54 protein-coding genes are annotated in these 57671 nt (G+C 32.3%); 32 read left to right on the top strand and 22 right to left on the bottom strand.

Features of this window, described 5'->3' with window-relative positions:
* Window positions 1–819 precede the first annotated feature (819 nt).
* Complete coding sequence (locus tag K8N75_RS05515; RefSeq protein ID WP_223791124.1) at window positions 820–1257, bottom strand: alcohol dehydrogenase catalytic domain-containing protein; 438 nt, start codon at window positions 1255–1257, stop codon at window positions 820–822.
* A gap of 241 nt (window positions 1258–1498) precedes the next feature.
* On the opposite strand from K8N75_RS05515, the gene K8N75_RS05510 reads away from it, so the two are divergent.
* Window positions 1499–1807, top strand: coding sequence for a zinc ribbon domain-containing protein (locus tag K8N75_RS05510; RefSeq protein WP_223791113.1), 309 nt, complete (start codon window positions 1499–1501; stop codon window positions 1805–1807).
* Between the two features lie 111 nt (window positions 1808–1918).
* Here K8N75_RS05510 and K8N75_RS05505 read toward each other — a convergent pair whose 3' ends face one another.
* Window positions 1919–2125, bottom strand: a complete 207-nt coding sequence (locus K8N75_RS05505) for a tautomerase family protein (protein ID WP_223791112.1) — start codon at window positions 2123–2125, stop codon at window positions 1919–1921.
* A gap of 210 nt (window positions 2126–2335) precedes the next feature.
* Between K8N75_RS05505 and K8N75_RS05500 the strand changes: the two genes are divergently transcribed.
* The 3 genes from K8N75_RS05500 to mtaA all read left to right on the top strand — a co-directional run bounded on the left by K8N75_RS05500 (window position 2336) and on the right by mtaA (window position 5730).
* Window positions 2336–2734: a DUF3795 domain-containing protein gene (locus K8N75_RS05500; RefSeq protein ID WP_223791123.1), complete on the top strand. Its 399-nt coding sequence runs from the start codon at window positions 2336–2338 to the stop codon at window positions 2732–2734.
* Between the two features lie 377 nt (window positions 2735–3111).
* On the top strand, window positions 3112–4443 hold the full coding sequence (locus K8N75_RS05495) for a transglutaminase domain-containing protein (RefSeq protein ID WP_223791111.1): 1332 nt from the start codon (window positions 3112–3114) through the stop codon (window positions 4441–4443).
* A 225-nt stretch (window positions 4444–4668) separates the two neighbouring features.
* Window positions 4669–5730, top strand: a complete 1062-nt coding sequence (gene mtaA, locus K8N75_RS05490; protein ID WP_255590819.1) for a methylcobamide:CoM methyltransferase MtaA — start codon at window positions 4669–4671, stop codon at window positions 5728–5730.
* Window positions 5731–5797: 67 nt separating this feature from the next.
* Here the strand turns inward: mtaA and K8N75_RS05485 are convergent, their stop codons facing one another.
* On the bottom strand, window positions 5798–6361 hold the full coding sequence (locus tag K8N75_RS05485; RefSeq protein ID WP_223791109.1) for a hypothetical protein: 564 nt from the start codon (window positions 6359–6361) through the stop codon (window positions 5798–5800).
* Window positions 6362–6630: 269 nt separating this feature from the next.
* Between K8N75_RS05485 and mtaB the strand changes: the two genes are divergently transcribed.
* The 3 genes from mtaB (at window position 6631) to K8N75_RS05470 (ending at window position 10685) form a co-directional block, all read left to right on the top strand.
* Entirely contained in the window at window positions 6631–8016 is a 1386-nt protein-coding gene (gene mtaB, locus K8N75_RS05480; RefSeq protein WP_223791108.1) for a methanol--corrinoid protein co-methyltransferase MtaB, read from the top strand.
* A 15-nt stretch (window positions 8017–8031) separates the two neighbouring features.
* Window positions 8032–8856 carry a methanol--corrinoid protein MtaC gene (gene mtaC, locus K8N75_RS05475; RefSeq protein WP_223791107.1) on the top strand — a complete coding sequence of 275 codons (825 nt, stop codon included), beginning with the start codon at window positions 8032–8034 and terminating at the stop codon, window positions 8854–8856.
* A 209-nt stretch (window positions 8857–9065) separates the two neighbouring features.
* Window positions 9066–10685, top strand: coding sequence for a methylamine methyltransferase corrinoid protein reductive activase (locus K8N75_RS05470; protein ID WP_223791106.1), 1620 nt, complete (start codon window positions 9066–9068; stop codon window positions 10683–10685).
* Between the two features lie 136 nt (window positions 10686–10821).
* Here the strand turns inward: K8N75_RS05470 and K8N75_RS05465 are convergent, their stop codons facing one another.
* Window positions 10822–11370, bottom strand: coding sequence for a flavodoxin family protein (locus K8N75_RS05465; protein WP_223791105.1), 549 nt, complete (start codon window positions 11368–11370; stop codon window positions 10822–10824).
* Between the two features lie 227 nt (window positions 11371–11597).
* Between K8N75_RS05465 and K8N75_RS05460 the strand changes: the two genes are divergently transcribed.
* Together K8N75_RS05460 and K8N75_RS05455 are read left to right on the top strand one after the other, a co-directional pair.
* Window positions 11598–12026, top strand: a complete 429-nt coding sequence (locus tag K8N75_RS05460) for a MarR family winged helix-turn-helix transcriptional regulator (protein WP_223791104.1) — start codon at window positions 11598–11600, stop codon at window positions 12024–12026.
* 23 nt (window positions 12027–12049) lie between these two features.
* Window positions 12050–13675 carry a helicase C-terminal domain-containing protein gene (locus K8N75_RS05455; protein ID WP_223791103.1) on the top strand — a complete coding sequence of 542 codons (1626 nt, stop codon included), beginning with the start codon at window positions 12050–12052 and terminating at the stop codon, window positions 13673–13675.
* Window positions 13676–13768: 93 nt separating this feature from the next.
* Here K8N75_RS05455 and K8N75_RS05450 read toward each other — a convergent pair whose 3' ends face one another.
* Window positions 13769–15157 carry an MFS transporter gene (locus K8N75_RS05450; protein ID WP_223791102.1) on the bottom strand — a complete coding sequence of 463 codons (1389 nt, stop codon included), beginning with the start codon at window positions 15155–15157 and terminating at the stop codon, window positions 13769–13771.
* A 59-nt stretch (window positions 15158–15216) separates the two neighbouring features.
* Window positions 15217–15681 carry a MarR family winged helix-turn-helix transcriptional regulator gene (locus K8N75_RS05445; protein ID WP_223791101.1) on the bottom strand — a complete coding sequence of 155 codons (465 nt, stop codon included), beginning with the start codon at window positions 15679–15681 and terminating at the stop codon, window positions 15217–15219.
* 347 nt (window positions 15682–16028) lie between these two features.
* On the opposite strand from K8N75_RS05445, the gene K8N75_RS05440 reads away from it, so the two are divergent.
* The 6 genes from K8N75_RS05440 (at window position 16029) to K8N75_RS14285 (ending at window position 19749) form a co-directional block, all read left to right on the top strand.
* On the top strand, window positions 16029–16178 hold the full coding sequence (locus K8N75_RS05440) for a hypothetical protein (protein WP_156095970.1): 150 nt from the start codon (window positions 16029–16031) through the stop codon (window positions 16176–16178).
* Between the two features lie 227 nt (window positions 16179–16405).
* Window positions 16406–17170 carry a DUF998 domain-containing protein gene (locus K8N75_RS05435; protein WP_223791100.1) on the top strand — a complete coding sequence of 255 codons (765 nt, stop codon included), beginning with the start codon at window positions 16406–16408 and terminating at the stop codon, window positions 17168–17170.
* A gap of 221 nt (window positions 17171–17391) precedes the next feature.
* A complete protein-coding gene (locus K8N75_RS05430; RefSeq protein ID WP_223791099.1) occupies window positions 17392–17772 on the top strand; it encodes a hypothetical protein in 381 nt (126 codons plus the stop codon).
* A 683-nt stretch (window positions 17773–18455) separates the two neighbouring features.
* On the top strand, window positions 18456–18728 hold the full coding sequence (locus K8N75_RS05425; protein WP_223791098.1) for a hypothetical protein: 273 nt from the start codon (window positions 18456–18458) through the stop codon (window positions 18726–18728).
* 78 nt (window positions 18729–18806) lie between these two features.
* A complete protein-coding gene (locus tag K8N75_RS05420; RefSeq protein ID WP_223791097.1) occupies window positions 18807–19340 on the top strand; it encodes a PepSY domain-containing protein in 534 nt (177 codons plus the stop codon).
* A 259-nt stretch (window positions 19341–19599) separates the two neighbouring features.
* Window positions 19600–19749, top strand: a complete 150-nt coding sequence (locus K8N75_RS14285; protein ID WP_420830711.1) for a hypothetical protein — start codon at window positions 19600–19602, stop codon at window positions 19747–19749.
* A gap of 127 nt (window positions 19750–19876) precedes the next feature.
* Here K8N75_RS14285 and K8N75_RS05410 read toward each other — a convergent pair whose 3' ends face one another.
* The 3 genes from K8N75_RS05410 to K8N75_RS05400 form a co-directional block, all read right to left on the bottom strand.
* Window positions 19877–21271 (bottom strand): histidine kinase dimerization/phosphoacceptor domain -containing protein, encoded by a 1395-nt coding sequence (locus K8N75_RS05410; protein WP_223791096.1) that lies wholly within the window; start codon window positions 21269–21271, stop codon window positions 19877–19879.
* Between the two features lie 157 nt (window positions 21272–21428).
* Window positions 21429–23996: a beta strand repeat-containing protein gene (locus K8N75_RS05405; protein WP_223791095.1), complete on the bottom strand. Its 2568-nt coding sequence runs from the start codon at window positions 23994–23996 to the stop codon at window positions 21429–21431.
* Between the two features lie 202 nt (window positions 23997–24198).
* A complete protein-coding gene (locus K8N75_RS05400) occupies window positions 24199–24882 on the bottom strand; it encodes a hypothetical protein (protein ID WP_223791094.1) in 684 nt (227 codons plus the stop codon).
* A 1163-nt stretch (window positions 24883–26045) separates the two neighbouring features.
* Here K8N75_RS05400 and K8N75_RS05395 point away from each other — a divergent pair.
* The 5 genes from K8N75_RS05395 (at window position 26046) to K8N75_RS05375 (ending at window position 32333) form a co-directional block, all read left to right on the top strand.
* Complete coding sequence (locus K8N75_RS05395; protein WP_223791093.1) at window positions 26046–26840, top strand: acetoacetate decarboxylase family protein; 795 nt, start codon at window positions 26046–26048, stop codon at window positions 26838–26840.
* A gap of 23 nt (window positions 26841–26863) precedes the next feature.
* Window positions 26864–27700, top strand: a complete 837-nt coding sequence (locus tag K8N75_RS05390) for an SDR family oxidoreductase (protein ID WP_223791092.1) — start codon at window positions 26864–26866, stop codon at window positions 27698–27700.
* 17 nt (window positions 27701–27717) lie between these two features.
* Complete coding sequence (locus K8N75_RS05385; protein WP_223791091.1) at window positions 27718–30117, top strand: DUF362 domain-containing protein; 2400 nt, start codon at window positions 27718–27720, stop codon at window positions 30115–30117.
* Window positions 30118–30192: 75 nt separating this feature from the next.
* Window positions 30193–31488, top strand: a complete 1296-nt coding sequence (locus K8N75_RS05380; protein WP_223791090.1) for a hypothetical protein — start codon at window positions 30193–30195, stop codon at window positions 31486–31488.
* A 311-nt stretch (window positions 31489–31799) separates the two neighbouring features.
* Window positions 31800–32333 (top strand): hypothetical protein, encoded by a 534-nt coding sequence (locus tag K8N75_RS05375; RefSeq protein WP_223791089.1) that lies wholly within the window; start codon window positions 31800–31802, stop codon window positions 32331–32333.
* A 56-nt stretch (window positions 32334–32389) separates the two neighbouring features.
* Here K8N75_RS05375 and K8N75_RS05370 read toward each other — a convergent pair whose 3' ends face one another.
* Window positions 32390–33025: a DUF4013 domain-containing protein gene (locus K8N75_RS05370; protein WP_223791088.1), complete on the bottom strand. Its 636-nt coding sequence runs from the start codon at window positions 33023–33025 to the stop codon at window positions 32390–32392.
* Window positions 33026–33368: 343 nt separating this feature from the next.
* Window positions 33369–33611 carry a hypothetical protein gene (locus K8N75_RS05365; RefSeq protein ID WP_223791087.1) on the bottom strand — a complete coding sequence of 81 codons (243 nt, stop codon included), beginning with the start codon at window positions 33609–33611 and terminating at the stop codon, window positions 33369–33371.
* A gap of 482 nt (window positions 33612–34093) precedes the next feature.
* Here K8N75_RS05365 and K8N75_RS05360 point away from each other — a divergent pair, with 482 nt between their 5' ends.
* On the top strand, window positions 34094–34354 hold the full coding sequence (locus tag K8N75_RS05360) for a hypothetical protein (protein WP_223791086.1): 261 nt from the start codon (window positions 34094–34096) through the stop codon (window positions 34352–34354).
* A gap of 134 nt (window positions 34355–34488) precedes the next feature.
* On the opposite strand, the gene K8N75_RS05355 is transcribed toward K8N75_RS05360, so the two are convergent.
* Window positions 34489–35964 carry a pyridoxal-dependent decarboxylase gene (locus tag K8N75_RS05355; RefSeq protein WP_223791085.1) on the bottom strand — a complete coding sequence of 492 codons (1476 nt, stop codon included), beginning with the start codon at window positions 35962–35964 and terminating at the stop codon, window positions 34489–34491.
* A gap of 933 nt (window positions 35965–36897) precedes the next feature.
* Between K8N75_RS05355 and K8N75_RS05350 the strand changes: the two genes are divergently transcribed.
* The 3 genes from K8N75_RS05350 (at window position 36898) to K8N75_RS05340 (ending at window position 37894) form a co-directional block, all read left to right on the top strand.
* Window positions 36898–37074: a hypothetical protein gene (locus K8N75_RS05350; RefSeq protein ID WP_223791084.1), complete on the top strand. Its 177-nt coding sequence runs from the start codon at window positions 36898–36900 to the stop codon at window positions 37072–37074.
* On the top strand, window positions 37071–37241 hold the full coding sequence (locus K8N75_RS05345; protein WP_223791083.1) for a hypothetical protein: 171 nt from the start codon (window positions 37071–37073) through the stop codon (window positions 37239–37241). Before K8N75_RS05350 ends, K8N75_RS05345 begins: the two co-directional genes overlap by 4 nt.
* A 425-nt stretch (window positions 37242–37666) precedes the next feature.
* Entirely contained in the window at window positions 37667–37894 is a 228-nt protein-coding gene (locus K8N75_RS05340; RefSeq protein ID WP_223791082.1) for a hypothetical protein, read from the top strand.
* 36 nt (window positions 37895–37930) lie between these two features.
* On the opposite strand, the gene gshAB is transcribed toward K8N75_RS05340, so the two are convergent.
* The 4 genes from gshAB to K8N75_RS05320 all read right to left on the bottom strand — a co-directional run bounded on the left by gshAB (window position 37931) and on the right by K8N75_RS05320 (window position 42388).
* Window positions 37931–38920, bottom strand: coding sequence for a bifunctional glutamate--cysteine ligase GshA/glutathione synthetase GshB (gene gshAB / locus K8N75_RS05335; protein WP_223791121.1), 990 nt, complete (start codon window positions 38918–38920; stop codon window positions 37931–37933).
* Between the two features lie 18 nt (window positions 38921–38938).
* Window positions 38939–40396, bottom strand: coding sequence for a glutamate--cysteine ligase (locus tag K8N75_RS05330; protein ID WP_223791081.1), 1458 nt, complete (start codon window positions 40394–40396; stop codon window positions 38939–38941).
* Between the two features lie 180 nt (window positions 40397–40576).
* Complete coding sequence (locus K8N75_RS05325) at window positions 40577–41236, bottom strand: hypothetical protein (RefSeq protein WP_223791080.1); 660 nt, start codon at window positions 41234–41236, stop codon at window positions 40577–40579.
* A gap of 357 nt (window positions 41237–41593) precedes the next feature.
* Complete coding sequence (locus K8N75_RS05320; RefSeq protein WP_223791079.1) at window positions 41594–42388, bottom strand: slipin family protein; 795 nt, start codon at window positions 42386–42388, stop codon at window positions 41594–41596.
* Between the two features lie 380 nt (window positions 42389–42768).
* Between K8N75_RS05320 and K8N75_RS05315 the strand changes: the two genes are divergently transcribed.
* On the top strand, window positions 42769–43191 hold the full coding sequence (locus tag K8N75_RS05315; RefSeq protein ID WP_223791078.1) for a hypothetical protein: 423 nt from the start codon (window positions 42769–42771) through the stop codon (window positions 43189–43191).
* Window positions 43192–43488: 297 nt separating this feature from the next.
* On the opposite strand, the gene K8N75_RS05310 is transcribed toward K8N75_RS05315, so the two are convergent.
* Window positions 43489–45216, bottom strand: coding sequence for a PAS domain-containing sensor histidine kinase (locus tag K8N75_RS05310; RefSeq protein ID WP_223791077.1), 1728 nt, complete (start codon window positions 45214–45216; stop codon window positions 43489–43491).
* 516 nt (window positions 45217–45732) lie between these two features.
* Here K8N75_RS05310 and K8N75_RS05305 point away from each other — a divergent pair.
* From K8N75_RS05305 to K8N75_RS05280, 6 genes are all read left to right on the top strand, one after another.
* Window positions 45733–46305 carry a response regulator gene (locus K8N75_RS05305; protein ID WP_223791076.1) on the top strand — a complete coding sequence of 191 codons (573 nt, stop codon included), beginning with the start codon at window positions 45733–45735 and terminating at the stop codon, window positions 46303–46305.
* Between the two features lie 630 nt (window positions 46306–46935).
* Window positions 46936–50070, top strand: coding sequence for a DUF11 domain-containing protein (locus K8N75_RS05300; protein ID WP_223791075.1), 3135 nt, complete (start codon window positions 46936–46938; stop codon window positions 50068–50070).
* 368 nt (window positions 50071–50438) lie between these two features.
* Window positions 50439–50744, top strand: coding sequence for a hypothetical protein (locus K8N75_RS05295; RefSeq protein ID WP_223791074.1), 306 nt, complete (start codon window positions 50439–50441; stop codon window positions 50742–50744).
* 51 nt (window positions 50745–50795) lie between these two features.
* Complete coding sequence (locus tag K8N75_RS05290) at window positions 50796–51029, top strand: hypothetical protein (protein WP_223791073.1); 234 nt, start codon at window positions 50796–50798, stop codon at window positions 51027–51029.
* A 304-nt stretch (window positions 51030–51333) separates the two neighbouring features.
* Complete coding sequence (locus K8N75_RS05285) at window positions 51334–53148, top strand: PAS domain-containing sensor histidine kinase (RefSeq protein WP_223791072.1); 1815 nt, start codon at window positions 51334–51336, stop codon at window positions 53146–53148.
* Window positions 53149–53170: 22 nt separating this feature from the next.
* On the top strand, window positions 53171–53431 hold the full coding sequence (locus K8N75_RS05280) for a hypothetical protein (protein ID WP_048190413.1): 261 nt from the start codon (window positions 53171–53173) through the stop codon (window positions 53429–53431).
* Between the two features lie 193 nt (window positions 53432–53624).
* Here the strand turns inward: K8N75_RS05280 and K8N75_RS05275 are convergent, their stop codons facing one another.
* The 3 genes from K8N75_RS05275 to K8N75_RS05265 all read right to left on the bottom strand — a co-directional run bounded on the left by K8N75_RS05275 (window position 53625) and on the right by K8N75_RS05265 (window position 54650).
* Window positions 53625–54008 carry a hypothetical protein gene (locus tag K8N75_RS05275; protein WP_223791071.1) on the bottom strand — a complete coding sequence of 128 codons (384 nt, stop codon included), beginning with the start codon at window positions 54006–54008 and terminating at the stop codon, window positions 53625–53627.
* A 93-nt stretch (window positions 54009–54101) separates the two neighbouring features.
* Window positions 54102–54287: a hypothetical protein gene (locus K8N75_RS05270; protein ID WP_223791070.1), complete on the bottom strand. Its 186-nt coding sequence runs from the start codon at window positions 54285–54287 to the stop codon at window positions 54102–54104.
* 69 nt (window positions 54288–54356) lie between these two features.
* A complete protein-coding gene (locus K8N75_RS05265) occupies window positions 54357–54650 on the bottom strand; it encodes a zinc-ribbon domain-containing protein (RefSeq protein WP_223791069.1) in 294 nt (97 codons plus the stop codon).
* 744 nt (window positions 54651–55394) lie between these two features.
* Here K8N75_RS05265 and K8N75_RS05260 point away from each other — a divergent pair.
* On the top strand, window positions 55395–55571 hold the full coding sequence (locus K8N75_RS05260; RefSeq protein ID WP_223791068.1) for a hypothetical protein: 177 nt from the start codon (window positions 55395–55397) through the stop codon (window positions 55569–55571).
* A 478-nt stretch (window positions 55572–56049) separates the two neighbouring features.
* On the opposite strand, the gene K8N75_RS05255 is transcribed toward K8N75_RS05260, so the two are convergent.
* Entirely contained in the window at window positions 56050–56172 is a 123-nt protein-coding gene (locus K8N75_RS05255) for an ATP-binding protein (RefSeq protein WP_275952389.1), read from the bottom strand.
* 353 nt (window positions 56173–56525) lie between these two features.
* The gene (locus K8N75_RS05250) at window positions 56526–57053 is read right to left on the bottom strand and encodes a PAS domain-containing protein (protein ID WP_223791067.1); all 528 of its coding nucleotides are present in this window, start codon (window positions 57051–57053) and stop codon (window positions 56526–56528) included.
* Window positions 57054–57671 lie beyond the last annotated feature (618 nt).

Below are 57671 nucleotides of genomic sequence, written 5' to 3'. Positions count from 1 at the left end.
AAAAAAAGCATCTTCAACTATATAAAACATTTATAAAACAATATTATTAGTTTATTATTCATTTCATAAACAGTAAATAGAATAATTGGAATAATTATGAATTATTAGTTTGTTTTCAATTATCCTTAAAAATAGGTTTATTTTACCAATTACTCCTGTTGACTCTATTATTCTCATTTAAAATTTGATCACTGGTTTAACTACCTTGTCCCTTTTATCAAATTCTCTGTAAATATTGGGTGCATCATCAATGTTGATTCTGTCTGAAACAATGAAACTGGGTTTGGCCCTTCCAGAAATTATTAGATTCCTTAAGAATGGTTGATATTTCTTGGCTGGAACAACACCTGTGCCTATTTGAACACTTTTGCCCCATAATTTACCTCATGGAAGTATTAAATTTCCATGTTTTTCATTTTCATCCTCTGAAGCAGGATTATTTGGTATATAAACACCTATAATTCCAATATTACCTGCAGGATTAAAAAGGTTTCCCATGTCCATTAATACCTGGTTTCGCTTATTCGTTTAAGTTTTCTCTGTTTAATGCTTGGAATCCAACAGCACCTATCACACAGTCAATTCCAAGTGTTTTCTCTTCACCGGGTCTTAATGAATCAACCATTGGTCCATTATTTTTTCGGAGTTTCTTTATCTGTTCGACTGGATCTCCGTCCTTGAAATTAATTGGAATGGCTCCAATAGATTTGGCACGTTCTAATCTTTCTTCGGATTTATCTATGGAATATACTTCATGTGAACCTTTTATGAATGATGAATAAGCAGTGAGTAAACCAACAGGTCCTGCACCAAAAACAGCTACAGATCTTCCGGGTTTAACCTTAGCAAGTTCTGTTGCAGGTAAGCAGTTGGTAATATGTCTGCAAGTAATACAAAGTCATCCTCTAGTTCATCTCTTGGTTTTCCAGGAAGTTTTAAACAGGCCATATCTCCATATGGGACTTTTAAAAATTCTGCTTGTGCACCTCCATAACCTGCACTTCCATAGGTTGCACCGGATCCATGGGGATTTACTGTTAAACATTTATTAGTATCACCTTGAATACAATTTAAACATACTCCACAAGCTATATTTGGAGTTACAACCACCCTATCTCCGGGTTTTATTAATTTCACAGCATATCCCACTACATCCACAATACCCATTGGTTCATGTCCCAGTATAGACCCTGCACTTTGAGGTGTTTCACCATCGTACCGGTTTAAATCTGTACCTCTAATTGTACTGCTGGTAATTTTAACGCTTTATCGAGAAGTCCCCTTCCGAAAGGGAGGGGAATGAATCGATATTATAGAAATCATTTTAGTAATAATAACAATTATATAGTTATGTAATAATATATATAACTATGAAATGTGGGTTATGGAAACAAACATTTTAGTCACCATCATATTTTTTAACTACTACCGGATTAACCACTCTTGATATGTTTATTCAAATATGTATTGGAAGTCAAAGGAGAAAAATAAAGAACAAATGTTAACTCAAAAGATACATATATTCCCGGATAAGGAACAGGAAGAGGTGTTATGGTTTCTTAGTGAATATTGTAGATTATTATATAATTTCGCATTATCTGATCGTAAAACAGCATGGAAAAACAATAAAGAAACCAAAGAAGTAGGGGTTGACTATAGAGGTTTTGCAAGTAAAATATGCAGCAATTGCGGATACCATAACAGTAATTTAAAATTACCTCATTGTATGTGGATTTGCCCTAATTGTGAGAGTATCCACGACCGAAATGTTAATGCAGCAGTTAATATACGTGATTTTGCACTGTAAACAAAATCTCATAAGTACCGTAGGAACTACGGAAATTAAAGCTTCTCTAAGAGAAAACCACAAAAGTGGATTCAATGATATAAGAAGCCCCTTCCAAAAGGAAGGGGTAGTTCACTCCTTTGGACCTATATCCTTAAATTTTATTGAACATGATTCTCCACCAACACCCCAGTGAGATTTTGGTACCTCATATATTAGGATTTCAACAGCTTCTGCAGGAACATCAACCTCAGTAAACACTTTAGTTATATTTTTAATTAGGTAATCTACCTTTTCTTGTTCAAAACCTTTCCATACATTTATTTGTACCATAGGCATTTTATCACATCCTAATTTTTATTAAATAAACAATATTACTATGTTTAAATGGAAATAAATAATTTCTTCATAAATTAAATAATAATTAACACTATAATTTCTGAAGTAATATACTGGATAAAGTTAATTTTTATTGTTTTATAAACAAAAAATTAAGTAAAAAGTAGGTACATCTATAATTAAAGGTTTGGGGAACGTGAAAATTTGGATATGGAATTTCAAAATAAATCTCTTATAGCTCCATGTGGAATAAATTGTGGTGTTTGCATGCGTTATTTAAGAGAAAAGAATAAATGTCCAGGTTGCAGGGCTGATGATACAAATAAATTAATTACTTGTATAAGATGTAAAATTAAAAATTGTGAATTCTTTAAAGATGAAAATGCAGATTTCTGTTTTGAATGTACAGATTTTCCATGCGATAAAATGGAACATATTGACAAGAGATACAGAAACAGGTACAACACGAGCCTGATAGAAAATCTTGAAGATATAGAGAATTTAGGAATAAAAAAATTTTTGAAAAATGAAGATGCAAAGTGGACTTGTTCAAAGTGTGGTGGCAAAATTTCTATTCATAAAGGATATTGCAGTAATTGTGGGCATTGATCAGATAATTAAGTAGAATAAAATCGATCATATAGAATAAACAAATACATAAATAGGAGTTACGAGTTTAATTTAAGGCAAAATGGTTTCTAGGATAAAATAGTCCCTATAAAAGAAATATAATGTTAGAATTCAACCCAAATTTTGAATTTAATGGGCATAATTAACTCAAATTTTTCCAGGTGCTTTATTACACTTAATTTAAAAAAATATATAAATAAATTATAATGGCTTTTTACATTAAAAAACGGACAATTTAACCTTCTTTTATCAGACTTTTATCAATAAATTTATATGTTCTAAACAACAATTTAATAAATTGTCAGAACCTAACGGTGTTCAATCTGACATTGCTGAAAACATAGGGAGGCAGTATAGTGAAGCGACATTTGTTGCTTGCAATGTTACTGTTATTTAGCATAACATTGCTGAGTACGGATTATATATATGCCACCACACCAAACCAGCAAAACTCAGATATAATCGCGAATACCAATATTGTCGGTGAAATTACAGTGGACGTCCAGCAAGACGTCAAAAGTACAGCGAATATTCAACAAACAACTGTTGGAACTCTTAATGATGTTCAAGCAGTTAGTAATACGGTAACAAGCCAAAAAGCGACCAAAAATGCAGTAAAAACAGTCAGTAGTAGTGTAACTTCTAAAGACAGCAGTAAAAATTCAGTTAAAATTCAGAGCGCATCAGAGGCAGCAGGAGATGTAAATAATAATAAAGCTGCGGGGACTCAAACTACTGTCAAAAGTACGACAGTAAAGTATACTTTGAGTGATATTAAAGATGCAGCTTCAAGGGTAAAAATCTTTATTGAATCTAAAAAGAAACTACCAAAATATGTGCAGATGGGTACAAGACAGATAACAATGCCACAGTTCTTGCAGTTGTTAACAGCAGGATTGACCCAGGTAAATAAAGGATCAACAGGATCAATAGCGCTGAAAAGTGTAGAAACCTCGTTGAAACCAACACAAAACCTGAAAAGTGGAACCATTAAAAAATCAGAGTATCTTGTAATGGCAGGGAGGATAACTTCATTCATTAATTCGAATGGAAAGACTCCGAACTTTGCATCAAGTTCTCTAGGGAAAATTCAGTACGAATCGCTTGTGTACATGTATTCAAGAATAATGAAATACCAAAGCGTTAATAAAGACCTGCCAAATTATGCAACCATGCAACCATGGCAGAAATCTGCAGATACACCAGTCACACCGGTAACACCAATACCAGCAGAACTACAAAAATATCTGCTACCAACTAACCATTGCCAGTCAACAGATTCAAGAATAATAGCACTTGCATCGTCAATTACACAGGGATCAAGTTCGGCAAAGGATCGAGCAACCAAACTGTTCAATTGGGTAAGGGATAATATTGGTTATTCCTTTTACTACGACACCAACTATGGTGCAGTAGGAACCCTAAATTCAAGAACAGCTAACTGTGTAGACACATCACACCTACTTGTGGCACTTTCAAGGGCCTCAGGAATACCAGCAAGATATGTGCATGGTGTGTGCAAGTTCAGTAGTGGAACATGGTACGGACATGTATGGGCTCAGCTCTACGTGGATGGAACATGGTACAATGCAGATGCAATAAGCTACAGAAACTCTCTTGGAGTTATAAATAATTGGAATACAGCCTCGTATACTTTAAAGGGCATCTATGCAGCATTGCCTTTTTAAATTATATTTTTTTTCTTTTTTTTTGATAAGCTATTATCTATAGTATTTTTTCAATTAATTTTGGATAATGTGTTTACCGATGCTCGAAAAGATTATTATCGCATTTCAAAGTTAATTCAAATAAATACATTTTTTATAGTAAATCTGTTTCAGAGTTTTATTAGAAAAATTTAAACAATCCGGGGGTTATATTATTACATATAAATGTCAAACTTTAGTGAAACTATGAATCTTAAAAACAATGTTATAAAAGTCCTTTCAGGAGAAGAAACTGAGATAACACCAGTAATTAGTGTTACCCAAGTAGCTATAGTTGAAGCCATGGAGAAAACCGGTGCATTTTGGCCAGAAGCACACAAAGATCCAGAGAAGATGGCAACACTTGGCAGTTCACTTTATGAATTAGCAGGGCTTGAATGTGCAAGGATACCCTTCTGTCTCACGGTTGAAGCAGAAGCATTGGGATGTAAAGTTGATCTTGGAGGATTGGATAAAACTCCACAGATCAAAGAGTCACAGTTTAAAAGTGGTGATGAAATAGATGTACCCTCAGACTTTTTAGATAAAGGACGAATACATGTTGTTCTTGATGCTATCCAAATATTGAAGGAAAAATATGGCGATAACCTTCCAATTGTAGTTGGAATTACAGGTCCATTTACACTTACAGGACATTTACTTGGTGTTGAGAATCTTGTTAGGTACATGAAAACCAGGCCAGAAGAGGTTGAAATAGCATTGGACAATACTCTTGATGCGTGTATGGACTATGCAGAAGCAATTTCCAATGTTGGTCCCGATATCATATGTGTTGCTGAACCCACAGCTGCTCCAGAACTCATAGACCCGCTTCAGTTCAAATCTATTGTTAAACCAGTACTCGAAGACCTTGCAAATGTAATAAAAACCAAAAAAGTTCTACATATCTGCGGATCTACCCAGCCCATAATAAGGGATATGGCAAGCATAGGTTACAATGGAATCAGCATTGAAGAGAAGGTAGATATCAAAAAGGCAAAGGAAGAGCTTGGAAAAGCTGGAAAGGTCATGAGGGTTGGTGGAAAAACAATGAGTATGGGTGGGGAAACAACTTCCAAAATTATTGGAAACATCTCAACAACACAGACACTGTTTAGAGGTTCACAAGAAGAGGTAAAAAACGAAGTAAAAAACATATTAGAAGCAGGAATAGATATAATTGCTCCTAGTTGTGGTTTAGCTCCACAATCTCCAATTGCAAATATTAAGGCAATGGTCGAGGCAAGAAACGAATATTACGGTATATAAATCAAAGTAATATTCAAATCCTCCTAAAACAGTATAAATCTTTTTTTTCTATTTTATTATTTGCTATCTAATGTTCTTCCTTCTTTGAGAAGGCAACAAGTATGGTTGCAAGGTGTGGATCATCAGGATAACCATATTTATCTTTAATATATACATCGCCCATTGTTGAAGGTGTACCAGATACAATGTCTGTGATGTCTTCCATCTCATTTAATTCAGGAAATGGTATGGGTGGTAAAATAAACAATTCTTTTTCAGTGTGCCCTCTTATAAATTTTTTATCCGGTCTAAACACAATGAAGTTGGTGCTTAAAAAATAGACATCGTTGCGACTGGAATATTTTTCCCTATCTTCGGCTGAAATCAGCTCCTGTCCTAGTATCCTTCCTTTGTTGGTTGTAAGGATCACAGTTGGTTTGGGAGGACTTCGAAATTCAACTGTTTTGAGCATAACAAGACAAAATTCCCTTTCTATACATTCGTTCAATCCCTGGTTAATAACTGGTATTATATCATCCTTTCTATTCGATTCAATTTTAAGCAGGGATTGCTGGTCTTCCTTTGAAAGTTGCTGAACATCAACAACACCTTGCAAATTTTTTATAATATTTATTGCACTTTCAACCACCATTTACATATATCTCCGGTTACAGTAGTTTCTAAAAAACTCCAGATAACTGTGAATATCAATCACTCACCAATTATCTTCGTGTCATTCCATACTGGTAAACATATAATTCATGAACTAATTACCAAAGGGTTATATATTACTTTTTTAGCCATTAATAAATATAAATTTATTGCATTTAACATTTAAACCATTGTAAACCTATAAAAACTGAATAAAAAATTCCAAAAGATTTATAGAAATTCAGGACAATATAATATAACATGACCCATATGAAAAGATTTACAAAAATGATATATAAAGACCCTGATGAAATGGTGTTCGGCCGTGCTAAATTTCCAGTAAGCCAACGTTGGAATACACAGATTGGTGCGGGTTATGTTGTGCCTGAAATAAAGGTAGCTCCTGTAGAAGGTTCTGAAGAATCAAAAGAACAGATGGTTTCAGAATGCAGAAACATAACTCAAAGTGCCTGTGAAAGGGCAGTTGCCATAGGTTTACCTGCTTTTATGTTAGAACAGGAACATATATTTCAGCAAACATATAATCCTGATTGGACAGCAGAATGCACAAAGATTCAAGCCGAAACCCTTGAAAAATACTATGATGAATACGATATAAGAGTATCCCTACTGGCAACACCCGCTGACATAAGGATTGAGGAAAGAGCTCCAGGACTCAGAGGATCGGACTATGATAACAAAATAATGGAGTCTGTAGAGGCCAGTGCAGCCAATGGTGCATCATGTGTTTCAATTGAAACCATTGGTGGAAAATCTGTGTCTGACTATGGTATAGCAAGGGGAGACCCTAAAGCCATATTATTTGGTATAGGAGTTCTTGGAAGCATAGATATGGAGTATATGTGGAAAAGAATAGTGGCCATATGTAGAAAATACGACTGCAGACCTGCAGGTGACACTGACTGTGCCCAAGCCAATACAGCAATGTTCCTTGCAGGAGGATTGCTTGATAAGGATTGTTCCCATACATTAGCAGCGCTTGCAAGGGCTATGGCGGCAGCAAGAAGTCTTGTAGCCGTAGAATGTGGTGCTATAGGTCCACTTAAAGATTGTGGATATGAAAATCCAATCATCAAAGCAATAAGTGGAGTTCCAATTGCAACCGAAGGTAAAAATGCAGTTTGCGCACATTCTGATCTCATGGGTAACCTTACAGCCGCTGTTACAGATGTATGGAGTAACGAATCAGTTTACCATAGGCAGGAAATGGGAGGCACCACACCAGAGGTATGGTTACAGGCAACAGGGTACGAAGCCGCACTCATGAACACTGCCCTTCAAACAGGACAGGAAAAAGTATTAAGAGATCTTTATACACTAACCGATAAATACAGGGATCCACAGGCGTTGGTACTTGCTTATGATAATGCCCACAGAATAGGCGAAGCAATAGTAAGATATGGTAACGATCCATATCTTAGAGCTAGAGCTGCTGCTCTTGAAGCAGGAGCCATAATAAATGAAGCAGTTGACGCTAAAAAAATGTACCTAACAAGATTTGAAAGAGATTCGCTAGACAGTGCACTTAAAATCTTTGAAGCACTGCCAACTGAATCTGATCAGTTTATTGAGGACTGTTTAAGGAAGTACTCAAGGAAAATATCTGAATTTGACCCGAAAAATTATGAATTATAAAGGGAGGTTAGAAACATGAGTTACGAAGATTTAGAAAACAAAATGGACCAAGAATTTGTTGCAGTTAGATACAACGTTGAAATTGAAGGCGCTGCAATCAAACCAGAATGGGATCTAGATGTGGTAAACATCCTCCCAACAGAAGAACCCTTCAGAGCCATAGCACTTGCAGTTTTATACGAGGATAGAGATGCATCACTTGCCAACGTTCAAAAAGCTTTAAATGACGGTATATCTCCAATTGATATAATCAACAACGGTTTAATGAAGGGAATGGATGCTGTAAGCATACTCTACACCAAGGGTTTTTACTTCCTTCCAGATTTAATGCTTGCTGGTGATGGAATGATGGAAGGAGTCAAAGAGTGTGAAAAAGTGTTGGGCCATAAAAGTGAAACCAAAGGAACAACTGTATCATTTGTAGCCGAAGGAGATCCACACGACATAGGAAAAAACCTTGTAGTTATGTTCCTGAGAGCTGGTGGATATGAAGCAATAGATATGGGAAGAGATGTACCAACCGATGATGTTGTGAAAGCTGTAAAAGAGTACAGCCCCATATTCATGACTGGAACAGCACTCATGACAACAACAATGACTGCATTCCCTAAAATTGTAGAAGCACTCAAAAAGGAAGGGCTTGAAGTTCCAGCCATAGGATGTGGTGGTGGTGCAGTTCGAAAGGATTATGTTGAATCTTTCCCAATGAGTGTCTACGGTGTAGAGGCATACCATGCACCAAAACTTGCCGATGCCATATTAAAAGACAAAAAAACATGGAAAGAACTTAGAAAAGAATACGCAGAAATAGTTGGAGAATTTGTTTCAGAGTATTCATAAAAAAATTTATCCAAGCAATAAGAAAATCTTTAATCCTTTTTTTATATTTTTTTTAACAACACTAGAATTAATTGGCATTAGAATTTCATTATGAACCATCCATTAATATATTCAAAGTTTTAGAACATATTTAATTTAATAAAACTCGAATTTTAAATCATATTTAAACATCTAGCAGTGTAAAATTTGAAAATAAAAAGGTGCTGAACATGAAAGAGAAATACCTAATAGCATGTGATATAGGAACCAGTGGTATAAGGGCACAGGCCATAAATCAGGAAACATCCAAGGTAATATCTACTGCTATCACTCTTAGACATCCACTGCCAGGTGCTAACGTGGTAGATCACCTACACTTTGCTATTGAAGTTGGTAGGGAGACAGCTCATAAACTTTTAGTTGAAACAATCAACGATGTGATAAATAATTTGGGAATAGACCTTGAAAATGTTGAAAGAGTAGCAGTTTGCGGTAATCCCATACAACTTTCCCTATTTCATAATATAGAGATAAGAGATTTAGCTTACTGGGGTGAGAATGCTCTTAAACGGTTAAATGTAACACCACCATCCCGAGATGCAACCACAGTATCCCCCAAAGAAATAGGACTCGAAGTCAATCAAAAAGCTAAAATATACATTCCACCAGCAATAAAACATGAAATTGGGGCAGATGCTCTTGCAATGCTTTTTAAATCGGGTATATTAGAGAAAAAGGGTATATATCTTGTGATTGATTTTGGAACCAATGCTGAAATGGCATTGGTTATTAATGGGGAAATATACACTTGTTCAGCCGCTGCAGGGCCAGCAATAGAAGGTCAGATGATAGATAAAGGTAGGCTGGCTTCTCCGGGTACAATATGCGATCTTGATCTTGTTGATTCTGGATGGAGAAGCTATGTGCTTGATAATGAACTTATGATTAAACAGGGAAATGTAGTTGATCCAGTAACTGGAAAAACTTTTTTAAAAGGAGAGATGGATGGTAAATCAAAGGGTATAACTGGTACAGGAGTTATTGCAGCTTTCAGTTTAGGTTTAGATTCGGGTTTAATATCTCTTCCCAAAATAAAGAGTCCTGATCATATGATCAATCTGCAGGATGGAATTTATCTCTCCCAAAAGGATATAATTATGATAGGTAAAGCTCTGGGAGCTTTTAGAGCAGCTTATTTAACGCTTGCAGAGGAAGCTGAGATTCTTTTAACTGATATTGATTCAATTTATATGGCCGGTGCATCGGGGTTTTATGTGGATCCACATAAATCTCTGGGTGTTGGACAGATACCACCATCCTCTCAGGATATCTATCAATTGGGAAACACATCTCTTGCAATGGCCAGGGATATAGTTTTGAATCCTGATCTCCTTGGCAAATTACAGGAAATAGCTAGGGGTATGCGTAGTAATCATATTATGCTGGCCACTTCATCGATTTTTGAGAAAATATATTCCCTGGAACTATCAATGTATGAGCAGGGTATGCCTTTGTGGATGTACAATGACTGGTTGGATAAATATGGTTTCCAGAAGATCCCTTCAAGGGTTAAAGATCCCAGTATACACAGAATTTTCGAAAGGGATATATCAGAACTGGGTAAGGATGGTTTGAAAATAGTTAAAATCTGTTCAATATTAAAGTCAAATTTTGATGGATGTACCAATTGTATGACATGTATGAAAAATTGCCCTGAAGCTGCTCTTAAAATGGAGAATGGAACAGCAACTGTTAGAACAGATCTATGCAATGGAATGGCATGCCTGAAATGTGAATTATCATGTCCAGAAAAGGTGTTTAAATTCAGTAACTTCTTGGATAAACAATAGAATTTTAAAATGATTACAAGTATTCTATTCTTTTCATAAAAGTTTACAGTTGCACTGTATATCCAATAAATTGTACAGCCATTCATTTGAAAACTGAGAAAAAAAGATGAATAAAGGATAAAAAAATTTTAGTGTTTTAGTTTGCGAGATCTTTACCTATTTCTCTGGCTTTTTTGAGAACATCATCCTTATTTTTAACATCTCCAGGGCTTTGATCTCCTGCTGAGATAAGTACACCCTTAACAGTGTAACCTAAAAGGTTGAATACTTCTTTTGTGGAGTTTATATATTCCTCAAAACTATCTATATCCGGGTTACCCTGTGAAAAAACCAGTGCAGATGATGTTTTACCGAATTTTTCCTCAAAACCCATTGGTGCATATAATCTGTCTGTGAATAGTTTTGCTTGAGCTGACATCTGCCACATATAAATTGGGGAACCAAGTATAAATGCATCGCTTTCCATTATTTCTTTATAAATTTTCTGCATATCATCATCGGTTGCACATTCACCTTCGTTACTTTTACAGTGCATACATGCCTGACATGGTTTGATATTGAGTTTATTCAGATTGAAAATTTCTGTTTCAGCTCCACTCATCGAAGCTCCTTTTAATATTTCTTCAACCATAATTTCGGTGTTTCCACCCTCTCTTGGACTACCTACAAATCCTACTACTTTCATGTTATACCTCCAAATTATATAATCCACAACATAGTTGTATGTACAAACATATATAATATTTTTTTCATAATAGTACTAGGAATACAATATGTTGTAATATTCTCCAATAGATGTTACAACTGTTCAATAAAATTTTAAAAATTTTAATATCAATAACAAACATAAACACTCTAAACTTAAAAGATTATTTTTAAGATATTACAACCATCAAAATTAGGAAGGAAAACATGACCAAAGGATCTTTATGTGATTGTCTATATTTAACAAGCAACAGATTATCGAGAATACTAACCAAAATGGCCGAAGAGGAGTTCAAATCAACAGGACTTTTCCCATCACAAGCCCTGGCATTAATGATTATCAATAAAAAACCAGGAATATCCCAAAATGATCTAAGTAAGGAACTAGATATAAAACCATCAACAACATCACGTTTTATAGACAAATTAGAACATAAAAACCTTGTTAAAAGGAAAATCGTGGGAAAATCATCCTTTCTTTATCCAACTGACAATGGAATGGCACTAATGGAAAAAATAGATGCATCATGGCAAAATCTTTTTAAACGGTATTCAGAAGTTTTAGGATTAGAAGAAGCAATAAAATTAACTAATTCTGTTCACGATGCAGTAAACAAACTTGAAAAAGAGTTATAAAATATAAATGGGGCAATTAAGGGATGCGGAATATAGCAAAAGAAGTACATAGAAGTGATTTTCGTGAGAACCAGATACATTTCTTTGACTATTTCATTGAACATAAAAATCAAAATATTATTGCAGATGCACCCACAGGTATTGGTAAAAGTTTAATTGCAATGCAAATTGCCATCAATCTAGAATTACCTGGAACAGTATTCATTGTTACACCTACAAAAGATCTGATGAAACAATATGAGAGAGATTTTGGAAAGCTAGAAGATGTAATGTTACTTGCAGGTAAAAGTGAGTATAAATGTCTGGCCAATACAGATCATACAGCAGAATTATGTACTCACAGTCTAAAATCACCATGTAAACATCATTACAGTTTAACCAACGATTCTTGCGAATACAGTAAAAAAATCAGCACATTTATGGATTATAAAGTAGTTGTAACCAACTACCATATGATGCTTGCATTAATTAACATACGTCCGGCATTACCATGGGGTTGTCCACTAATAATCTGGGATGAATCACATAAATTCCAGGATATAATCCGAGAAATGACCGGTATTGAATATAATCATACACGTGCATGTAGAATAATCGATGAAAAGTTGTCAAAAACAATATTCAATTATTTTAAGGATGTTCAAACACCTATAGAAGAAATAAAAACAGAATTAGAATCATATAAAGAAAAATACAACACTAAAGACGATATAAATAAAAGAAGATGGATCGAACGACTTGAAACACAGATTCATTACCGTATCCAGTATGAATATCTGCCTGCTGAAGAATATGATAAATTTATTTCTAAAGATGAATTAGAAAGATGTGTAAGGGTAATTCCAGTTGACTACACCAGTCTTAGCAGATCAACATTCATGGAAGCAGCACCACAACATCTGATGATGAGTGGAACAATTCATTACCCTCACCACAATGAAAGCAGGAGATTAGAATTAATTGGAAAAATTACTGGAATGAAAATGGATTATATATATGAAACACCCAAAAAATATCGTTTTGATGACAGTAAAATAGTTAAAAAAGCCCCAATCAACCTTAACAGAATTAATTATACTAACAGTCGTGATTACAATGATTTTAAACGTATTTATAAGCCGTTATTAAATTTTTTAATCAAAGAAGATCGTAACATTATGATACATTTTAATGCAAAATGGCAGTGCGATAATATGGTACGTGCATTAAAAGATTCGGGTTATGAGAATCATATATATAATTTTCATGAGGGTAAAAATAATACAGAAACAAAACAGCACATTAAAAAGAGATTTGTATCAACCGGGGGATGTATTATTGGAAGCAGTTTACACGAAGGAATAGATTTCCCTGGAAAGGAATTGGAAGTTGTTGTTATTGGAAGATCTCCATATGTACCAAAAAGTGAAGAGGATAAATATTATCCTGGTACCAAGAGTAGAATCCCAAATAAAATACGTAAAACATGGAATGGTCTAGAACAACGTGGTGTGCATGGTATTGAACAAGAAGAATATCGACTTAAAACATTACAACAAATAGGAAGACTGCAAAGAACATCTCATGATACTGGTACAGTTATATTATGCAATCAATGGACAATACACAAGGATATTTTAAATGGCTTTGAAGTGTGTCCTAATATATAATTCTAAAATATTTTCTTAAAAATAAATAAAAAAATAGAAAAATAATAAAAAAAAATGGAAATTATTCCATCAGATTTTCTTTTAATATCTGTTTTATCTTCTGGCAAACGATGCAAATATACCTATAAAGCATAGAATTGTGCAGATTAAAAACACAGTATTTATGCTGGTTAAAAGTGCAGGATAGTTACTTGGTTCAATCAGAACATTACCTATAAACACTGAAAATACCAGTAATGCTATTCCCATGCTCAGCATTTGCCCTATCAAACGCATTGTACCAACTGTGGCCGACGCAATACCATAAAACTTTTTCTCAACAGATCCCATGATCGCATTTGTATTTGGAGATGAAAACATACCCAGTCCAAATCCAAGAACCAATAAAACTGTTATAATATACTCAAAACTGGTGTTTGCTGTAAGGAATGTTAAACACAAGAGACTGATGGCTGTAACTGTCATTCCAATTGTTGCAATTAAACCTGGTGAAAATTTATCGGATAATCTACCTGCTACAGGTGATGTAATTGCCATGACAATTGGCTGTGCAACAAGGATAATTCCTGCCATCTGAGGATCCAGACCCTTAATATACTGCAGGTAAAGACTTAAAAGGAAAACCACAGCAAAGGTTGCACTGTAATTTATTAGCGCCGCCAAACTTGAAAATCCGAAGGTTATATTTTTAAAGAGTCTTACCTCAAATACAGGATTTTTAACCCTTAATTCAAAGAGTGCAAATGCAAGGATACCAATAACACCTAAAATTACCAGTATTATTCCAAGTTCGCCTGGAAGTATTGAAAATCCATAAATCAGAATTACAAGGGCTATACTGTAGATAATTGACCCTTTTATATCGAATTTCTCGCCTATGCATTCTGCCCATTCACCTTTCAACTTGAAAACAGTGAGTGCAAGTACCAGTAATCCCAGCGGTATTACAGCAATGAAAATACTTCTCCATCCAAAATACTGTGTTAATATTCCACCCAGTACAGGGCCTAATGAAAGGCCAATATAAACACTTGCAATATTTATTCCTATGGCCTTTCCCCTTTCTCTTGGCGGATAGACAGAGGTTATAATTGCAAGACCTGTCACAAATATCATGGCAGACCCTATTCCCTGTAAAACACGGAACATAATGAGTGTAAGTATGGATGGTGAAATGGCACATAATAATGAAGATATAGTGAAAATGATTACACCATAGGTGAAGATTTTTTTCATTCCATAGATATCTGCAATTCTACCAAAGGGAACTGCAAAAACGGCTGCGGCTAACAGATAAACTGTTGGTATCCAGCTTAATAAAATAACATCTGCAGCAAACTGTGAACCAATTGCTGGGATGGCTATGTTTATGGCGGAAGCCATGAAAGGTGTGAAAAATGAGGCTAACGTAGCTACAATCAACGCTACTGTTCTGTTACTAATACTATTTTCTGGTTTACAAGATTTTTCTGTACTCAACATGTATTCCCCATAAAATTTATCAAAATATAATTCTCAGTAAAAAATATAATTTTAATTTCCTAGATTAATTCTTTATTTAATTGTTTTAATCCATTTAACAGGTTTTCTAATGATTTTTCATCCATTTTTTCAAGTGCATTGTATATAAAAATGTTTCCTGCTTCATTTTTTATCTTGTTGATAATATTTTGACCTTTATCTGTGAGCATAACTCGAACAACTCTTAGATCGTTATCATCTCTTCTCTTTTCAACAAGACCTTTTTTTTCAAGTCTTTTAATCCTATCAGACAGTGTATGTGGAGCATTACCCATATCAAAGGCTACTTCTCCTATTGTGGGAGGTAAAACATCTGCAGAAATATTTAATTCAGAATGATGGTCCAGTTCAATTAAGAGATGAAACTGTTCAAATGTAAAACCATACTTCTGTGCTGTTTCACGATGTTTCAACCTTATTTGTTTATTAATAGCTTCCCAGTATTTCCAAATTTCATTTATGTTTTGCAGTTTAATCAAATCCATTAATAATATATATCGTAATACGATATGTTGTTGATTGTTGATATAATTTTATGTGATTCAAAAGAAGTTATTAAGAGCTTATTTTCAAGGATTTACGGTTTATTATTTGAATATAAAAAAATTTAACCAATTTAATTCAATACAAAAAAAAATAAATGATTAAAATAAATTAAATAGAAATTTAAAAGATTTAAAACTGGGATATAAAGTTAAACTTTTTTTTGACTTCTGTTTTGACTATATTGTTTATTGAATGGGTTTTTTTAGGACGTAATACGTTGAATAAAAATAGAAAAGATAATGTGATATCCCGATAATATTTTGAAATAATAAACAGGTGAATAGTCATGGTAAAGGAAATAGTAGCTAAATTAAATGATGAAAAAAATATTATAAAAATAGAAAATACCTGTACTGGTACATTTTTACTATTAAACAAAGAAGAAGCACTTAAATTAAAAACTGATCTAAATAATATTCTAGAATTAATGGAATAAATGGAAATTATTTTAATAGATTGGGTTAACTTTATATTTTTTTAATACTATGGTGGTTAAATGTCTAATAACAATGATATTATTGAGCAACACCCAAAAAAACTAGAATTTTATGCTTTGTGCGGTATAATTGCACCAATACTGTTCTCATAATACTCACATCATATATTTATGAATAATTTTATTACTTTTTCAATTCTCAGATGACAAAAATTATATGTATTTTCATGCACGGGACAAACAATAAGTTGTTACACAAATCAAACATCGAATTTACTGAGGCCACAGTTTGGTTTGAAGTGGATTTATGTTTGATAAATGTAAAACAAAATGGTGATTTAATGAATAAAAATGATATGATTACTAAAAGACAAGACAGACTAAAATTTTATGCATTTTGTGGTATTATTGCTCCTATATTCTTTTGGTTTATGGTAATAGTGGAGAGTCTTTTACGGCCGGGTTATAGCCAGTATTATAATTATGTTAGTGATCTCGGTGTCGGCCACTTAGCAATACTTCAAAATATCAATTTCTTTGTATTTGGTATTTTAACAATTGGTTTGGCTATTGGTCTTCGAAAGGGTTTACCAAGCCCACAAGGGAGAGCATTGAAATGGACGATATGGTTTGTAATAATATTCGCTCTGGGTGTATTTTTTGCAGGAGTATTTCCTGAAAGTTTTCTATCAGCAAACCCGCATAATATAGTCAGTTCAACTGCTTTCGTTGCTGTTATCGCAGCACAGTTACTAATTTGGCAAGGGTTAAAAAATAAAGATAGCACGATTTGGGGGAGATATAGAACTTATTCATTAATAAGTGGTTTACTGTCACTAATTTTGGTAATTTTGCTCAAAGTCGCTATTCTTTATGGTATATACCCTGGGCTTTCACAGAGAGCATTTCTTTTAGTATCTTGGATCTGGATTGGGGTAACAGGACTAAAACTCTATATAATATCACAAAACCAAAGACCAATAATGAACTGATGGATTTAAATATTTAATTCCATTTCTTCTTTTTATTCTACCAAAAAAATTATTGTGGAACATTACTGCCCAAAATGTAAATTCATGATGCAGAATTAATATTACTTTTTAAATACTATTTTTTTAAATTTTTTATTGATTACTTTTCAAGGGGTCTCTATCTCAATAGGGATATGTTCAGTTATCCATACAATTATTTCTACATATATGGAGTGATGAGTATGAGAGTAAGTGAAGGAATACCTAATGGACAAATTGCTGAACTATCCCATCCGGAAATGTTTCAAGAACATGAAGAAGTCATTTTATTTACAAGAAACGAATTTAATAGATTTTACACTTCTATGATGGAACAAATAAAATATATTAATAAAATAGATCTGTATCTGGACAGAAGTGAAGACTGGAAATTAATTGGATATTGGCCCAAAATCCTACAAAGAGTACACCTATTAGATAGAAATATAGATTCAATATTAACAAAAGAAGAATCATTACAATGCTATCTCGATGCAAGTTTACATAATGCTGTTAGAAGTATACAAAAGAACGTGGAAGTAACTAAAAGGAAAGTCGAAATACAACAAACTCTTCAAATTTGAATAGGAAAATCAAAAAGAAAAAAAATATATAATTAAATCAATTAAATGAAATTACGAATTCGAATCATTATACTCTTTTACGAGTTCTAATATTTCATTTTCCATATCTAAAATGCTTAGATTCTTACTTATATAATATATCCGTCATGAAACTCATATTAACCCCCACAAATTACAATACATAGTTAAAATTAGTTTTGGTTATATTTAAATCATGTTTGTAGGTGTCATCTATTTTTGAATAATATTTTTCATGTTTTATATTTGAGACAATAGTTTTTGAAAACATTTAATTAAAATTAAATTGTAATATATGATTTTGTCCGTATCTACTCAATATCCTCCCTGTAACAACTCCGAATAACATTTGATAAGTTCCATGATTTATTTTTTTAGAATTTAATTATAATATTAAATCAAAACATTTAAGGTAATACAAACTATTATTAAAATTACACGGGGGTGTTATTTTTGGGGAAAAAATTATTTGTTTCTATTTTTTTGGTAATTTTTTTTGTAGTTTCAATTTCTGGTTGTACTTCGAGTGATAATTCAATAATAACTCTGCAAACGTAACCACTACGAATGCACATGGTGTTTTTGAAAATAAATATGTAAAATTTATTTATCCCGAAAATATTGTTGTTGTAGACAATTCGACAAACACTGAATGTTTAATATATATGTTTAGTGGAACTCCAACAACCGGGGGAAATTTAGATGATAAATATATAGGGGATATAAGTTCTTTTCCCACTAATGACCAAACTACTGTTAATGTAGCTAAATCGCATGGAGCAAAGGATGTAAGTATAAATGGAACTCCTGCACTTGAATATCAGGATAGTATCCCTTCAGATAATTTGGTTATTCCTTCAAAGGGATTATTTTTTGAGATGTATGCTAACCAAACTAAAGCATATAATACAATTAGAAATTCGCTCACAATAAAATAGGGAATGATGAGTGGGAGGGGGAGAGCGAGGATATTTTGATTTAAAGTCATTAAAATAAAACAAATGGGGATGTGTAAAATGGATAAGTTGAATGTAGTCTTAATAATCGCCGTAATAATCTTAGTTGGCATGTTAGGTGCTGCATTTGGATATATGTTCTTAACAAATATGAATAAAACTGGTAATAATTCCACATTAAATCAAACAAATGGAACTAATGTTACAAATAGTACAATCCCATACACTTCGGAATATATAAGTTTCAGTAAAGCAAAATCGATAGCAAAAAGTGACGCAGGTAAAGGAGTAGTAACAAGTGATCCGATATTAGTAAAAGCCAAGAATGGAGACGCGGTTTATTATAGTACCTATACTTATAATGGAGCCAATATTGGTGGAATAATAATAAATGCTAAAACCGGAGCTGTTCTCAGTAATCAACAAAATATACCAACCGACACACAAAATAACAATTACAACAACAACAAAAACTATGATACAGGAAGTAGTGATTCTGGAAGTAGTGATTCTGGAAGTAGTGATTCTGGAAGTAGTGGACACTGGGAACCCGACCCCAATAACCCGGATAATGAAATTTGGGTAACAAATTAAAATTTTTTTATATCCTCAGAGAATAATAAAAAATAATCCTAAGTAAACATTTTGGAATATATTAACATTAAGAAATAGAAATAATTACCATTATAGTAAACGTCTCAAATTATCAGCAGCTCTGTGTAAATGACATAGTACGTAAATAACTATATGAATAAATCTATATATCTATGAGTAAACACATTCATTTAACAATACTAAAAATAAATATATAAGTGCAAGTGAAGCGATAAGGATAGCAAAGGCAGCATGGCCTGTGTCCAAAGCCAAATATGTCATAAGTTCTTATCCCACATCCAAATCACCTTACTACTGGGTTGACGTTCTGAATACCGATAACTACATCGGTCCCGGCGGGATGGTTAAGATTAACGCAATCACTGGTGAGGTACTAAAAGGTACATAATATTTCGCTTTATATCATTGACTTCATTAATCCATACATGTGCGTACATACATATGTAGCCGGGTGATGGGATAGCAACAGATCTTTATATACACATCACCCCATTATCTTAGGCTTATTGCTTTTTTTATAATTCTAACTGTTTAAAAGTTATCTTAAATTCTGTTTCATTATTTTTATTAAGCTCAATTTTACCATCAATTTGGTTTGTTAAACTTGTTATTATTTGTAAACCGAGTGAGTCTGTGTTTTGGTAATCTATATCTTCGGGAAATCCTATTCCGTTATCTTTAACGATGAATTCGTAGTGATTGTCTCGGGGATGGAAGTCAATATTGATTTTTCCCCTTTTGCCTTCTGGAAATGCATGTGTTATACTGTTGGTGATGAGTTCGTTTACTATTAATCCTAATGGTATTGCTGTGTTTATGTCGAGGAAAATATCTTCAGCATTAATTTTTAGTTTTATAAGGCCCAAATCCGCTTCATATGTATGGAAAAGTTCATTGGCCAGTGATGTGATGTATTCACCGAAATTTATTCTTTTAAGATCGGTTGATTGGTATAATCGTTCATGTATAAGTGCCATGGATCGTGCACGGTTTTGACTTTCTTTGAAAATATCTTGAGATGCTTTATCTGTTATGTATTGTGACTGAAGGTTCAAGAGGCTGGATATAATCATCAAATTATTTTTCACCCTGTGATGGATCTCCTTCAAGAGCATTTCTTTTTCTTCAAGTGATTCTTTAATCATTTTTTCAGCTTTTACACGATCTGTTCTATCTCTGAGTGTTCCAACTATCCGTGTTGGGTTTCCTGTTGAATCTTTTTCAATTTCTTTGCCCTGGGTAGATACATTTAACCATTTTCCTGATTTAGTTTTCATCCGAAGATCTATTTCAAATCCTCTGCCGGATTCCACGCTTTCTTGTACCTTTTTTTCAACAGAATCTATATCATCCGGGTGAACAAGCAATCTCCAAGATTCATGGTTGGCAGGGAATTCTCCAGGATCGTATCCCAATATTTTGCAATAATTATTGCTGAAGAATACATTTCCCGATGATGTATCCCAGTCCCAGAGTCCATCATTCACTGCGTCAAGGGTTTTGGAATAACGTTCTTCACTTTCCCTGAGAGCTTTTTCCATTTTATTCTTGTAAATTGAGAACTCTATAGAATATTTAATTTCATTAATATTATAGGGTTTAATTATATATCCATAGGGTTCTGTTACTTTGGCTCTTTCAACTGTAGATTCTTCAGAATGAGCAGTTAAATAAATAATAGGTATATTAAGCTCTTTAATCTTAGAAGCAGCTTCAATACCATCACAATCTCCTTTAAGAAATATATCCATCAAGATAAGATCTGGCATTATTTCTAAAGCTTTTGCTACAGCTTCTTCTGCACTGGACGCGACACATGGGACTTCATAACCTAAAAATTCTAATGTACGCTTAAGATCCATGGCTTCTAAACTATCATCCTCTACCAATAAAATTTTTTCGTATACCATTTTAAAATAACCATAATATCTTTATTATTATTATTATTCTATTACTTCTTATATACATATTTGAAATTTTAAAAAAAAACTTTAGAAGAATTAATGAAAAAAAATAGGAAATGTGAGGAGTTTTTTTTAATCCTCTATAATATTCGCTTATTTTATTTTATGTTGTGGTTGTTGTGAATTTTGTTGTGTATGGTGTTGTTAGTCCTGCTCCGCCTGTGCTTGTAACGCTGTTTGAATGTAGTATGACTGTGTAGGTTGTTCCTCTTGCAAATGCTGCGTTGGCTGTTATATTCAGTGTGTTACCGTTTATACTGGTTGTGTATGGTTTTATTTGTCCGTATTGATTTTTGAGTTCTATCCATGAGTTAGTTCCGAGTTGGATGGCTTTGCTGAAGTTGATTTGTATCACCTTATTTACAGCCACATTAACTTCGTTGTTCATTGGACTTGTGCTTGTTACGACTGGTGGTAAGGTTGTTGTGAATATGGTTGTGTACGGTGTGTTTAAACCATTTCCTTGCATGTCTGTTATGCTGTTGGAGTGTAGGATGACTGTGTATTTAGTTCCTGCATTTAAGAGTGAGTTAGGTGTTATTGATAGTACATTTCCTATTATGTTTGTTGTGTATGGTACTATTGTTCCACTGTTGCTTGTTTTGAGTTCGATCCATGGATTGGTTCCGAGTTGTATGGCTTTATCAAAGGTTATCTGTATCACCTTATTTAATGCGACGTTAAATGCATTGTAAAGTGGACTTGTACTGGTAACAACTGGTGCAGCTTCTGTTGTGAATCGTGTTGTATAAGGGGCTGTTAATCCAATTCCTGCCATATCTGTGATGCTGTTGGAGTGTAGGATAACAGAGTACGATGTTCCTAGTGCTAGTAGTGAGGTTGGTGTTATGGATAATATATTGTCTACTATGTTTGTTGTGAATGTTTTGGTGTTTCCTGTTACTGTTTCATAGAGTTCTATCCAAGGGTTCATTCCGAGTTGTATGTTTTTGTCGAAGGTTATCTGTATTACCTTATTCAATGCGACATTAACTGCATTGTTAACCGGATTTGTGCTGGTAACAATTGGAGGTGCAGCTGAGTTAATTGTAACATCTGTATTTACGGTTTCTGCATCAACAGTTGATGTTATTGTAGATATTCCTGGATTTAAACCTGCTGTAAAGAGTGTTGATGTTTCACCATTAATCATAGTACTTGTTAATGGGTTGACTGTGCCTAATGCATCGCTTGCGAAGTTAACAACAATTCCATCAGGAACATGACCACCGGTAGGGTTTTGGTAAACTCCATCTTGATCATGTAACAGATCAGCTGTGATATTTGAGGTTTCACCAGTATTAATGGTGTTCGGATCAGATGTAGTAGTTAAAACTAACCACTTAGAAACAGTGGCCCCTACTACTCTTCCTGCTGTAACTGGATCTGATCCCACAAAGTTAGACCCCCACCAATTATAATCAACATCACAGGAATCTCCATCAGAATATATATCATATGGCGTGTTTCCTACAATCCGACAGAAACTCACATTCAAAGTACTATCATAAGCATTGTAGATAGCACCACCATAAGCTTGTGCGGTGTTACTGGTGAACGTACTGTTATTTACTGTCAAAATACCCTCATTGTAGATAGCACCATAATAAGTTGCAAAGTTACTGGTGAAAGTACTGTCTGTTACATTCACAGTACCACCATAATTGAAGATAGCACCACCAACATCTGCGGTGTTACTGGTGAAATTACTATCTGTTGCAGTCAAAGTACCATAATAATTGTAGATAGCACCACCAGAATTTGCAGAGTTGTTACTGGTGAAAGTACTATTATTTATCACAGTACCCTCATAATTGGCGATAGCACCACCATGATATTGTGCGGTGTTACTGGTGAAATTACTGTTGTTTACAGTCAAAGTACCACCATTGTAGATGGCACCACCATCAGAATTTGCGGTGTTACCTGTGAAAGTACTGCATGTTACGGTTAAAGTATCCTTATTGTTGTAGATAGCACCACCACTACCTGCATTGTTACCTGTGAAAGTACTGCCTGTTACAGTCAAAGTACCATCATTTTTGAAGATAGCACCACCAACAACTGCATTGTTGTTTATGAATGTACTGCCTGTTACAGTCAAAGTACCATCATGGTTGTAGATAGCACCACCATAATTAGTTGCTTTGTTACCTGTGAATGTACTGCCTGTTACAGTCAAAGTACCATCATTCATGATAGCACCACCATTAGTTGTGGTTGCGTTGGTTAGTGTTAGGTTGTTGATTGAAAAATATATTCCATTTTGGATATTGAATATCCAGTTGGCGCCGGTTCCGTTTATTATTGTATCCGTTTGACTTTCTCCATTAATAGTCATGTTTTTATCAATGGTGATTCCTGTGTTGTTTATTCCTTGGTATTGTTCATTGGCTATGTATATTTGTCCGTTGGTGTTTACTGTTCCTGTTGCGTTTTTTATTGAATATTTAGGGCCGATTATGCCTGATTGATATGTTGCAGATTCACCATTCCAATCATCATTTCCCAAAGTACTATTACCATTAACATAAATAGTATCTCCCGGTGCAGCTGAAACATTACCCATACCCAAAGCAAAAATAACAGCTAATAGGGTTATTAAAACTACTAAAACCATTAAATTATGATCATTTATTGAAAATTTACATTGTCCTATAAATCTTTCCACCCCCATCCCAAAAAAAATTATTGACCTTCCTTTGATATTTTTACGATAGGGACTATTAATATATATTGTTTAATTACAACCAAATAGAAAGATTTTTAAATAAAAAAACAAGGATTATGTGACCTTTTTCACGTATTTTGAATATCTTTTTTGAAAAAAAATAAGATAAATGAATAATGTAAGAATAGCTTCAAAGCTTATTCTACCGATTCCTGTACAGCCCTGAAATTATATCGTCCATGTACTCATCATTTTCTTCTATTTGAGCTTCCATATCTCTATAGTTTATGTCATTATATGATTCTGTTTCAAGATTAGTTCTGTTATCATCACTCCAAGCATTTTTTATCATAGAATTAAATGATGCTTCAAAGTTAGAATGTTTGAGTAAACTTTTTACAGCATCTCTGACACTCTTATCAGGGTCTTCTTGAAATATTTTATGTAAGACATCATCAAATAGTCTATCTTCACGTCTTCCTATATTTTTAATACCTCTGATTCTTTCATGGGTATCTGGGGATGATATTTGAATCCCTATATCAAGGATGAACTTTGAAAACTCAGGTACTGCTTCAATTAATTCAGATACATGATTTAATTGGACAACTTCAGCGTTTTTAGAATATGGTTGTAAACAGAGACTAATTAATGCATATTTAGCAGACCATTGAATCAGCAGGTCATCATCAGTGTTTATTTCCCATATATAATCTTCGTGAGATGAAACATATGCTAAAAGAGCATTTAATATTAACTTACTATGTTTTTTAGACATTTTAAGTGCTTTAAGGAGTGGATTGACTGCACGAGGATCTGGAACTCTTATAATCTTCTCTATTGCTGGTTGCATTTTATTCCGAGGATTATAATTGTATAAATCCATTATAATATTTCGTACACTCCAACTTTTAACATCAATTTTATCTAATATGTCTCTAGCCTCTGTGAAATTATATTCACACTATCCTGCCGATTATATTATCTCTCTCTCTTCTACTAAATATGCTGTTAATTCCTTCCCTTTTAACTCTTTAGGTATATCCAACAATCATATCCTCTCCTTTTTTTTTATTAATTCAAAAAAGAAGCGATACATGTACATACAGAGTTAGAAACACAGCAATCTATTGACGAGCGTAGCGAGTCAAGCAGAGGGGAGGATGTCGGGGAGTATGGTGGTAGATTAATAGTAGAATAAAAGAAGAAAACAAGTAATCATCGGGAGGATCCAAGCGAAGCTTGGTGGGACCCAAATTCATGAAAAGAAGCAAGCAACTAAGCGAAGAACATACATTGGGGGTTAGGTGCTCAATCGTATATATAAAAATAAAAGTTTACATAAAGTAGGAGTCCCAAAAAATGCGGGGAAAATTTCATATAAGGCCGAATTCCAAATTAATCTTAAAAAAATAGATGAAGTAGTATTCTTATCCATTGAAAATGGCATGTTATGTTTTCTTTTTAAATGAAGCAATATTCTTTAATTTGTTCACATTAAATTCAATTATATCAGAATCCTTCGATTCTACTAAATCAATAAATGCCTTTCTTAGGTCCATCCATTAATGTGGGTTGTATCTTTAATATTCGTTGTATACTTTATATTTATCTCAAATATGCTTTAAATGATAAAACATGGAGATAATCCTTTAAATTTGGGTAAAGATAGACAAAACATATTTCAATTAAAAATTTTTATTTTTTTGCAAATTCTGCTATGTATCACCTCTTAAAACAAATTTTTGAGCTTTATATTATCCCGATGTTACAATAACATGGATATTGGATATTTTTCTAACTATCGCTTACAATCAGCCTATTATTTTTATTCCTTCCGAGTCCATATATATCGGTGTTATATTAGATTTAATTTTTTGTTCATTTGTTCGTATAGATTACAAGTTAATCTATGGAGAATATTTTGATTTATCCCTTAAGTTGTTAGGAATTGTAATATATCCTGATACATTTTAATTTTAAATCAAAAAGTTTAAGGTGGATATAATGGAATTATTATTAATAAGATTTACTGGGAGGAGGTAAAATATGTTTAGACCTGAAAAAGACTTCACATACTTAATGCCAATACATTTTGGTGGAGGTAAATTTGATCCAGAATCGAAAATTTATCAGAAAGTAACTTCTCTTGCCATGAGTTATGAAACTGACAGGAAAATTCTAGAAAATTTTATTCCTGAAGAATTTGAATTACTTGTTCCCGAGGTACAAGTAGCATTCTCGAAATTTACTGAGATCAACTGGATGCATGGTGGACAGTATAATGTGATTAATGTATCTGCGCCTGTAAGTTTTACTGGAAAAAAGGACCAACTGGAAGGGGATTACACTCTTGTAACATGGGAGAACAACACACAACCCATCCTTGGGGGAAGGGAACAGACAGGTATTCCAAAAATTTATGCAGATATTGCAGACCTACACATATTAAAACCCCATTATGCAACCACAACCAGTTATGAGGGAAACACCTTTTTGAATATGAACTTCGAAGCAACGAATGCAATAACTGGAAATGATTTAGAACAGCTAAAATCACAATTTAAAACTATGAACACCATTGGATGGAGGTATATTCCAAAAGTAGGAGCACCAGGGGCAGAGCTAAGCCAATTTATACTTTATCCTCAGAGTATAAAAGCTGAAACAGCACAAATAGGAAAAGGCAGCCTTAAATGGACAGAACAAACTCCGATGCAGAATCCCTCTCAATATCATATAATTAACAGTCTAGCATCTTTACCAATTAAAAAGATTAATCAGGCTGTTTTAATGGATGGTAGTGCTGAACTTCATGCTATGGGAGCTAAAATAATAAAGTGAATCCATAAATGGGAGATGATATGATGAGTAATTCAGAATATTATAAAAATAAAATATGTTTGGTTACAGGTGCAAATTCTGGTATTGGATATGCAGTGAGTGAAGAACTTCTAAAAAGAGGAGCAACTGTATATATGGTTGGACGTAACCCTGATAAGGTAGCAGCGGCTGCTGAACAACTTTCTCAATACAAAGATCGAATTCACACCATCATAGTTGATGTAACAAATCAAAAACAGGTACAAAAGGCAATTGAAGATACTGCAGCAGAAGCAGGTAGTCTCGACTTTTTATTCAACAATGCAGGTGTTGGTGGTACTTTACCTTTTGAACAAGCTACACTCGAAGATTGGAAAAATATCATTGATACTAACCTTTGGAGTGTTATTTATGGTGTTCATGCTGCTGTACCCATTATGTTAAAACAGGGTTCTGGTCATATAATCAACACAAGCTCCATAGCAGGTCTTATACCATTTCCATTTCAGGGGCTTTATTCACTTACAAAATTTGGGGTCACAGGTCTCACTGAATGTCTGAAATATGAGTACGCTGAGAAAGGGCTCCATTTTTCGAATATCTGCCCCTCCAATATTGCCACTCCCATCTTTAAAAAATCAATAGATGGCACAACTCATGATCAAATAAAAATCCCGGATGATGCATATCCTGCTGACAAAGCAGCAGAACTAATTCTTGACAGGGTTTCAGAATATAAGGGGATTATAGTTGTTCCTGAAGACGAACTTGTAGGTATATGGAAAAAATATAACCTTGAAGATCCTGATGCAGAAGAATTCCTACTTAAAATGGCATCCGAACGCAGAGCTGCGTATGAAAGGGGCGGAAATTATTATTAATATCAGGACGTGATGTTATGGGTGCAAATGAATATCATAAAAAAGGAAATTTCATAGATTCAGAATTGGGAAAGAAAAATACAGATTCAAAGGGATCACCTGTCTGTGCTGCACGTATGGATCCTTCAAAGGCCTATGCAGAAATTCCTCAACTGCTTCAGAAGGTAATTAACGACGATGATCCAGAGGCATGGGCAGCGATAGTTGAAAAAATCGACTATATATACGCCCATATTGATCATTCTCTGATCTGTCTTGACATGGAAACAGGATTCATTAAAGAGGTGAAATTTCTGACAGAATCAGGAAAGAAATTGTTATTCAAACCTAATTTGGTCGGGCCACAGGTTATTGAACCTAATACTCACGGTGAAGATCTGGGTGCACCTATTTGTACGGACTGGTCGGTGATAGCTGCTTTGATGAGGTGGTTCCATGATAAACTAGCCATCAACTATCACCAGATGTCTTTAGGTGAGGCTTCTACATCGTCCTTAATTTTGGAATCTATTTTTAGTGATATTGCAGGGAAAAAAATCACTTCTGAAGCTGTTTTTGAAGGACGAAGTGGGGATTTTAATGGAGGTTGGGGTTTCTACTTCGTTCGTAAGTATTTGGGTGAGCATCATCAATCATCCCATACTGACGACCCCATGAAGGGCTATGAAGACAGCATTGCAGGTAGATACATTACTCCAGGTAAAGCAAGTGATCGGTTGATGGTTTACGATCTAAACAAGCTAGACCATGATTCATCCCGTGGAAGAACGGTTCCAGTTCCAGAGGGAGAGAATTACAAAGAAATCACCATTCACAAGGTAATAATTGGTGGTCATCCAGCTAATTCTGAAGATATGAAAGATTATCCGGGTTCCATACTCATAAATGTTCCCAAACTCAAAATCCATGCCCAGGACCTAATCACCAATGCAATTAAAAATCTTGGTATAGGACTCTACCCCACACAATGTCACTCGGGTACGTGCGATAAAAATACATGGAAATACGCGTTACCATCTACAGAAATGCCTAGTTATAAAGCAAAGCTTCCACACATGCCATGGGTTGTGGAAATGGATGATGAAACCAACCTGCCTGTAAAGGACGAAAACGGAAAATACTTAACCACAAAGACTGCAGGAATGCCCGGAACTCAGGCTGATATTATTAAAGCAGTACAGGCCCAGAATGTGTTCATGGTACATGTTTCAGATTCCATCAATATGATCAATCTTAACCATAATGCTGAAGGTATCGCTGTCAGAATTCCTGAAGGATACATCTTCTCATCACTAGACTGTATTGCAATGGACATTCTATGCTCAAGATACTGTTTCAAGACAGTGCCCATGTCTGAAGGATTGGAACTCAAAAGAAAGAACAATTGGAACACCGAGTTTGTGCATCATGTTCCTGTGGCTAAAATTGAAGGAAAAAATATAATAACAACAGAGGGACTTGATTCACCTCTTTTCAGATATAATCTATATCAATATGCTGAAAAAAGAGGATTAGGACAGCAGCAGTACTATGTAACAGGATGGGACAGTATAAACAGCACACCAATGGCATCGCTCTCCGGTCATCTTGGTAGAATTGAAAATAACAAATTCATTGAAATGATGACAAATACCATGTATTACAATCCTAGCTGCATGCTTTGGGATATGCAAAAAACTATCATGAGCTATGCAGAAGCACATGATACCCTAACAGGTTCTTCAATTGTAAATGAATTCATGGAAGGGTTTGATGAGAACGGTGATGGAATAATAGACTACGATGAGAATGGTAAAAAAGGATTCTGGACTCCTGGTTTCAGTATGCTCTCTCATGCATTGGATATTCAAATCACACAAGATTATGGTGAGCAGAAGGGTTCTTTTTATCAGACAGCTAATTTTGTACTTAAACATACAGATAAGAACTGGAGTCCACAGGGTCATGATTTTGCCAAGGAGTTCATGTTAATTTCGATTGCAACTTTGGCATTTGAAATGTCAAAGTCGGAAATAACGAACGAAGATCCTTTTGTTCCTGGAATGAGCTGGGGAAATGGTATGTGGCCAAGCTGGCAGCTCGCAAGATGGGTATTGTTATCTAATAGTATATATGGTGCACAATCAACTGATAAGATCAGCAACAATTCTCTTTTTGGAACAGCATTCAGTTATGCTGATAAGACTAGAAATAACGGGGCATATACTGGAAGTGTAGACCCGATGATATCCAGTCCTGATGCAGTCAATGCATATTTTGAAGCGGTTTCTAAGGGAGATGATAGCTTGGATTTCACCCTGTATGTACCATTAGGCTTGGGGAGTCTTGATGACAAAAATATTCCTAATGTAAAAGAGACGAACGATCCTAACAAGATATTCACAGCTAGCTTTAATAATGGTCAGGAGATATGGTAAGTTTTGAATAGTCTATATTTAACTTTATCAAACCTTCAACATTTTTTTTAAAGATAAATTTAAGGAGGAAATAAGGTGGAATCACAAAAAGAGCAAAAAACTTTTTTAAAAATGAGAGAAGAATCTGATCTCTCCCTGGAAGTTGTAATCTTACTTATAATAGGAGTATTTACACTAATATTTGGATTGCTTCTATTTAAAATTCATACAGGATCTTTACCTTATACCGCTGATAGCACATATGGTTTATTCCTTGTAATTGTTTCTTTTCAAATAGTTACAATGGGTAAAACACCATTTGGTGATCTCCGCAGGTCTTGGCTGCTTATCATAATAGGTATAATAACAGCAATTATTGGAATGACTGCATGTTTCATACCAGGTATCATATCCGAAATTGTAAGGATACTTGTTGGATTAATCCTTTTTGCAGGGGGAATAGCCCTAATTTTACAACTCTATTTAAATGAAGAAAAGGCAAAAACATGGATGAAAAATCCAGGAATATTACAACAATTAACTGTATCGTGCAGTCTTGTCTATATATTAATGATTATTTTAGGCATTATAACACTTCTACCAGGCATAACAACAGATTATCTAACTGCAGTATTCTTAATTATATACAGTATCAGCATTTTCTACCTTGCATACTGTCTTCAGAAAATTACGCGGTTGTATGCTTCTGATAAAGCAATAAATCCTAAATTGGATTTAGAAAATTCAGATAATAATTCTAAGAGTGGTTTTAAATTATTAGCGGATGCATCTATTCCTGTTTCCATTGCAACCATAATAATGGTAGGAACACTAATAACATTACTTGGATTAGTCCTTTTTCCGGTGGTAAGTGGTATAATACCATTTTCAACAGATGGAGAGCTTGGTCTGCTCTTGGTTCTCAATGCTATCCAGATAATGGTCCTAGGAGAAACCCCACTTGGTGAGTTTAAACGTTCATGGCTAATGGTAATCCTTGGAATTGTATTTGCAGCGTTTGGAATATTTTCATGTATTGTTCCAGGAATCTTTACAGGATACATCATATTACTCATTGCATTTTTGAATATCACCGGGGGATCAATATTAATTATTAAACGTTACCTACCTGTTGTTCAGGCAACCAGATCACCATCAGCAGAAGTGCAAAACATTCCACCTATTGTTAAAAAGTTAATGGTATCACAGACACTGCTGAATATTGCATCTATTGCATTTGGTGTGTCCATGCTTATACCGGGTATCATTCCAGGCATGGTTATTGCAGGAATTCTTGTTATAAACGGGCTCCTATTCTTTGTGCTGGCGTCTTATATTCAAAAACTGATGCATTATGGTGAAAATGGAAAACAGCAATCAGATATTTCTTGAATTAAGTACATCAAATACTGTAAAAGTAAGTTATAGTGGAAATGAAGCAATGGATGGCCTGCAACATCAACAACTGCAGTGATACATCACACTAAATAACAATATTTAATTTTTTTTTGAATAAATTAAATTCTTAAAGCTGAATTAGATTACCTTTAAATGTCATAAAAATCAATAATATTATATACTAAATTTATAGTAATTGCTTGCTTTTTTTAGTATAGAATTAAAAAAAATTATATATGGAGCTGATTTTTATTTTTAATATTACAGGGTATATCCCTATTGTCTCAACTATGTTAGGGGTAGTTATGGGACTGACATCTAGTGAGATAAGTAACAGGCGCAGGGATAAAAGAAGAAAGAATAGGAAAATAAATTCTACCCGTACATTAATTTCCCTTGAAAATGATAGAAATATAGAACTTCTTAAGGATTTCTGGTATAAATTAAACAAAGACGAAGAAAGTGAAATAATTGTAGATGACTTTAAAATCCGTCATGCACATCGTCTGATTAAAATGCCCATGCATTCATGGAATGAAACAATGTGGAAAAACCAGGCATCGTTACTGGCAATAACATTCACAGATAGGGAAATAATTGCCATATCATCCTTTAAAAATTGTTTAGAACATCTAAAATCAATTTATTATAAATTAATAGATCTGGATACAAAGGACAGGGAATATAACAGCACTTATGGTTCAAGTGGGGTTGAACTATCATCTTTACCCCGATCTAACCGTTTCAAAGAGGAAGCACCAGGATTATGGGATGAATTTGAAGAGATAACCCTCAACCTCTTAGAAAATGGTAATCCCCTCACAAGAAATAAAAAGTGAATAAACTCACTTGGAATAATTTTTTCAATAATTTATTGATTTGGAGATTATATCATTTAGCTATCTACTAAACCCAGAATTCGTCCTGTTAAAATGATCAAATAGGGCGTAATTATCATTTGAGACAATATACTTCCGATTAGTGGAATTGATCTCACTTCTGGTGCAAAGCATAGATAAAAAGAGCCTAATATAATCCATGTAACTAAATATGGAATTAATAATTTTTTTATTCCAACACTTCTCAATTTTTCTTTGATCTGTTTAAAATTATATGCAGATCTTAATGTTCCGTTGTGATGTGCCATATTCAGGATTGCTGGCAATAACAAAAAAGTCATTGGAAAGATTAGGAGTATTCCTGCGATTAACACTCCTATGCCTAAATTTTGTTCCCAAAATGCATTTGTTACAGTAGAATTAATATAGAATCCGCCTATAAGAATTACCACAATAGGGAGAAGGTAATATGTCAAACTTACAGTTGTTTCTTTAATTCCATGGATAAACATGGACCGTAGGCCTGTCAATTTTGGTAAGTTGGTACTGCCTTTAACTGTTTGCTCAACCACTTTAAAAATATATCCTGCCTCTAACATAGCAAAGAAAAATACTAATAAGATACCCAAAGATAAGAAGAAAGGATTGTAAGAAAAATCAGCTATATAATCATTTATCACGTTTGCAACCAAAAGCACTATTCCCAGTAGAAGTATCATCTTTATGTCTGAAAGGGGTACTTCAAGGAATCCATTAATAGATCTTTAAGTTTCAAAACTAACCCCACTCTTTTATAAATATTTTATAAGTAAATTATATCAAAATCTGAATATCTTAACATTTATTTAGTCATTTATATTGTATTTACATTTTTTTTAATTAAGGATTGATTTTATCAAAAAATTGTATTTACTCATAAAAGATGAGAAATGTAGTGGATTTTTATTTACCAAATGATTTTGGTGGATCTTAAAAAAAATAGTTTAAGATAGGGTTTATTTCCCTATATTAAATTTTAACTTTTAGGTTTTTAACCTATTCTGGTTTCCTTTTTAAGAAATTTATTTCATTGCTGCTGTTAGTGTAACGGTACCTGAATTGTTGATTGTTATTGTATGAAACAGTTTTCGATGTTCCCTGAGGATAATGTAGATCATCATAATGAATTATACTAATATCCGCTGTATTACTATTTGTTTTTTGATGATCATTTACTTGGACATAGGTGAATTTGTGAGTTACTTGGTCTACTGCATGTACAGGTAATAAATTCACCATCAACAGCAATGCAAATATAAAAACTATTTTCCTGTTTGCAATACCCCCTCCTAAACTTTTGTAGAGTAAACATTGGTTTGAACATTTAAATGATTATTCCAAGTTTTCACCCAAATTAATGACCAATTCAACCCATATTATTATTTTAAAGCCCAAATACAGTTCCATAGTAATAAAAAATATTTGTTATATTTATTATCCAGGGCATGATCAGAGTGTTAAATGAATTTTTTTTATAGATAATTTATTTAAAAAAGATCTTAAAGCCCAGAAACCTAAATAATAGATTAGTTATTAAATTAAGATGGTAATGAATTGCAATTAGTGATTAGTAATAGTTTATAAACGATCAAATTCTATATAGAATGATTGTTTAAACCAAAATCCTATTAAAACTTAATTCTATTACTAAATATCAATTGGAATATTCAAACAATATTATTGATATAAGAATCTAATTTAAAATTGGAGATGTTTTTATTATGGTTACAGAGAAAGAAATTGAGTTTAAGAAATATGAAGAATGTGTTAATGAATATAAAGAGTTATTGGAAGATCTAACTTCCATTAAAGAGGGTAATGATCTGCCTGTTTCTGAGTTTGGGAGTCGTTGTAATGATTTAATAGAAAAATTTAAAACCATTAAATATTTAGGTATTCTAGAAGAACAGGCCAGAGCAATGGCCATTAATGATCTTTCAAAATTTATATCTGAAGCTAAGGATATCCAAAATAAAGAATAGATTTTTGAAAATGTTTTGAGAGTTAATTTTCTCAACAATTTTGGGTTATTATTCTTATCAAGAATTTTGCAGGTCAAATAAAACCTGCAATATCTCTTAAATTTTTTCTATTTTTATATTATATCTGGATTGTCTTAGTATAGTAGTGTTGGGTTTTCTTTTCCATCTATATACTCTATCCTCTCTTCTGTTGATTGCTCCAGTTTTTTGATTGAGTCCATTATATCATTAAAAAGCATTTCAACCATATCTTTACTGAAACTCTCCTTTACAACCATTCTTAAAACAGCAACGTCTTCAGCATTTGCTGGAAGTGTATAGGCCGGTACTATCCATCCTTTTTGTCTGAGTTTTTCAGATAGATGGAATGCACTGAATTCAGAGTTTTGAAGTTGCGCAGTTACTATTGGAAATGTGATACTCTTATTAATAACTTCAAACTTTTTTGTTCCATTTAATTTGCTTGCAAGGTAATGTGCATTTTCCTGCATATTTTCCATTATCTGCTTATAACCTTTCATTCCAAGCCTTATTAAGTTGTAGTACTGTGCTATAATTGTACTGCTTCCTTTTGAGAAATTTAAGGAGTAGTTGGGCATTATTCCACCAAGATAATTTATATTGAATATAAGTTCTTCTGGTAAGTCAGTTCTGTCTTTAAATATTAACCATCCAACACCCGGGTATACTAACCCATATTTATGCCCGGATACATTGATGGATCGTACCTGTTCCAGTCTGAAATCCCATTTTATATCAGGGTAAAGGAAGGGCAGAATAAAACCTCCACTTGCACCATCAACATGAATTGGGATATCCCATCCTTTAGTTTCCTTAATTTCTAATAAAGCTGTGTTAATTTCTTCGATAGGATCCATTTGTCCCGTAAATGTTGTTCCAACCACCGTCCCCACAGCTATGGTATTTTCATCTACCTGGGTTATAATGTCCTCGGCAGATACTGTGTATATATCCTCATTCAAACCACTTATACAGCTGAATGAAGACATTACCTTGGTAATTTCTGTTTCCGTTGTTTTACAGACATTCTTTTTTAGAGGTATGAGTTTAAGTTCAACATCGAAGTACAGGGCAAATTTTTCCCATACAGTATGTACATCTGCACCCATCACAATGTTTGGTTTGTCGGTTGGTTTGCCTTCGGCTTCTCTACGTTTTTTCCATGTCCATTTATGGGCCAGAAGTCCCAGCATAATAGATTCAGACGAACCTATAGTTCCGCTTCCAATTGAATTAGCTTCTTTTGGTGCGTTGAATAGTCTTGCAAGCATATTTACAACCCTGTTCTGGATTACTTCTGTTTGGGGATATTCATCGTTGTCAACGTAGTTCTTGCCAATGCTTTCCATTATAAGTTTATCTGCTTCGGGTTCCATCCAGGTTGTTACAAAACTTGCTAAGTTTAAAGATGGATTACCATCTAAATTCAGTTCATCATGTATTATCTGATAGGCTGCCCTTGCAGGCATACCTTCTTCAGGCATTTCATATTTGGGAACGGGTTTAGTAAAGTAACGACTACCATAGGTGGTTGTGTGTTCCCTTTCTATTTTACTCATGTGATCCAAATTTTTCTTATCTGATAACAATTCTAAATCCCCCTAAATTTTATATAAAAAAATTCAACTATAAATGAAAAAGAATTTCTTTTGTTTATTTTAAATAAACTTAAAAACTATGAAATAATTCAAAAATAAATAATTGACATTTTTTCTATGGTTGTTTTATGAAATACTTACTTGATATTAATGAAATGATAAAAAATATTGAATAAAATATGAATCAATTCATTTTTGAAATCTATTTCTAAGTTATTCTTTTGGTCTTTAATAGCTATATATCTTGTTCTTTCTAATGGTTCTACAGATATACAATTAGCTGGAAATCATTGGAAATAGAACTACTGGCCAGTATTTTTTGATTTAATATAATATTATATCCCCAACGGGAATTCTAGCATAAAATTTATAGAAAGCATAAAAAAGGTTCCAGTATCATAAAGTGTATATAGACCCTCAACCTAATATAAAGATAGAGCAGGGAAAGGTTTCATTTCAAGTTTACAATTTTATCAAAAAGGTATATCGCTTTATTTTTTTGTGAAAAGAAATCTCCCTGCTCGCCTCCGATTTATAAACAAAAAATTAGAGGTAATTATTATTTCCCAAAATAATAGATTTTAAAATTTATTATAGAATTAGTTCCTATACAATTATTTTTATTAAAATTGGGATTTTAATTTAAATTTTAGACTAAAATTAAATAATTTTTAATTATTGTAACATACAACGATTAAAAATAGAATTATGAAAAAAATTGAATACATGTGTTTATCCAACCCAACAACTTAATAAAGATTATATTGAATAAATTTGGGGAACATAGTCTATTTTAAATGTTTAAAATGTAAGATGTATGGTTATAAATTCTTCTTATTATAAAAAAAATGGTTGGATAAGAATAACTGTTGATAATTTTAATGAATAGAAACATCTTATAAAGATAATATAGGTGGGTAAATTATGAATGAAAACTTAAAAACTGCTTGTTGTTATAATTGTAGATACTTAGATGAAAATGATCATGTTAAGAAAATCAGTTTACCCAAGTACATGTGCAGTCTACAAAAAAGTTACAAATATAAATATTCTCGTTGTGATAACCATCAAGAGAAGTTACCTGGAATGGTGATTAAATGAGTAATTTAGTCCATAAAACTGATGGCGGATTTATGGAGAAAATGGACAACGGAGTTAAATGCCAAAAATGTGGCTATTTTTTAAAAACAAGCGAAATTACAGCGGCATATCTCTATGGAAAAATTCTTTTACCTTTCAATTCAGGCCAATGTAAAATGAATATGTAAATATATTCTAGTCTAAACGAGGCGATAAAATGAAGTGCACTCGAAGGTTAGTTTATTGTAACGATCAATTCCATGTGATACTACCAGATAAGTGGGTGAAAGCTGTAAATATACATAAAGGCGATCATGTAACATTAAATATTGATGATAACGATTTTCATAAGCTTATAATAAAAAAAAGTGAGATTGTTTTCAATATTTTTATAACTTTAACGTATCTAAAATAAGAATTAGGGATAATCTTATTACTATTTTTGGAATTTATTTGATTTAAATAGTTTAAAACTTGTTTGGAATTCTTAAAAACATTATATACATTTTAATTACATGTTGAAGGAATCAAAGCTTAAGATAAATTAATAATAAGATTAGAATCATAATATAATTAAAAATTCATTAAAATACCATAAAAAACGGTGATTTATATGAACAATTTTGAAGATATCAATGAATTTAGGCCATCAATTAATACATTAAATAGAGTTTTAAATGGAACTTTGGATAATAGAAATGATTATGTTGTTGCGTATGATGGAAATTTACCTAGATTAGCAAATTATTTAATTCAACATAATATCCCCTTTGAGTTTGTTACAAAAGGTAGGGAAATAAAAATACCAATAGAAATGGTACATATTGAAAAAACTGAATAAAATAATTTTGACTTTGTAAATCAAAAAAAAATTTACTTAAAATCCTAATAAATCAAGCAACTTCCTTTCAACATATCTGTTCTGGCCTTTATATGGAAAATCATGTGCATACAGTATAGGATTAAAATTCAGTTCGATTATGCTATGGTTGTTTTTAGTGGGTTCTGCTTTTACATCCTGGATGATTATATCTGCACCACAGATTTTTGCACCAACTGCCTTTGCAGAGTTTACAGCAATGATTTTATAGTCATCTAATATCTCATCTGTATAATCAATGCTATCACCACCAGTGCTGATATTGGAATTTTCTCTAAGATATACGATTTCACCATTATTTGGAACATAATACAAGTCCTTATCTTGATTGGCCAGATAATTCTCTTCAATTAAACCGATACTGATTTTTTCTAGCGGAGTCACATGTCCCTTACCCCTTTGTGGGCTCTTATTTTTTTCATGAACCAGTTCTTCTATAGTTTGTACTCCATTCCCAACAACATTTGCAGGATCCCGATTCAGTATTGCAACAACTTCCTCCCCAATTACTAAGAACCTATACTCTTTACCCTCTATGAATTCTTCAATCATAACTGAGTTATCATATTTTAATGCACGGACAATTGCAGTATTGTAGTCTTCCTTGGATTTTAGGTTTTTCAATATTAATACACCCTCACCAAAATTAGTTGATTTAGGTTTTATCACAATATCCTTACCAACCAAGTCAGAATATTTTTCCATTGCATCATCAACATGCTTTACAGTTACACTCATGGGCACGTTAATGCCATGTTCTTTAAGAACCATTTTTGTTACTTCTTTGTTTTCCATGATTAACGGGGCTATATATGTGTCAGCAGAAGTTTTGGTTGCCTGTTTCACATATTCAACTTTATTACCTTTTTTTAAACGGATAAAATTATCATCACTGTCAAGTACATCGATCTCAATACTCCTGTTCAATGCTTCCTTGATAATGAGTTGAGTTGAAAGTTCAAGCCCTTCATAGCTTTCTTTTAAAATAATAATGTCCTCCTGATACTAGTTTATATTTAAATTATTTACAGCACATCTGGTTCCAAATTCTAGAAAGTCTTCCTTATTATTTTCCATTTCCCTGTGAATCCTTTCGGAAGGTAGGAAAGATATATCAAAAAGCTTTTTATGCTCATTTTCAACGCTATTTCGATATTTATCATCACCTGTAGCATTGGACATTAAATCTGCTATCATTTTGAGCTTTACAAATATTTCCTCTCCCCATTGTTTCAATGCAATTGCTCTTCCATTATATTTTTGGAGTAATAGATTTTCTTTCCTTCCGAACAATGTTATTAAATGGTGATTTAAATTTATTCTATCATATTCCTCTTCGGTGATGGGGTTGCTTTGTTCAAACAAACAGAAGAGCATAAACACTTGAATGAAATACATCTGTTCAAGGCTTAAACCCAACTTTTCAAATGGATTTAAATCAAGAATCCTCACTTCTACATATTGAACTCCTCTTTTTTCCAGTGCATCCAGTTGGGTTTCGTCTTTGCCTATATTTTGCTTAAGTCTAATTGAGGAGTAAAATTCGCTTTCATTCTGCAAAATATTCCCATTCAGTTGTATTTGAGAGTTGTTCTTATATAATCCAAGCTTAGAATAGTCATCATTCCTAGTTGTCATGAGTTTACGGATCTTTTTTGAATATTCGTCCAGACTATTAAAATATATATTTTGGTTGTGTTTAAGGATATTTGAATAACCAAATCTGCTTACACGTAGGGATGTTGCGTATTGATTGAAATTTTTAATACTTTCCACACAGCTAGAACAGGATTTCTGAATGATTTTAATTTCTTTGTCTATTACAGAATAATATGTAGGATGGCAGAATGGTGAGGCACCAAAAAGGTAAATTAACATCCAACGGTAACGTAGAAAGTTTCTTGTAAGGGCAAAATGTATTTCATTAATAAATGAACGTTTATCCTTTCCATTTCCAAGCAGATCATATAAATAATCAACCATTTCTTTATCAAACGAAAAATTATAGTGAATACCTGATATCATCTGCATTTTCTTACCATATCTCAGTGCCAGTCCCTTTCGATATATTTCTTTATATATTCCCTCTTCTGAATCTGGAAAGCTTGCAATGGGAATGTTATTTTCATCTGGAAGTTTGGGCGGCATACTGAGGGGCCATAGTAGTTCATCTCCAATACCATTTTCAACCTCGGTACATATGGTATTTAATTCCTCATATGCTTCTTCAATTGTCTTAAAGGTTGGTGTTATCATCTCGATATGACTTTCAGAAAAATCAGTTGTGATACGTTGATTTTCTAATTTATCTCCAAAAACTGGCGGGTGAGGAGTTAATGCCAGATCACCAGATGATATGATCCTTTGAGACTCTCTTTCAAAGCCGAAATTTCCTTCTGACAACAGTTTTCCCTTTTTATCTTTTAAAAAAGATGTTAATATTTCTGAAAAGTCCCAGTTCATAAAAATCATCCTGTTTTAATAAATAAATATTTTTCAATTCATGCCATCCAAATCAATTTAATAATCTTAAACTTTCAGTGCATATCTTCAATTAAATGATCCATTTTTTTTATGAATTTAAAAATAGAGCATTCTTGATTAAAAAAAAAATCTTAATGATAAAATTTAATAAAATGTGTTTTATGTATTGTTCCATATCTCTTCGGCTTCATCTTTCCCTTCAGCTTCTTTTTTTTGTTTTTCAATGTCTTTAACTTCATTAATCAATCCAGCTAATTCTTTATCCATTTCTAGGTAAGTTTTTAACGAAGTTTTCATTTCTGGGGTACATTCAATACTTCCTTTATACTTGAATTTTTCATCTTCAGACATTTTCCACTCAGAATACTTTCCTATCTTGATATAACCATATTTTAATAATAAATCCCCTAAGTATCCAAGTGTGTGTCTTAAAGATTCAATTATTCTTTTATTAGAATCTGATATATTATAATGGGTGGAAAATGCAGGATATACTTTACATTCTTTTTTTAAATCGTTTATAGGGCATTTATGGCTCCAGAACTTATCGGTGCCTAAATGCATTTCAACAATTTCGGGAATCAGTTTTATTAATTCTCTACATTCATATTTTAGGTCCCGTATACCTTCTTTACCATATTTCTTAGTAATATCTGGATGTGATAGAACATATTCCTTGATGGTATCCTTATAAAATTTAGTAACATAAATTTCAGTCTCATTTAAGAAAGTAATTAAAACAGGTGCCATTTTCTGACGAGTCTTATCTATTTTAATCGTCAGATCTTCAATTTTTCCATCATATTCAGATTTATCCATTTACTTTGGTCCCCTTAAATGAATTGAATTAAATTTTAATCTAAATTTTATTTTTAGTAATTTTTGTTTATTTAAAGCAAAATAAATATTTTTTTCGTTAATCTATAACTATCACTTAATAATATTAGTTTGTAATCTTTTTTGTGCTTATTTTTGATAAATAATGAGAAAATTTATGATCTTCCCTGTAATTTATTATAATTCTATAACATTAGAAACGGAGTTAATATATATTTTTAGGAATTAATGAGATTAAAAAAAGTAGGGATATTTTGAGTTAAAAAAAAAATATTATAATTTTAAATTTTAACTCATTGTAATTTAATACATCCTTTAGAAACTACAGTCTGGTATTTCCTATTTTTTTTCTTTAGGTTTTGTTGCTTCCATATTTTCTGTTTTTAGGAAGTTTGAAATATCTGTTATGCTGTTCATTAATGGTGCTGGGAATATTATGGTTGAATTTTTCTCCACAGCTATCTGGTTGAGTACCTGCATAATTCTGAGCTGTAATGCAATTGGATGTTCAGATATGATGTCTGCGGCATCTCCCAGTTTAGCAGCTGATAGGAATTCACCCTCAGCAGCAATAATTTTAGCTCTCTTTTCCCTTTCAGCCTCAGCTTGCAATCCTATTACTCGTTTCATGTTCTCTGGAAGTGTAATGTCTTTTATTTCTACTGTGGTGACATTGATTCCCCAAGGTTCACTGTGTTCATCTATGATTTCCTTGATTTTGGCGTTTATTTTAGGTGTTACAGAGAGTATTTCATCCAAGTTGAACTGTCCAACAACACTTCTAACTGTTGTTTGTGATATCTGGTTCACAGCGCGGGTATAATTTTCAACTTCAACAACTGCTTTGTAGGGATCAATAATTTTAAAATAGGCTACAGCAGCCACATCTATAGATACATTATCTTCTGTTATGATTTTCTGGGATTGTATAGGCATGGTAATTATCTGCAGTGAGGGTTTAACCATACGATCCACCAGAGGAATTAGTAGTCTCAACCCGGGTTCTTTAATACCAATTACCTTTCCAAGACGGAAAACAACACCCCTCTCATATTGATTAACTATCCTAATAGATAATCCTAGAATAATTAAAATAACAATGACAACAATGAATACAGTTACTAAATCAACCATTTTTATTAACCCTCCTAATTTTTTGAAATATTCTCTATATGTTATTAATTCATACTTAATATTTCTGACAACTTAACTCATCTTTTATCATTTATGTTCACCATAAATTATAACCTTTTTGGATATAACTGATAGATTTCCAGTTGATAATATTTTAAAACAAATTTTATGATTATAAAATTCTTTGATATTAATAGTGAATTAAAAATGAGTTCTTTATTGAGATTATACAAGACAGAAATTAAGGATGGTTCGAATGAAAATGGGTCATGACAAAGGTTCCTGTAAATCAAAAATTGACACTGTTGAATAAAAATAGTTATTATATGAATGCCATAAATTATGATATAATTTGTTTAATATTTGGGGGTTGATAACTAATGAAATTGTCTAAAAGAATGTTATTAGGGTTAGTAGTTCTTGTTTGTTTTGTTGTTGTAGTATCTGGATGTACTTCAAGTAATAACACGACCGGTACAAACACTTCCAATTCAAATACGAGTAGTACAAACACTTCGAGTTCAAATGCATCCAGTTCTAATGATGTTAATGTTGTAGTAAAATATCCAGGTAGTTGGGCTGTTGATGTAAGTGGGACATTCGGATTTCGTTCACTATCCGGTACTGGAGATCAAACAACAAGTATAGGTGATGTATCTGGAGCTTTAACTGCAGCTGCCCGTAAAACCGAGGGTGGTAATGGCGTTCTAACAGTTTCAATAACTAAAGGTGGAAAAACACTCGCTTCACAAAGTACCTCTGCTCCATTTGGAGGGGCTACAGCAGTCGCAACAGGGATCTAATATTCATTCCCCCTTTTTTTATTTGCATGAATCCATTCATCGAAATTATACTAATGAATATTTTTTTTAATAAAATTTGAATAGTTATTTTAGGAATATTCATATATCACAGTCAGATTTTGTTATTTTAATGAAAATAGATATTATTGTTAAAAATTTTTTCAATTGATCATGAGATTAGTTTGGTTTCTTAATCCATAATATGGAATTTTGAGAGAGTACTTGATCAATACAGTTTAAGTGGGATTTGCAGTTAATTGAGAACAGAATTAAGTGAATTGTGTGATTTACCAAGGATTATTGTAATTTGATAATCTCATTATTGGTTTTAATTGGTATGGACAAATTGAATGTTGAGCCTTTTTCAGGTTCGGATTCTGCCCAAATTTTTCCTCTATGTTGCTGTATTATTCTAAGTGAAATTGCCAAACCAATACCTGTTCCATCATATTCTTCACGTGTATGTAGACGTTGAAAGATGGTAAATATTCTTTCTAAGTGATCTTTATCTATTCCAATCCCATTATCTTTAATAGAGAATACATACTCCTTATCTTTTTTAACTGCAGATATATGGACTTTAGGGATTTTGTTGTTGTATTTAATAGCATTGCTTATGAGATTTTGAAAGAGCTGTACCATTTGATATTCACTTGCATAGATTATGGGCAGTGAATCATAGGTTACAATGGCATTTTTATCTTGTATTTGTGTTTTTAAATTGGTTAAAACTGTTTCTACAATTTTTTCACTGTAAATATATTTGAATTCTCTTTCCTTACTTCCGACTCGAGAGTACTCTAATAAATCATTGATCATCATATCAAGACGTTTAGCTCCTTCCACTGCAAAGTTTATGAAGTCATTGGCATCTTGGTCAAGATCATTTGCATATCTTCTCTGTAAAAGTTGAAGAAAACTTGTAATCATACGTAAAGGTTCTTTTAAGTCGTGAGATGATACATAAGCGAATTGTTCCAGTTCTTTATTAGAAATTTCTAATTTACTTATAAGGTTTCCTAATTTAATTTCAGCCTTTTCATGATCGTTTATTTCAATGTTTAACATTTGATTAATACGGGCATTACGTTTTTCTAGTATTTTCTCTGCTTTTTTTTGAGCAGTAATATCGTGAATAACAGAACAAAGTACATTTTTACCTTTATAAGGGATTAAACCGCTATGAATATCTACATCACAGATGGTTCCATTGGATAAACGATGTTTAAATATAAAATGGTGTTCTTGTTTGGATACTGTTTTTTGCATTTTATCTTCTATTGAATCCAGATCCAAAGTATTAATATCTGATATTTTCATTTTTAGCAATTTTTCATAGTCATATCCATAAAAATTACAAGCTGCAGGGTTTGCTTCTATTATATTTAAATTAACTGGATCTATTAAGATCATGATTGTATGATTGTTGTAAAAGATCTCACGATATCGTTCTTCACTCTCTTTTAAAGCCATTTCAGTACTTTTAAGATCGCTAATATCTGTTATAGCTAATCTGAATTCTTTGAAATTTCCATTCCCATCTGGAACATACATGGTTTCAATATGGGCGTAAAATATATTATTATCCTTTTTAATGAGTTTGAGATCGATAGTATCATTAGTTCTAGTTTCCAGAACTTTCTGTAGGTGATGATAAAATTTGTTTTGATTATCTGGAGCAATATATTGAATAAATGCAGTTTTATTGAGGTTGAGCCTTTCAACACCTAATAATGATGCTCCTTTAAGATTTACCTCTAAAATAATCCCTTCTTTATCTAATGTAAAATATCCATCGGGTGCAAAGTTATATAGATCAAAATATTTGCGCTGAGAATCTTCCAATTTTATCTGGGCTTGTCTTAATTCTTCGTTTTGCATCTCCAATTCGACTTGGTGAACCTGTAATTCATGAAATAATTCATCAGTATCTTTGGACTGATTTATTTTATGATTATATTGTTTTTTAACTGTTTCTTCTGCTTTTTTACGCAGTTTTTCGAGTTCTATCTTGTCATCATCCATTTATTCTTCCCCATTACCTAAAATAAGAATAAATATCTTTATTTAGATATGTACAAATTAGTATATTACTTTTTCTAATTTAAATTGAATAATAATTTCAAATATCTATAATTTAGTTTCAATTTAATTTGATAGGTTAATATAAAGAGAACATTTCCCATATTGGATAATAAACACATTAGTCTGTTATTTTGTCAAATAATTTTTAATATATTTAATGTCCTATCCTGGCTAATATACCAATTTAGTGTACCTAATACTTCTATTTTAATAATTCAATTATAAAATACATTTTTTTTATTAATAATCGTGTATTTTCTTTTTATTAATATAGAAATTTTTAATAATAATTATCAACATAAAATTAATTAATATAATTTAATCATTGATGAGAATCAGATACAAATAAGAGGGCTTCTAACTAAGATGATCAAGCAGGTTTTAAACCTAAATTCCTTAACTTTACAAATTAAAACTATTTTTAGCTTTTAAATGATAATAGGGAGTAGGATATCCATGAGCGGAACAGATGAATGGAAGTTAGTTGAAAAAATATTGGGTAATGCATTAAATCAAGAGGATACCAAAAAATTGGTAAATGCATTAAAAAACTCTGTAAAACACGATTTTGAACAGATTTTAAAAGAATTCGTAAAAAAGATAAATGAACCAGTTGAAATTCTGCTAATAGGAAACGATCCAAAAATTATGCAGGAATTAATTGCAACATTTGGCAGATCAAAACTCACAACAAGCATCCGTTTTACAGGGAGTGTTGAAGAGGCCAGTAACATGATATTCCAACAAGGCGTTTACCAGGATTTTCCTATAGCAAATATTATAATATTTGATTTTGCAACACTACGTGGTGCGAGTGGATTGGAAAATTTAGAAAATATCATGGAAAAAAAGAGTATCATAAAAGATGTACCTGTGATTATTTTAACTGATGATTATGAAAAAGTGAAACATCTAGAGAAATATCATCCAGATCTATTCTTAACCAAGCCCAATAATTTCAAGGAATACCAAAATATAGTTGAATCCATAAAGGAATTCTGGCTGACCTATATCTACAACAAGGAGTAGAATTTCATAAGGTAACATACAGCATCATAATGTTTAAGAAATACTATTAATAGAATGCCATAATTCTATTTTTTTTATCCTTTGGATTTTCTAATTCAGTGATAACTATTTAAATATATTTGTTCCTGTTGGATTTAGTAGATTAATGTCAATTTGAATCTGAAATTCAGCTAGACAGAATATAAAATCAATTAAATGGGTTTAGTACCTAAAATCCGTTTGATATAAAAATTGCGGTTCTGAAAATATGTTAAACAATTTATTGATTATTCATGAAATTGTTAGATGTTTTTCAATCTATAACATCTTAATTCATCTCTTTTAGCCATAAACTATATTCATTATAACAACTAAAGAATTAACTATGTTACATATAATCATTAAATTCAATAATTGCTATACAAAACTGTAAAAGAGTGATACTTTCACAGTATTTTTTAAACATTATTCTTCTATACTGTGAACAGTTGGGGGGATGGTATGAAGTTGTTTTCAAAGTTTAATTCCTCCTTTATGATGTTTGTATGTTTCATAACATAATCAAGCATAAAGGAGGTGAAAAAGATTAGAAACCAAACAATTACTAAAAATGACAATTTTAACTCAATTAAAGATAATAAAGCTAAAATCATGGTCCCATTACTATTTTTAACCATGGTTTTAGTATTATCATTCACAGTAAACGATGTATCAGCTACTAATGCAACATCTAATAATGCATTAGTTTCTTCATCACACAATGTTGCAGTAACTAATACAGGACAATCTGTGGATTCACAGACAAATGTCCAGGCCAAATCAAAAACCAACACTTCCAAAACTAATAAAGCATCAAATTCTCTAACCACTAAAAATAATAATAAAATACCTGACCCACAGATTTATAGGAATGGGGCTCCTGTTGCGCGTGGAGGAAATCCTGTAGGATTCGTTTATCCATCTATTGCATCTGCAATTACAGTTGCTAATGCAGGGGATACGATTATGCTCGAAAATGGAGCAACCTTCCAGGAACATGGTCTAGTTATAAATAAAGATTTGAATTTTAATGTATTTAGCAACGGCCATGCAACCATAGATGGGCAGAATATTGGACAAATATTCCTCATCAGTAATGGAGCAACAGTAATTATCCAAAATTTGATACTTAAAAATGGGTTAGGAACTTTGGGTGGTGCAATCTACAATAATGGTACGTTAACCGTAAGAAATACCGTATTCCAGAATAATAGAGCTACACAGAATGGTGGTGCTATCTACAACGATGGAAGGTTAATCTATGATGCAGTTACACATACTAGCGAAACCGTAACCAAGAATGGTGGTACATTAACTGTTAATAACTGTACATTTACTGGTAACAGGGCATTGAATGGTGGAGCCATTTACAATTCGGGAACTTTAAGTATGAGTACAAGTACTACACTTACTGATTTTACCATAACTCAAAATGGTGGAACATTAAATGTAATTAACAGTGTATTTACCAATAACAGAGCAATTCAAAATGGTGGAGCCATAGCTAACGATGCAACATTTAATGTTGTTGGTTTTAGCACACTCACACGTACTGTTGTAACAAAAAATGGTGGAACAGCAACAATATCTGGAAGCACATTTATAGGCAACACAGCAAATAATGGTGGTGCCATAAGTAACCTTGCAGTCTTAAACACAGCTCAAAGTACACTCACAGGAACTGCTACAACAGGTACAACAGCACTCAATAGTGGAACAGTTACAGTAACTGATAGCGCAATAATAGGTAACACCGCAAACAATAATGGTGGAGCTATCTACAACGGCGCAAGAACTTCAGTCACAGCTACCACAATGACAGACTACACCATAAATAATGATGCAACAATAACAGCAAGATTCAATACACTGGCAGGCAACTCTGCATTAAGAGGTGGGGCTGTCTACAATGATGCAACCTCATCAGTAACTTCAAACACACTTACACGTACCACATTAAACAACGCTGCTGTAGCTACAACAACTGACAATGCGCTTGTAAACAACAATGCCACAACTGGTCGGGATATTGTCAATAACCAAGTATTAACTGACAGCGGTAATGTAATAACCGTTAGTTTCATAAATAATATTGGAACAGTAGATGCTCAGCGTAATTGGTGGGGTACTGTATCAGGCCCATTACCTGGAGATGTAGTTGGAACTGTGGATACATCAAACTTTTTGATTTATACCATGAATATAGTGAATACTGCCAGTAATACACATCCTAATGTGGGTCAACAGTTCCATTATACCATAATAGTGACTAATAACGGTCCAGACACAGCTACTGATGTGCAGATGATCGACGGTATACCAGATGGTTTAACCTTTAATAGTTTCACAGCTAGTCAGGGTACCTACAACCATGCTACTGAAATATGGAATATTGGAACACTTGCTAGTGGAGCTAGTGCAGTACTACAACTATTTGTAACCCCTACATCAAGTATTGCAGGTACGCTCGTTACAAAAAATGCAACGCTAATAAACACAAATGATACAAGTAGTGCAACTGTAACAGTACCTGGAACTCCGGTATCTGTTATATTAACCAAAACAGCCAGTAATTTAGCGCCTAATGTTGGTCAACAGTTTAATTATATCTTAACTGTAATTAACCACGGCCAAAATACTGCTACTGGTGTTCAGGTGACCGATATATTACCTGCTGGTTTAACCTTTAATGGTTTCACAGCTAGTCAGGGTACCTACAATAGTGGTACAGGATTATGGAATGTTGGTACACTGGTAAATGGTGCAGGTGCAATATTACATCTGTTCGTAACACCTACAGTTTCTACAGCCGGAACAACAGTAACCAACACAGCAACAACAACAGGACAAACAGCAAGTGCAACCGTAGTTGTGCCTACAACCACAGTACCTGTAGTTTTAAGTAAAACTGCAAGTAATTTAGCGCCTAATGTTGGTCAACAGTTCAATTATATTATAACTGCAACTAATAACGGCCCAGGTACTGCTACTGGTGTTCAGGTGACCGATATATTACCTGCTGGTTTAACCTTTAATAGTTTCACAGCTAGTCAGGGTACCTACAACAGCGTTACTGGATTATGGAATGTTGGTACACTATTGAATGGTGCAAGTGCAATATTACATCTGTTTGTAACTCCTGCACTTTCTGCAGCTGGAACAACAGTAACCAACACTGCTACAACCACAGGACAAACATTAAATGCAGTTGTAATCGTGCCTGCAAATAATATAGTTAATGTGGTATTAACCAAAACTGCAAGTACAACCACACCTAGAGTTGGTCATCAATTCCACTATACAATAACAGCAACTAACCATGGTCCGGGTACAGCGACTGGTGTTCAGGTGACCGATAAATTACCAGCTGGTTTAATCTTTAACAGTTACACAGCAAGTCAGGGTACCTACAACAGTGCTACAGGAATATGGAATGTTGGAACACTATTGAATGGTGCCAGTGCAACATTAAGACTCTTTGTTACACCTACAACTGCTGTAGTGGGTGAAACATTAACTAATGTTGCTAGAATAACTGCTATAAATGAATTCAATGTGAATACTAGCCCATTTGCATCTCAAACAGTTACTGTACTAAGTAGTGGTGGTGGAAATAATACTGCCAACACTGTTAATGCAGAAACCGAAACAATACCTATGCAAAAAACAGGTGTACCAATAGCTGGATTAATAGCAGCAATTCTGATGGTTCTTGGAGGAACAACATTACGTAAACTACAAAATTAACCACAAACCAAATCCTTTTCCCTATTTTTTTTTTAAGATAAAAATTAACAAAATCTAACAATCTAGTTTAATTGAAATATATTAATAAGACATATGGGAGGAAAAGCAATCAAATCCTTTTTTATTAGCATAACTACAAGAATTATACAATGTTGTCCAATCTAAATCATTCAAATAAATATGCTTAGATTTAAATCCATTCAAAAGCATGTAAACAACTGACAAAAATATATTCATTTATTAATTATTTTATCAATTTTCCGTACTGTTATATTGGTTATGTGATATACTTAATAAGTAGTACTAAACTTTTATGAAAATATATTCAAAAAAACCAGGAAAAATAATAAATTGGGGGATGATAATAAATGACAGACTTTTATATTATGGTTAATGAATCAGAGAAAGAATTTATTGACCCTATGAGAGTTGGTGACTACTCAAGAGATCGTGAACTAGATTTTATAGAAAGCTCAACCATTTTCTGGTATCTGATGGGTGCCCATGAAAATAAAGAACCCAATAACCAAAATACAATATATCATGGCAGATGGAATGGTAAAAAAATTCGATTAATAGGTAAAAAACACGACAAAAACCAGTATAACACCATAATAAATAACAATGAATATACAGACATCACAATCGAAGCACATAATGAAGTTGAAATCTGAGATTTATATTAACAGAGTATTAATACTATAAATTAATTGGGGAAAACTAAAATGGATGAAAACAAAAAAAAGAAAATCTTAAAAATGTTATCAAATGCAAAGAAGGAAAATCCAGAAAATCCTGTAGTATCTTCTAAAGATTTGGAAGAAAGTTTAAATATGGAAGATGATGAATTAGACTCATATATCCGAGACCTGAAATGGAGAGGATACATAGAATACGATGGTCCTGAGACCTATGATGGTCAGGATATTAAAATTACTCCTAAAGGTGAAAAATATTAAATAAGATTTTTTTTAATATTTTTTAAATTTTACTTTTAGATTAAAAAAATAGAATTTTATAATGGAATATAAATACTAATCCATAGGTATTTGCTATTATTTTGTAATAAAAACTAATTTATTTAAAATTTAAATAATCCTCTACTATAATATCAATTTGTTTTAAATTATTGTTTTTTTAGATGAGATATGGGTTTAATAATAGTACAATTCCCATTAAATCTTCTTTATTCTCAAAAACATAAATTTTACATATCTGTTTAGCACAAATAATAATATATATTTTAAATTATGGGTAAAATCAATGTCTATTAATTCTGGATCAGATCGAGTATATAAATCTATTTTTGAAAGTAGTTTGGAAGCTATTTTATTAACAACTACTAATGGAACTATTTTGGCAGCTAATCCCAAGGCTCAACAGATTTTAGGATATTCCGAAGAAGAATTACTCAAACTTAGCATATATGCGATTGTTGACACCGGTGAAACAAAATTAAATTTTATCTTCGAAAAAACTGGAATTACAAATAAATCAAGCCGTGAAATAACAATTATACAAAAGAACGGTGAAAAATTTAATGCTTTAATATCTTCCAATAATTTCAGGGATGAAGATAGTAATGAACTGATCAGTGTGGTCATTAAAGAAATAAAAGAAATAAAAAAACTGGAATTAGCCTTAGAAGATAGTGAAAAACAGTTTCATAAATTATTTGAAAATATGATCGATGGCTATGCCTATTGTAAAATGCTTTTTGATGAAAAAGGACGTCCAATTGACTGGACATATTTGGAAGTAAATAGAGCATTCGAACAATTGACTGGACTTAAAAATGTTAAGGGTAGAAGAGTCACAGAGGTAATTCCACAACTTAAAAAATTAAAACCAGACTTATTTGAAACATATGGAAGAGTAATATTGACCGGTATTACAGAGTCATTCGAATTATATATCAATCCATTAAAAATTTGGTTACATGTATCAGTATACAAATCTGGTGCTGATCAATTTGTATCGGTATTTGAAAATATTACCCATCATAAAGATGCTGAAAAAGAATTAATAGAATCTAAAAACCGTTTATTTGATATTATTGATTTTTTACCCGATCCAACATTTGCCATTAACAGTAGGGGAGAAGTTATAGCTTGGAATCGTACCATTGAGGCTATAACTGGATTTAAGGCCGAAGATATGTTGGGAAAAGGAAATTATGAATATGCTCTGCCAATTTATGGAATTAGAAGACCAATATTAATTGATCTTGTAACCGATCCCAATAAAGTCATTGAAAAGCAATATAGTAAAATTAAAAGATGGGAAGATGGTATTTATGGTCAGACAAACGCACCATTAAAGGGGATTAATCGTATCCTATGGGGAAAAGCAGTACCTCTTTATGATGACAAAGGCATTATTAATGGTGCTATAGAGGTAATTCGTGATATAACTGAAAGTAAAAAAGCGGAAAAAGAAGTTATAGACTCTCTGCATGAGAAAGAATTACTTATTAAGGAGATCCATCATCGTGTTAAGAACAATATGCAAATAGTTTCAAGCTTACTTAACCTGCAAACAAATTATGTAGATGAAAAGGAAACTGTGGATGTCTTAAAGGAAAGCCAGAATAGGGTAAGATCAATGGCCATGATACACGAAGAACTGTATCGATCTGGAGATTTAACTCATATTAATTTTGTTAATTATGTTCAAAATTTGATCCAAAAATTGTTATATGCGTATAATATTGATGCTACCATAATTAAACCGATACTAGAAATAGAAAATATAAATTTAAATATGGAAACTGCTGTTCCCTGCGGCATTATAATCAGTGAACTTGTATCTAACAGCTTAAAATATGCTTTTCCTAATGGAATGGCAGGAGAAATCTATATTTCACTCAAATCAAAAGAAGACAAATTTGAACTTGTAATACGTGATGATGGTATAGGACTACCTGAAAATTTTGACTTTAATAAACTAGATTCATTGGGTCTGCTACTTGTAAAGAATTTAACAGACCAGATTGATGGTGATCTTACAATCAATGTTACAACTGGAACAGAATTTATTATAAATTTTGAAGAATTAGAATATAAAACACGTATATAAAAACTATTTTGGAGTTAATAAAATGGTAATAAAGCTAAAAAGTTTTAGAATATTTAATGGTAAAGATGTAATATATGCAGTTGATAAGGCGGATAAAGAATTCCATGACTCATATAGTGGATTTTTTTCAAAGGATGACCCCAATGAAACTATAATAGATTCCTTGTTATTACACAGAGGAAATGATCAATTATTAGAAATAATTTATAAGAGTGGAAATAACAGGTTTTTAAATCTTAGACTAATACAAAGCTACAGCTATCAAGAGTTATCAAATAAATAAAAAATTTAATATCAAAATTGTTCAAATATTTTGATTTCGAATATAAGTTTTTTAATTAAATTGTAATGGATTGTATTTTTTTAAAAATAATAAATGAAAATAAAGATTTAGGGTTTTAAAAGTTCAATAAATTCTTTTTTAATAAAATAAAATACTCGGTAAAGTCTAAAGGTTAATTAATTTTATCCCAACCCTAATAATTCTTGGTTTTTTCTTCTGAATATTTTTGAATGATGGAAATAGCAATATCTACAACATTTTCCCCATTTTCAATTCTATTATTGAATATTGGAAACTGTTTGAGATATCTCCGTAACCTATCAGTATTTTCACTTTTTGGTAAATCTTCAAAGTTTGAATTACTTTCACTATTTTTAACTTCGGGTTCACAAATCATTTGGCCGTTACTATTCTTTTGAGTAACGAAATGAACATCATCTGGTTTAACATTGTTACGTTCTACTAACTTTAGAAAACTGTTTAAACCATTTTTTCTCGTTTCATACCATTCTGATGGGTTTACCCATTGTTTAATAAATGATTCTAATTTATTTATCTGTTCATTTGGTATTTTCATATTAACTCCTTTTATAAAATTATAATAACTTTCTATGAGGTTTTTTATATTTTAAATTTCTTAAAATCTCATTTCAAATCATTTTTGTGCCCCTCAAAAGATTATGTGTTCTTCAATTTCATAATACGTTTTAACAGGGTCATTTGGGCTTTCTATACTGTCATCCAATTCATTTTTTCTTTTTTCTGCTTCGATTTTAGTTGAATGTATTTCTAGTATATGTGGACATTCATTTGAATGTAAATTTGAATATGCCATAATTATATAACATAATTTCAATTAAAATCCCTCTTTTTTACAGTTAAAAACAAAAATAAATAAAAAAAATGTTTTATCGTGAAATTAATATTATTTTGAGGGTTTATTACACGAAAAATCTTTACATTTTTGATCTAAACTGATATAGATTTTATGTAATTTGCATTTTCCTGAACATTCATAGCCCCAATCATTTGAATGTTCACAATTTCCACAGCATTCTCCAGGACCTAAATTAATCTCTTTTTCAATTTTTATTGTTCTTATTTCATCGTCATAAAGAGGATCAGGGTTCTCGTTAGTATTACCTGTTAGAATGCCACACTCTGGACAGAATTTCTGATTTATTTCAATTTCGTTCCCACAGTTTTTACAATTAGACATCTTATCAATTCTCACTTTTTTTATTATTCCTTCCTTTAATCTAAGGATTTTGGGTTAAATCATAGATTTTACCCATATTTTTAAAAGAAATACGCTATAACTATTTATCATTTTCTTTGATAAAATTAAGGGGGTTTATTATAAATCCTTAAAGAATCTTTTTTGTTGTAATAGAACAATATTAAAAATTTACAAAAAATATTTCAAATTATCCTATATCATTTATTTCAAATCATTAGGTTAGAATAAACAATTTATATTTATTATATGGTTTTTAAAGTATTTAATATTCACTATTTTTTATTTATATTTTAAGAAATTTGTAGATAAAATAAAGCCATTAAATGATTAAAAAGAGAATTAATGTATAATAGTTACTTCATTTTTGTTTTTTTTAATAACCAGTCAATATTTTTATAGTATTCAAAAAGGAAAAAAATTTTAATGTTTTGCCTTTTGACCAGTAATTAAACCGGTAAAAGTTTTTTATCGTATAAATCGTTTAACACATTGCAAAACCTATATATACACCACTTGCACCGCATATAATTCCTTCGTAACCCGCAATAAATGTTATTGTCAGAGTTGGGCTGAAACTTTTTTTATAATTAATTATTTTTTTAGGTTCAAAGTTTTCTGGTAATGATTTTAGATTTACGTTTATCAAAATAGATTATTACTTTTCATACGCTCTAGGATTAGCGTAACATATTATAAAGACACCATTCAGTATTAGGTGATAAAATGGAATCTTTCAATGGGTATAAAAAAAATAGTCAAAAAGAATCAACCAGCTATTCACTTCAAGCTATAAAGTTTATGGATCCAGATATTAAATCTTTAGACTGTGAAACTGACGGATTATTGGACTTTGAAGTACAGATAACTTTAGATTCATTCCAAAAAACAAAAAGACTATAATTATTTAGTAAACAGGAACACCAAAATTAAAAGTTGTATTAGATCAGGGTTATAATATTTTTCCTCCAAATTATAACCCAATTTTATTTTTATACTATTATAAATTGAGTCTAACAATATTAATGGAAATATTTTGATTTAAAAAAAAATTTAACTTGTCCATATTACTTATGTTTTTATCTTAATGTTGGAGATTACCCCATGTGTTAAGGTGGGGATGAATCCAACTACTACATATAAATAATAGTTTAACAATAATTAATAGTATCGTATGCGATAACCAAGCATACTGCACTTAATCTAATCAGTACCGTAGGAACTACGGAAATTAAAGCTTCTCTGAAAAAAACCACATTAGTGGATTTAATGAAGGAAGAAGCTCCTTCCGAAAGGGAGGGGTAGTTCACATAACATGCGTTGGTAGCTAATTACGTAATTTAAATATTATTTTAATTTGAAGAAAATGGAATGAAATGGTTCAACTATATTTAATTTTTCGGGATATTGTAAAGTTAAATGTTGTACCTTTTCCAAGTTCAGATTCAACCCAAATTTCTCCACCATGTCTTTCTACGATTCTTTTACAGATTGATAGACCCATACATGTTCCTTCATATTCTTCTCTTGTGTGGAGCCTTTAAATATACTGAAAATTTGTTCTTGATACTGTGGTTCAATACCAATTCTCCATGCAACTATCAATTCTTCAGTGGTTACTTGAAGTTTCTCGTAGTGGATATTAATTTTTCATTTGAAGTTTTCACTAAGTTGTTGTTCCTTATCCAAAAGTTCTTGTTTCAAGTTTTCAGCCTGAGTACGTTCGGTAATATCATGCCCTACAATGAGAGCACCACCAAATGTATTATTCTTATAAATAGGCTTTATATCAAAAAGTACCCATTTTATATGTCCATATTATCAATAACTTTATATTCTATATCTTCCTCTATTTCCTCAACAGTTAATCCTTTTTAATCCGTTCTTCGAATTTTTCCTGCTCTCATCATCTAAAATATCAAAGGGAATTATTGCTAAAAGTTCTTCTTTAGAATAACTTAACAATTTGCTAAATGCTTCGTTTACACTTTTTGAAGTTTGGTCCTTAAAACCAATTTCATATATGGCTGTATGGGCATAGTTAACAAGATGTTTATGTTCTTCTTCACTTTTTTTGAGTGCCTTTTCCATATCTTCACGTTCGGTAATATCTAAAATAAGAACTACTCCATTAAAACAAGCTTCGTCAAGCAGGGCACATGCTTTTATTTGGTAGTTGTGTGCCGTCCTTATGGATATATACCTTTTCAAAAGGATTTTTATTAGCTCCATAGGCTTTAAGCTCCTTAATGAAATTTTCATCTGTATATCTATACTCTGCAGGGTCATTTTAAACCAATCTAGTTTACCATTTTCCAGTTCACTGCACGTGTAACCAACTATCTCAAGGAATTTATCGTTGGCATCAACGATCTTATTGTCCATATTCCAGTATATCACACCAAACAAACCTGATCATAAAATAAGCCAGATTCACATAATCTGCGAAATTTTTTCTCATAGTCACGTAAAACTTCTTCAAACCTGCTTATTTCTTTCCTCTATGGAGTGATAGGCTGATTGAGGGGTATTTGTTTTCTTTTTTCTCAGGTGGGATCGAATCTTTAATGTCAACAACCCTGTGGAGGATATATGCAACATTTCCATCTGCTCCTTGGACAGGATAATTGACAGCATTCCAGATCTGTTCTTTTAATTCATTTCCTTCTGTTTTGTACCAACATGGATTCTATTAAAAGTCATGTTTAGTTGGAAAATGGGACTAATAATATCCATAAACCCTTGGATTATCATAAAATAGATTAAAGACTTGATTTAGTATTAAATGATAAATTCAAGGGATATAAAAGATATTTTTTTCGATGATTTTTATATATTTTTGAGAAAACATCATCAAAATGATTGTCTTGATTTGAAAGTACTTTTATAATTGAAATCAAAAAAACAATATACAATAAAAAATAGATTGAAGATATATAATTGAAGAGATATAATTGAAGAGATATAATTGAAGAGATATAATTGAAGAGATATAATTGAAGA

The sequence above is a fragment of the Methanobacterium spitsbergense genome (assembly GCF_019931065.1).
Taxonomy (GTDB): domain Archaea; phylum Methanobacteriota; class Methanobacteria; order Methanobacteriales; family Methanobacteriaceae; genus Methanobacterium_B; species Methanobacterium_B spitsbergense.
The sequence above is the reverse complement of the archived record's forward strand: the minus strand, read 5'-3'. Positions and strand labels throughout refer to the sequence as shown.

What these genes read in the sequence shown, in the direction of transcription:
- K8N75_RS05310 (WP_223791077.1), bottom strand. Translation starts at nt 45,216, where the DNA reads ATGGATGATGACAAGATAGAACTCGAAAAACTGCGTAAAAAAGCAGAA.
- K8N75_RS05275 (WP_223791071.1), bottom strand. Translation starts at nt 54,008, where the DNA reads ATGAAAATACCAAATGAACAGATAAATAAATTAGAATCATTTATTAAA.
- K8N75_RS05285 (WP_223791072.1), top strand. Translation starts at nt 51,334, where the DNA reads ATGTCTATTAATTCTGGATCAGATCGAGTATATAAATCTATTTTTGAA.
- K8N75_RS05500 (WP_223791123.1), top strand. Translation starts at nt 2,336, where the DNA reads ATGGAATTTCAAAATAAATCTCTTATAGCTCCATGTGGAATAAATTGT.
- K8N75_RS05300 (WP_223791075.1), top strand. Translation starts at nt 46,936, where the DNA reads ATGGTCCCATTACTATTTTTAACCATGGTTTTAGTATTATCATTCACA.
- K8N75_RS05440 (WP_156095970.1), top strand. Translation starts at nt 16,029, where the DNA reads ATGGTAAAGGAAATAGTAGCTAAATTAAATGATGAAAAAAATATTATA.
- K8N75_RS05435 (WP_223791100.1), top strand. Translation starts at nt 16,406, where the DNA reads ATGCACGGGACAAACAATAAGTTGTTACACAAATCAAACATCGAATTT.
- K8N75_RS05505 (WP_223791112.1), bottom strand. Translation starts at nt 2,125, where the DNA reads ATGCCTATGGTACAAATAAATGTATGGAAAGGTTTTGAACAAGAAAAG.
- K8N75_RS05255 (WP_275952389.1), bottom strand. Translation starts at nt 56,172, where the DNA reads ATGGGTCTATCAATCTGTAAAAGAATCGTAGAAAGACATGGTGGAGAA.
- K8N75_RS05385 (WP_223791091.1), top strand. Translation starts at nt 27,718, where the DNA reads ATGGGTGCAAATGAATATCATAAAAAAGGAAATTTCATAGATTCAGAA.
- K8N75_RS05340 (WP_223791082.1), top strand. Translation starts at nt 37,667, where the DNA reads ATGAACAATTTTGAAGATATCAATGAATTTAGGCCATCAATTAATACA.
- K8N75_RS05445 (WP_223791101.1), bottom strand. Translation starts at nt 15,681, where the DNA reads ATGGATTTGATTAAACTGCAAAACATAAATGAAATTTGGAAATACTGG.
- K8N75_RS05465 (WP_223791105.1), bottom strand. Translation starts at nt 11,370, where the DNA reads ATGAAAGTAGTAGGATTTGTAGGTAGTCCAAGAGAGGGTGGAAACACC.
- K8N75_RS05375 (WP_223791089.1), top strand. Translation starts at nt 31,800, where the DNA reads ATGGGACTGACATCTAGTGAGATAAGTAACAGGCGCAGGGATAAAAGA.
- K8N75_RS05325 (WP_223791080.1), bottom strand. Translation starts at nt 41,236, where the DNA reads ATGGATAAATCTGAATATGATGGAAAAATTGAAGATCTGACGATTAAA.
- K8N75_RS05350 (WP_223791084.1), top strand. Translation starts at nt 36,898, where the DNA reads ATGAATGAAAACTTAAAAACTGCTTGTTGTTATAATTGTAGATACTTA.
- K8N75_RS05265 (WP_223791069.1), bottom strand. Translation starts at nt 54,650, where the DNA reads ATGTCTAATTGTAAAAACTGTGGGAACGAAATTGAAATAAATCAGAAA.
- K8N75_RS05410 (WP_223791096.1), bottom strand. Translation starts at nt 21,271, where the DNA reads ATGGTATACGAAAAAATTTTATTGGTAGAGGATGATAGTTTAGAAGCC.
- K8N75_RS05365 (WP_223791087.1), bottom strand. Translation starts at nt 33,611, where the DNA reads ATGGTGAATTTATTACCTGTACATGCAGTAGACCAAGTAACTCACAAA.
- K8N75_RS05460 (WP_223791104.1), top strand. Translation starts at nt 11,598, where the DNA reads ATGACCAAAGGATCTTTATGTGATTGTCTATATTTAACAAGCAACAGA.
- mtaA (WP_255590819.1), top strand. Translation starts at nt 4,669, where the DNA reads ATGAATCTTAAAAACAATGTTATAAAAGTCCTTTCAGGAGAAGAAACT.
- K8N75_RS05305 (WP_223791076.1), top strand. Translation starts at nt 45,733, where the DNA reads ATGAGCGGAACAGATGAATGGAAGTTAGTTGAAAAAATATTGGGTAAT.
- K8N75_RS05290 (WP_223791073.1), top strand. Translation starts at nt 50,796, where the DNA reads ATGGATGAAAACAAAAAAAAGAAAATCTTAAAAATGTTATCAAATGCA.
- K8N75_RS05280 (WP_048190413.1), top strand. Translation starts at nt 53,171, where the DNA reads ATGGTAATAAAGCTAAAAAGTTTTAGAATATTTAATGGTAAAGATGTA.
- K8N75_RS05250 (WP_223791067.1), bottom strand. Translation starts at nt 57,053, where the DNA reads ATGGACAATAAGATCGTTGATGCCAACGATAAATTCCTTGAGATAGTT.
- K8N75_RS05400 (WP_223791094.1), bottom strand. Translation starts at nt 24,882, where the DNA reads ATGGATTTATACAATTATAATCCTCGGAATAAAATGCAACCAGCAATA.
- K8N75_RS05315 (WP_223791078.1), top strand. Translation starts at nt 42,769, where the DNA reads ATGAAATTGTCTAAAAGAATGTTATTAGGGTTAGTAGTTCTTGTTTGT.
- K8N75_RS05345 (WP_223791083.1), top strand. Translation starts at nt 37,071, where the DNA reads ATGAGTAATTTAGTCCATAAAACTGATGGCGGATTTATGGAGAAAATG.
- mtaB (WP_223791108.1), top strand. Translation starts at nt 6,631, where the DNA reads ATGAAAAGATTTACAAAAATGATATATAAAGACCCTGATGAAATGGTG.
- K8N75_RS05450 (WP_223791102.1), bottom strand. Translation starts at nt 15,157, where the DNA reads ATGTTGAGTACAGAAAAATCTTGTAAACCAGAAAATAGTATTAGTAAC.
- mtaC (WP_223791107.1), top strand. Translation starts at nt 8,032, where the DNA reads ATGAGTTACGAAGATTTAGAAAACAAAATGGACCAAGAATTTGTTGCA.
- K8N75_RS05390 (WP_223791092.1), top strand. Translation starts at nt 26,864, where the DNA reads ATGAGTAATTCAGAATATTATAAAAATAAAATATGTTTGGTTACAGGT.
- K8N75_RS05455 (WP_223791103.1), top strand. Translation starts at nt 12,050, where the DNA reads ATGCGGAATATAGCAAAAGAAGTACATAGAAGTGATTTTCGTGAGAAC.
- K8N75_RS05295 (WP_223791074.1), top strand. Translation starts at nt 50,439, where the DNA reads ATGACAGACTTTTATATTATGGTTAATGAATCAGAGAAAGAATTTATT.
- K8N75_RS05425 (WP_223791098.1), top strand. Translation starts at nt 18,456, where the DNA reads ATGTTTAGTGGAACTCCAACAACCGGGGGAAATTTAGATGATAAATAT.
- K8N75_RS05510 (WP_223791113.1), top strand. Translation starts at nt 1,499, where the DNA reads ATGTTAACTCAAAAGATACATATATTCCCGGATAAGGAACAGGAAGAG.
- K8N75_RS05485 (WP_223791109.1), bottom strand. Translation starts at nt 6,361, where the DNA reads ATGGTGGTTGAAAGTGCAATAAATATTATAAAAAATTTGCAAGGTGTT.
- K8N75_RS05320 (WP_223791079.1), bottom strand. Translation starts at nt 42,388, where the DNA reads ATGGTTGATTTAGTAACTGTATTCATTGTTGTCATTGTTATTTTAATT.
- K8N75_RS05330 (WP_223791081.1), bottom strand. Translation starts at nt 40,396, where the DNA reads ATGAACTGGGACTTTTCAGAAATATTAACATCTTTTTTAAAAGATAAA.
- K8N75_RS05470 (WP_223791106.1), top strand. Translation starts at nt 9,066, where the DNA reads ATGAAAGAGAAATACCTAATAGCATGTGATATAGGAACCAGTGGTATA.
- K8N75_RS05430 (WP_223791099.1), top strand. Translation starts at nt 17,392, where the DNA reads ATGAGAGTAAGTGAAGGAATACCTAATGGACAAATTGCTGAACTATCC.
- K8N75_RS05395 (WP_223791093.1), top strand. Translation starts at nt 26,046, where the DNA reads ATGTTTAGACCTGAAAAAGACTTCACATACTTAATGCCAATACATTTT.
- K8N75_RS05420 (WP_223791097.1), top strand. Translation starts at nt 18,807, where the DNA reads ATGGATAAGTTGAATGTAGTCTTAATAATCGCCGTAATAATCTTAGTT.
- K8N75_RS05260 (WP_223791068.1), top strand. Translation starts at nt 55,395, where the DNA reads ATGGAATCTTTCAATGGGTATAAAAAAAATAGTCAAAAAGAATCAACC.
- K8N75_RS05360 (WP_223791086.1), top strand. Translation starts at nt 34,094, where the DNA reads ATGGTTACAGAGAAAGAAATTGAGTTTAAGAAATATGAAGAATGTGTT.